Annotated in this window: 33 protein-coding genes; 17 read left to right on the top strand and 16 right to left on the bottom strand. The window is 64.9% G+C overall.

Annotation, left to right across the window (positions count from 1 at the left end; translation table 11 throughout):
* The first annotated feature begins 37 nt into the window (after window positions 1–37).
* The 3 genes from mprF (at window position 38) to PSO31014_RS21105 (ending at window position 5,664) form a co-directional block, all read left to right on the top strand.
* Window positions 38–2,608 carry a bifunctional lysylphosphatidylglycerol flippase/synthetase MprF gene (gene mprF / locus PSO31014_RS21115; protein WP_150553410.1) on the top strand — a complete coding sequence of 857 codons (2,571 nt, stop codon included), beginning with the start codon at window positions 38–40 and terminating at the stop codon, window positions 2,606–2,608.
* Window positions 2,605–4,206 carry a virulence factor family protein gene (locus tag PSO31014_RS21110; RefSeq protein ID WP_217424933.1) on the top strand — a complete coding sequence of 534 codons (1,602 nt, stop codon included), beginning with the start codon at window positions 2,605–2,607 and terminating at the stop codon, window positions 4,204–4,206. Before mprF ends, PSO31014_RS21110 begins: the two co-directional genes overlap by 4 nt.
* Window positions 4,207–4,356: 150 nt before the next feature.
* Entirely contained in the window at window positions 4,357–5,664 is a 1,308-nt protein-coding gene (locus PSO31014_RS21105) for a solute carrier family 23 protein (protein ID WP_150553406.1), read from the top strand.
* An 81-nt stretch (window positions 5,665–5,745) separates the two neighbouring features.
* On the opposite strand, the gene PSO31014_RS21100 is transcribed toward PSO31014_RS21105, so the two are convergent.
* Complete coding sequence (locus PSO31014_RS21100; RefSeq protein WP_150553405.1) at window positions 5,746–6,660, bottom strand: LysR family transcriptional regulator; 915 nt, start codon at window positions 6,658–6,660, stop codon at window positions 5,746–5,748.
* Window positions 6,661–7,034: 374 nt separating this feature from the next.
* Here PSO31014_RS21100 and PSO31014_RS21095 point away from each other — a divergent pair, with 374 nt between their 5' ends.
* The 7 genes from PSO31014_RS21095 to PSO31014_RS21065 all read left to right on the top strand — a co-directional run bounded on the left by PSO31014_RS21095 (window position 7,035) and on the right by PSO31014_RS21065 (window position 15,513).
* Window positions 7,035–8,669, top strand: a complete 1,635-nt coding sequence (locus PSO31014_RS21095) for a DEAD/DEAH box helicase (protein WP_150553404.1) — start codon at window positions 7,035–7,037, stop codon at window positions 8,667–8,669.
* 152 nt (window positions 8,670–8,821) lie between these two features.
* Window positions 8,822–9,775 (top strand): ketopantoate/pantoate/pantothenate transporter PanS, encoded by a 954-nt coding sequence (gene panS / locus PSO31014_RS21090; protein ID WP_150553403.1) that lies wholly within the window; start codon window positions 8,822–8,824, stop codon window positions 9,773–9,775.
* Window positions 9,776–9,946: 171 nt separating this feature from the next.
* A complete protein-coding gene (locus tag PSO31014_RS21085) occupies window positions 9,947–10,708 on the top strand; it encodes a peptidylprolyl isomerase (RefSeq protein WP_246176944.1) in 762 nt (253 codons plus the stop codon).
* A gap of 408 nt (window positions 10,709–11,116) precedes the next feature.
* The gene (locus PSO31014_RS21080) at window positions 11,117–12,502 is read left to right on the top strand and encodes a protoporphyrinogen/coproporphyrinogen oxidase (RefSeq protein ID WP_150553401.1); all 1,386 of its coding nucleotides are present in this window, start codon (window positions 11,117–11,119) and stop codon (window positions 12,500–12,502) included.
* A gap of 82 nt (window positions 12,503–12,584) precedes the next feature.
* Window positions 12,585–13,154 carry an AfsA-related hotdog domain-containing protein gene (locus PSO31014_RS21075; RefSeq protein ID WP_150553400.1) on the top strand — a complete coding sequence of 190 codons (570 nt, stop codon included), beginning with the start codon at window positions 12,585–12,587 and terminating at the stop codon, window positions 13,152–13,154.
* 42 nt (window positions 13,155–13,196) lie between these two features.
* Window positions 13,197–14,003, top strand: a complete 807-nt coding sequence (locus tag PSO31014_RS21070; protein ID WP_246176943.1) for a fatty acid desaturase family protein — start codon at window positions 13,197–13,199, stop codon at window positions 14,001–14,003.
* A 13-nt stretch (window positions 14,004–14,016) separates the two neighbouring features.
* On the top strand, window positions 14,017–15,513 hold the full coding sequence (locus PSO31014_RS21065) for an NAD(P)/FAD-dependent oxidoreductase (RefSeq protein ID WP_150553398.1): 1,497 nt from the start codon (window positions 14,017–14,019) through the stop codon (window positions 15,511–15,513).
* A gap of 69 nt (window positions 15,514–15,582) precedes the next feature.
* Here the strand turns inward: PSO31014_RS21065 and PSO31014_RS21060 are convergent, their stop codons facing one another.
* Window positions 15,583–16,287: a class I SAM-dependent methyltransferase gene (locus tag PSO31014_RS21060; RefSeq protein ID WP_246176946.1), complete on the bottom strand. Its 705-nt coding sequence runs from the start codon at window positions 16,285–16,287 to the stop codon at window positions 15,583–15,585.
* 267 nt (window positions 16,288–16,554) lie between these two features.
* Here PSO31014_RS21060 and PSO31014_RS21055 point away from each other — a divergent pair, with 267 nt between their 5' ends.
* Window positions 16,555–17,391: a helix-turn-helix transcriptional regulator gene (locus PSO31014_RS21055; protein WP_246176942.1), complete on the top strand. Its 837-nt coding sequence runs from the start codon at window positions 16,555–16,557 to the stop codon at window positions 17,389–17,391.
* A gap of 9 nt (window positions 17,392–17,400) precedes the next feature.
* On the opposite strand, the gene crcB is transcribed toward PSO31014_RS21055, so the two are convergent.
* Together crcB and PSO31014_RS21045 are read right to left on the bottom strand one after the other, a co-directional pair.
* A complete protein-coding gene (gene crcB / locus PSO31014_RS21050; RefSeq protein WP_150553396.1) occupies window positions 17,401–17,799 on the bottom strand; it encodes a fluoride efflux transporter CrcB in 399 nt (132 codons plus the stop codon).
* 103 nt (window positions 17,800–17,902) lie between these two features.
* Window positions 17,903–18,592 (bottom strand): orotate phosphoribosyltransferase, encoded by a 690-nt coding sequence (locus tag PSO31014_RS21045; RefSeq protein ID WP_017234978.1) that lies wholly within the window; start codon window positions 18,590–18,592, stop codon window positions 17,903–17,905.
* 355 nt (window positions 18,593–18,947) lie between these two features.
* Between PSO31014_RS21045 and PSO31014_RS21040 the strand changes: the two genes are divergently transcribed.
* Together PSO31014_RS21040 and PSO31014_RS21035 are read left to right on the top strand one after the other, a co-directional pair.
* Window positions 18,948–20,186 carry an MFS transporter gene (locus PSO31014_RS21040; protein WP_150553395.1) on the top strand — a complete coding sequence of 413 codons (1,239 nt, stop codon included), beginning with the start codon at window positions 18,948–18,950 and terminating at the stop codon, window positions 20,184–20,186.
* A gap of 314 nt (window positions 20,187–20,500) precedes the next feature.
* Complete coding sequence (locus PSO31014_RS21035) at window positions 20,501–22,780, top strand: NADP-dependent malic enzyme (protein ID WP_017234981.1); 2,280 nt, start codon at window positions 20,501–20,503, stop codon at window positions 22,778–22,780.
* Here PSO31014_RS21035 and PSO31014_RS22485 read toward each other — a convergent pair.
* Window positions 22,770–22,946: a hypothetical protein gene (locus tag PSO31014_RS22485; protein WP_174976612.1), complete on the bottom strand. Its 177-nt coding sequence runs from the start codon at window positions 22,944–22,946 to the stop codon at window positions 22,770–22,772. The genes PSO31014_RS21035 and PSO31014_RS22485 overlap by 11 nt on opposite strands.
* Window positions 22,918–26,484 carry an indolepyruvate ferredoxin oxidoreductase family protein gene (locus PSO31014_RS21030; protein ID WP_150553394.1) on the bottom strand — a complete coding sequence of 1,189 codons (3,567 nt, stop codon included), beginning with the start codon at window positions 26,482–26,484 and terminating at the stop codon, window positions 22,918–22,920. The genes PSO31014_RS22485 and PSO31014_RS21030 overlap by 29 nt, the downstream gene beginning before the upstream one ends.
* A 596-nt stretch (window positions 26,485–27,080) precedes the next feature.
* On the opposite strand from PSO31014_RS21030, the gene PSO31014_RS21025 reads away from it, so the two are divergent.
* Window positions 27,081–27,311: a hypothetical protein gene (locus PSO31014_RS21025; RefSeq protein ID WP_150553393.1), complete on the top strand. Its 231-nt coding sequence runs from the start codon at window positions 27,081–27,083 to the stop codon at window positions 27,309–27,311.
* Between the two features lie 201 nt (window positions 27,312–27,512).
* Window positions 27,513–28,001 carry an Lrp/AsnC family transcriptional regulator gene (locus PSO31014_RS21020; protein ID WP_017234984.1) on the top strand — a complete coding sequence of 163 codons (489 nt, stop codon included), beginning with the start codon at window positions 27,513–27,515 and terminating at the stop codon, window positions 27,999–28,001.
* 87 nt (window positions 28,002–28,088) lie between these two features.
* Here PSO31014_RS21020 and PSO31014_RS21015 read toward each other — a convergent pair whose 3' ends face one another.
* From PSO31014_RS21015 to PSO31014_RS20975, 9 genes are all read right to left on the bottom strand, one after another.
* Complete coding sequence (locus PSO31014_RS21015; RefSeq protein ID WP_150553392.1) at window positions 28,089–28,745, bottom strand: GNAT family N-acetyltransferase; 657 nt, start codon at window positions 28,743–28,745, stop codon at window positions 28,089–28,091.
* 241 nt (window positions 28,746–28,986) lie between these two features.
* The gene (locus PSO31014_RS21010) at window positions 28,987–29,643 is read right to left on the bottom strand and encodes a TetR/AcrR family transcriptional regulator (protein WP_150553391.1); all 657 of its coding nucleotides are present in this window, start codon (window positions 29,641–29,643) and stop codon (window positions 28,987–28,989) included.
* Between the two features lie 9 nt (window positions 29,644–29,652).
* Complete coding sequence (locus PSO31014_RS21005; RefSeq protein ID WP_150553390.1) at window positions 29,653–30,441, bottom strand: DUF1835 domain-containing protein; 789 nt, start codon at window positions 30,439–30,441, stop codon at window positions 29,653–29,655.
* A gap of 202 nt (window positions 30,442–30,643) precedes the next feature.
* Window positions 30,644–31,732: a 1,2-phenylacetyl-CoA epoxidase subunit PaaE gene (paaE, locus tag PSO31014_RS21000; protein WP_150553389.1), complete on the bottom strand. Its 1,089-nt coding sequence runs from the start codon at window positions 31,730–31,732 to the stop codon at window positions 30,644–30,646.
* Between the two features lie 85 nt (window positions 31,733–31,817).
* On the bottom strand, window positions 31,818–32,393 hold the full coding sequence (gene paaD / locus PSO31014_RS20995; protein WP_425494897.1) for a 1,2-phenylacetyl-CoA epoxidase subunit PaaD: 576 nt from the start codon (window positions 32,391–32,393) through the stop codon (window positions 31,818–31,820).
* A gap of 79 nt (window positions 32,394–32,472) precedes the next feature.
* The gene (gene paaC, locus PSO31014_RS20990; RefSeq protein WP_150553387.1) at window positions 32,473–33,276 is read right to left on the bottom strand and encodes a 1,2-phenylacetyl-CoA epoxidase subunit PaaC; all 804 of its coding nucleotides are present in this window, start codon (window positions 33,274–33,276) and stop codon (window positions 32,473–32,475) included.
* Window positions 33,277–33,325: 49 nt separating this feature from the next.
* Entirely contained in the window at window positions 33,326–33,622 is a 297-nt protein-coding gene (gene paaB, locus PSO31014_RS20985) for a 1,2-phenylacetyl-CoA epoxidase subunit PaaB (protein WP_017234991.1), read from the bottom strand.
* Window positions 33,623–33,674: 52 nt separating this feature from the next.
* The gene (gene paaA / locus PSO31014_RS20980) at window positions 33,675–34,682 is read right to left on the bottom strand and encodes a 1,2-phenylacetyl-CoA epoxidase subunit PaaA (protein ID WP_150553386.1); all 1,008 of its coding nucleotides are present in this window, start codon (window positions 34,680–34,682) and stop codon (window positions 33,675–33,677) included.
* Between the two features lie 215 nt (window positions 34,683–34,897).
* A complete protein-coding gene (locus PSO31014_RS20975; protein ID WP_150553385.1) occupies window positions 34,898–35,839 on the bottom strand; it encodes a LysR family transcriptional regulator in 942 nt (313 codons plus the stop codon).
* Window positions 35,840–36,249: 410 nt separating this feature from the next.
* Here PSO31014_RS20975 and PSO31014_RS20970 point away from each other — a divergent pair, with 410 nt between their 5' ends.
* The gene (locus PSO31014_RS20970) at window positions 36,250–37,350 is read left to right on the top strand and encodes a porin (RefSeq protein WP_150553384.1); all 1,101 of its coding nucleotides are present in this window, start codon (window positions 36,250–36,252) and stop codon (window positions 37,348–37,350) included.
* 28 nt (window positions 37,351–37,378) lie between these two features.
* Window positions 37,379–38,839 (top strand): amidohydrolase family protein, encoded by a 1,461-nt coding sequence (locus tag PSO31014_RS20965; protein WP_246176938.1) that lies wholly within the window; start codon window positions 37,379–37,381, stop codon window positions 38,837–38,839.
* A gap of 233 nt (window positions 38,840–39,072) precedes the next feature.
* On the opposite strand, the gene PSO31014_RS20960 is transcribed toward PSO31014_RS20965, so the two are convergent.
* Window positions 39,073–40,665, bottom strand: a complete 1,593-nt coding sequence (locus PSO31014_RS20960; RefSeq protein WP_246176933.1) for a phospholipase D-like domain-containing protein — start codon at window positions 40,663–40,665, stop codon at window positions 39,073–39,075.
* Window positions 40,666–41,002: the final 337 nt, after the last annotated feature.

The raw sequence follows: 41,002 nt of genomic DNA, 5'->3' as shown, positions 1-41,002 counted from the left end.
CGAGCCGCCGCCCGCCGACGAGGCCGCCTGGCTCGCGTTGCCCGCGCCCCTGCGCTGGCTCCGGCGCGTGCCCTGGGGCACGGCCCGGCCGTGGCTGATCGCGGCCGGCGTCGTCCTGCTCGGCCTCTTCGTCTTCGATGCGTTGCATCACATGCTGCGCCACGTGCATTACGACGACATCGTTGCCGAGATACACAACACACCCGTGACACGTCTGGTGCTTGCTATGCTGGCAACCCTGGCGAGTTACGCGGCCCTCACCGGTTACGACATCTCAGGGCTTGGCTTCGCCGGCGCGAAGGTCAAGCGCTCGACGGTCGTGCTCACCTCGTTCATCGCCTACGCGCTGGGAAACTCCGTCGGCCTGGGGGTGCTCACCGGCGGCACGGTGCGAATGCGCATGTACGCCGCCGCGGGCGTCGATGCGTCGAAGGTGGCGCAGGCGGTAGCGTTCAACGCCGGCGCGTTCGGTCTCGGCATGACCGTGTTCGGTTCGCTCGGCATGTTGTGGGGCGCGTCGCGCGTCTCGGCGCTGGTGCCGATTCCGGCGTGGCTGTTGCAACTGCTTGCCTTGCTGCTGCTGGCCGGCGCCGCCGCGTTCCTGGTGCTGTGTGCCCGCAAGCGCACGGTGCGCTTGCTGAACCGCTGGCCGATCCCGCTGCCGCCGCTGCGGGTCGCGGTGCGCCAGTTGCTGATTTCGGCCGCCGATCTGGGCATGGCGGCCGCCGCCTTGTGGTGTCTGCTGCCCGCCAACGTGGTGGACCTACCGACCTTCGTCGTCTTCTATGCCATTGCCATGGCGCTCGGGGTACTCAGCCACGTGCCGGGCGGCGTGGGGGTGTTCGAAGCGGTGATTCTGCTCGCGACCAATGGGCATGCACCGATCAGTCAGGTGGCGGGGGCGCTGGTGCTCTATCGCGGCATCTACTATCTGCTGCCGCTGATGCTTGCCGCCTGTCTGCTGGCCGGCTTCGAGTTGCGCCAAAGCGCGGCGGCGCCGATCGGTCGCGCGGCCGTGCGGCTCTTCCCCGGCTTGTTGGCCGCGCTCACGCTCGTTGCCGGGGTCATGCTGCTGATCTCCGGCGTGACGCCCGCTACGCGCGACGCCGAAGACTTCCTCCGCCACCACGTGCCGCTGTTCCTCGTTGAAGTGTCGCACTTGCTCGGCAGTGTGGCGGGGCTGGCCATGCTGTTCCTCGCGCGAGGTCTGCTGCACCGGCTCGATGCCGCCTGGTGGGGCTCGCTCGGCCTGACGATCATCGCTGCCGTCCTCGCGATTCCCAAGGGCATTGCCGTGTCGGAGTGCTTCGTATTGGCCATGCTGGCGACGCTGCTGCTCGTCTCGCGCGAACAGTTCGACCGACGCTCGTCGCTTTTCACGCAGACGTTCGAGCCGGGCTGGATCATTGCCGTGCTCTCGGTGCTCGGGGCCTGTACCTGGCTGATGTTCATGGCGTACCGGCGCGTCGAATACGCAAATCAGCTCTGGTGGCAGTTCACGTTCGACGGCGACGCGCCCCGTTCCATGCGTGCGTTGATGGTCGTGGCCGTGATCGGACTCGGGCTGTCGTTGTGGCAATTGCTGCGTCAGTCCGCTGGCGCGATCGTGCCAGCGAGCGAGGAGGAACTGGCGCGCGCGCGAGCCGTCATCCGCAAGCAACCGGCCGCCGACGCCTGTCTGGCGCTGATGGGCGACAAGAGCTTCCTGTTCTCGCCGTCTGGCAACGCTTTCATCATGTACGCAAAGCATCGCCGTTCGTGGGTGTCGCTCTCGGACCCGGTCGGCGACCAGAAGGAGTGGCCCGAACTGATTTGGCGCTTCATCGAGCTGGCCGATGCGCACGGCGGACGCGCGGCGTTCTACAAGACCCGCCCGCAGGCGCTGCCGCTCTATATCGACGCGGGACTGCGGGCCTTCAAGCTCGGCGAGGAAGCGTTCGTCTCGCTGCCGGAGTTCGGGCTGCAAGGCGCGCGTCGCGCCAATCTGCGGCATGGGGTGGCGCGCGGTGAACGCGAAGGGTTGACGCTGGAGATTGTGGCGGCGGAAGACGTCGCGCCGCATCTCGCGGAAATGCGGCGCGTATCGGACGCGTGGCTTGCGCGCCAACATACGCGCGAGAAGGGTTTCTCGTTGGGCGCGTTCACCGACGCGTACGTCGCGCGCCAACCCGTGGCGCTTGTGCGCCGCGAGACGCGCCTCGTCGCGTTTGCCACGTTGATGTGCCCAGACGTCCAGCGCATCGAAGCGAGCATCGATCTGATGCGGCAGGTGCCGGACGCTCCCCCCGGCACGATGGACTTCCTGTTCGCGACGCTGATGCTGCATTTCAAAGCGCAGGGCTATCAGCGCTTCGGCCTGGGAATGGCCCCGATGTCGGGCATGGAGACGCACCAGCTTGCGCCCCGCTGGCATCGCTTCGGCCGCATGATGTTCGCGCACGGCGCGCGCTTCTACAACTTCCGCGGGCTGCGCAGCTTCAAGGACAAATTCGATCCGCAATGGGAGGCGCGTTATCTGATGACGCCGGGCGGCATCGCGCCGATGCTCACACTGGCCGACGTGGCCTCGCTGGTGGGCGGTGGATGGAAAGGAATCATGACGAAATGACAGGTCACACGATGGCGATGCACGACAAGGCGCACGATGGACAGGCGAGATCGCCCAAGCGCGGACGCGGCGAGAGCACACCGCGCTGGGTCGGCCGCGTCGCAGCGAGTGCCGCGACTTGGGCGGTGATGATGACGTCCGTTGCCGCACTGGCCCAGACGCCGACACCCGCGCAAGCCCCGGAAATCCTGACGCATGGCCGCTTCGAGAACGTGCCCATCTTCCGTCCGGAAGGGGAGCCGAACGCGACGGTGCTCTTTTTCTCCGACGACGACGGCTGGACGCCGCGCGCCGAACGGATGGCCCGCGCCCTCGCGGACACCGGCGCGTTGGTGGCGGGCATCGACACCGCACGGTTGATGGCGAATTACACCAAGGACGAGATCGCTTGCGTATACGCGGCGGGCGATCTCGACAACTTCGGTCGATGGGTCGAGGCGGCCGTCAAGCTGCCCGGCTACACGCCGCCCATTCTGGTTGGCGACGGCGTGGGCGGCACGTTCGCCTACGCGATGCTTGCGCAGGCCGGTAACGATACGTTCTCCGGCGCGTTGTCCGTCGACTTCTGTCCGGTACTGCCGATGTCCCGGCCGTTGTGTCAGGGCGAGGGGGTGCATTTCGGACGCGGTATCACGCACACGGCCGGCGGCGCGCCGATGCGATTGCTGCCCGCGCCCGTCATGAGCGCACCGTGGTTGGCAATGGGCGGACCGGTCGGCGGACCCGCCTCGCGCGCGCCGCGTTGCGCGGACCACGTGGCGCAGGCGTTCGCCGCCCGCACGCCGAATTCGAGCTGGCTCGTCGGCGGGCTGGCGGGTAGCCTGGGCGCGATGGATGTCTCCGGCACGCCGGCCGGGACGGGCGCACCGTCGACGTCTGTGCTGGCCGATTGGGTGACGCAGTACAAGAACGCGTTCCGGCGTCTGAACGCGCACCACGTGGCGGGAACGGTTCGACCGCCCGCCGCGGTGGCCGATCTGCCCGTCGTCGAGGTGCCGGCCACCGGCAAGCCCGCCGCCAATATGGCCGACGCGTTCGCCATACTGATGTCGGGCGACGGCGGCTGGGCCGGACTCGACCGCGATGTCGCGGGCGCGCTCTCCGCGCACGGCATTCCGGTGGTGGGCGTGGATTCGCTGCGCTATTTCTGGTCGGCGCGCACCCCGGCATCCGGCGCGCTCGATATCGACCGCCTGATGCGCTTCTATCAGACGCGCTGGAACAAGAAGCGCGTGATCCTGATCGGCTACTCGCAAGGGGCCGATGTGCTGCCGTTCATGGTCAATCGTCTGTCGCCGGTGGCCCGCGAGCGGGTGGCGCTGCTGGTGCTGATGGGACTTGGGCAGAAGGCGGACTTCGAGTTCCGCATGACCAATTGGGTGATGTCGAGCCAGAACGGCCTGCCGATTCGTCCGGAGGTGGAGCGTCTGCCCGACGGGATGGCGATGTGCATCTATGGGGCCGACGAAGACGACAGCAACTGTCCGGGGCTCGATCCCAAGCGCGTTCAGGTCGTCAAGATGCCCGGCGGGCACCATTTCGACGGGAACTACACTGGGCTGGCCGACGTGATTCTCCAGGGCGTCGCCAAGCGGTGACGACCGATGGCGGGGCGGCGCTGCCCAAGCGCGCCGCCTTGCCTTGCGTGCAGTCACTCCGTACACTGCCGCCAGTTTTCCCATCGACCCACGTCCCGCACCTTTCGCACCTTTCGGATTCGGCGGCACGACACCCAGGAGAAGATCGACATGGCAGAGGGTTATTTCCCGAAGTGGCGGCAGCAGGACACGGCCTCCGGCCGCGTGATTGCCCCCGATGAGCGCCTGGCCTGGCCGCAAACCATCGCGATGGGCGTGCAGCACGTGGTCGCCATGTTCGGCTCGACCGTACTTGCCCCGCTGCTCATGGGGTTCGATCCGAACCTTGCCATCTTCATGTCGGGGATCGGCACGCTGCTCTTCTTCGTGCTCGTCGGCGGACGCGTACCCAGCTATCTCGGCTCGAGCTTCGCCTTCATCGGCCTGGTCATCTCGGTGACGGGCTATGCGGGCAGCGGGCCGAATCTGAATATTCCGGTGGCGCTCGGCGGGATCATCGCCTGCGGCGTGCTCTACGCCATCATCGGCCTGATCGTGATGGCCGTCGGCACTCGCTGGATCGAAGCCCTCATGCCGCCGGTGGTGACGGGCGCGGTCGTCGCCGTCATCGGCCTGAACCTCGCGCCGGTCGCGGTGAAGGGCGTCTCGGGGACTCCCTTCGACACGTGGATGGCGCTGGCGACCGTGCTGTGCGTCGGTCTCGTGGCGGTGCTCGCGCGCGGCATGGTGCAACGCCTGCTGATTCTCGTGGGCCTGCTGCTGGCCTATGCGCTGTACGCCGTGCTGACCAACGGCATGGGCCTCGGCAAGCCGATCGACTTCGCCGTGGTGGCCCATGCCGCCTGGTTTGGCCTGCCGCACTTCGCGGCGCCAGTGTTCAAGCCGGAAGCGATGGTACTGCTCGCCCCGATTGCCATCATCCTTGTGGCGGAGAACCTCGGACACATCAAGGCGGTCAGCGCCATGACCGGACAGAGCCTCGACCGCTACATGGGCCGCGCCTTCCTCGGCGATGGTCTGGCGACCATTGTGTCGGGCAGCGTCGGGGGCACGGGCGTGACGACTTACGCCGAGAATATCGGCGTGATGGCCGTCACGAAGATCTATTCGACACTGGTGTTTGCTGTCGCTGCGGTGATCGCGCTGGTGCTGGGCTTCTCGCCGAAATTCGGCGCGGTGATTCAGACGATCCCGGGTCCGGTGCTGGGCGGCGTGTCGATCGTGGTGTTCGGTCTGATCACGGTGGCCGGCGCGCGCATCTGGGTGCAGAACAAGGTCGACTTCTCGGATAACCGCAACCTGATCGTCGCCGCCGTCACGCTGGTGCTCGGCGCGGGCGACTTCACGCTGAAGTTCGGTAGCTTCTCGCTGGGGGGCATCGGTTGCGCCACGTTCGGCGCCATCATCCTCTACGCGTTGCTGCGCGGGCGTGGGGCGTCGGCGCCGGCGGCGATGTAAGTCGACTCGCTCGCCTCACCGGACGCGCTGGACCGGCTGGATTCGCCGGGATTGACGGCACAAGAGATCACGGCACGATGATTACGTCGTGCCGTTTTCGTTAGTGGCGGCGGGCGTGGCCTGCAGCCGTTCAAGCAATTGCCGCGCGTAGACCGGCAGGGCGTCGCGCTCACGCACGCACAGCACCAGCGTGCGCAGGGCCCACTCGTCGGAGAGCGGCACGACGCCGATGCCCAGCGTCGCGGCCGAGCGTGCGGCGGCGCTCAGCGGCACGATGCCCAGCGCGGCCCCCGCTGCCACGGCGCGACACAGGCTGTCGAAGTCTCTCAGGCGCAGACGATATCGCAGTGGCCGACCGGCGCGCTTCGCGTGGCCGTCGAGGTGCTCGGCCAGCGCGCTGCGCTCGGGCAGGCCGATGAACTCCGAGTCCAGTACGTCGATGAAGGCCACCCGGGCGCGCGAGGCCAACGCGTGCCCAGGCGGCGTGACGACCACCAGCCGGTCCTGCCGGAATGGCACCGTCTCGAGCCCCGTCAATTCGATCCAGTCCGAGACCACGCCAATGTCGGCCGCGCCTTCCAGGACCGCTTGCACGACGGCCGGGCTCGTCTGCTCGCGCAGGGAGATCTCCACATTCGGATGCTCGGCGAGGAACGCCCCCAGCAGATCCGGCAGAAACTCGGACATCGCCACGGTGTTCGAGGCAATACGCACGTTCCCCCTGAGCCCAGCCGCGTATTCGCCGAGTTCGCCTCGCAACTGCTCGATCTGGGCGAGCACGCGCTGGGCGTGAGCGAGCAGGGCGCGACCGGCGGGGGTGGGCATTACGCCCTGGCGGTGGCGCATGAAGAGCGCGACACCCAGCACCTCTTCGAGCCCGCGAATACGGGCGCTGGCAGAGGCCAGTGTCAGATGGGCGCGCTCGGCGCCGCCGGTGATGCTGCCAGCTTCGGCAACCAGCAGGCACAGACGCAGGTCGGTCAGGTCGAATCGCACAGAGCAGGCAGGCCGGGGCCTTCGGGGGGCAATGACGCCAGTGTAGCGGCTTGAGCGACACGGCGACACGCGCGCAGCCGCCCGGCGGAACGTCCGAATTTCGGGCCCCGGGAAGGCAAATGCCGATGCCGACTGACGTGGGAAAGGGCACATGGTAAACTACGGGATTCCAAGACACGGCCGTACCCGCGACGGCCTCGCCCGCCAAGCCGCTTGATTTCATTCGCCGGCGGGTCGTCTTGCAGGCGTCTTTCGGCGCATCGCCCTCATGAGCGCGATGCCTGTCGCACGCCCTACGCGGGCATTCCCTCAAGAACACACAACATCGATACGCGCGGGGACACACTTCGTGGAGTCCGTGCATTGGTCCATATATGTCTTTTGAAAAGCTCGGCCTGTCGGCCGACATCCTGCGTGCCGTGGCCGACCTCGGCTACACGCACCCGACTCCCATTCAACTGCAAGCGATTCCGGCCGTCCTGCAAGGCGGCGATCTCCTCGCCGGCGCCCAGACCGGGACCGGCAAGACGGCGGGCTTCACGCTGCCGATCCTGCAAATGCTCTCCACGCGTACGCGCGCGGCGGCGACCAACGGCAAGCGCTCCGTGCGCGCGCTCGTGCTGACGCCCACGCGCGAGCTGGCCGCCCAGGTCGAGGAAAGCGTCACGCAATACGGCAAATACCTGCCGCTCACGTCCATGACCGTGTTCGGCGGCGTGTCGATGGTGCCGCAGGTCAAGCAATTGGCGCGCGGCGTGGACATTCTCGTCGCGACCCCCGGCCGTCTGCTCGATCACATGCAGCAGAAGACGGTCGATCTTTCGGGCGTCGAGATTCTCGTGCTGGACGAAGCCGACCGCATGCTCGACATGGGCTTCATTCGCGATATTCGCCGTGTGCTGGCGGTGCTGCCGTCGAAGCGCCAGAACCTGCTGTTCTCGGCCACGTTCTCCGACGAGATCAAGCAGCTGGCCGACGGCCTGCTCAAGTCGCCCGCGCTCATCGAAGTGGCGCGTCGCAATACGACGGCTGAAACCGTCGCGCAGAAGATCCACCCGGTCGATCGCGACCGCAAGCGCGAGCTGCTCGAACACCTTGTGCGCGAGCACAACTGGTTCCAGGTGCTCGTGTTCACGCGCACCAAGCACGGCGCGAACCGGCTGGCCGAGCAGCTCACGAAGGGTGGCATTCCGGCGCTCGCCATTCACGGCAACAAGAGCCAGGGCGCCCGCACGCGCGCACTCGCCGAATTCAAGAGCGGCACGTTGCAGGTGCTGGTTGCGACCGATATCGCCGCGCGCGGCATCGACATCGACCAGTTGCCCCACGTGGTCAACTTCGACCTGCCGGAAGTGGCGGAAGACTATGTCCACCGCATCGGCCGCACCGGACGCGCCGGCGCGAACGGCGAGGCCGTGTCGCTCGTGTGTGTGGACGAGCATCAACTGCTCACGCAGATCGAACGTCTCATCAAGCGCACCATCGATCGCGAAGTGATCCCGGGCTTCGATCCGGATCCGCATGCCGTGGCGCAACCGATTCGCAAGGCGCAACAAGGTCGTGGGGCCGGCGGCGGACGTGGCGGCCGCGGCGACGACGACGCGCGCCAACCGGCCCGCGCCCCGCGTGAGGCGCGTGAGCCGCGCGATGGCGGTCGTGGCGCACGCCAGGGCAACGAACCGAAGGCGCGTCGCGAAGGCGAGCGCGGTGGCCGAAAGAGCAGCGGTGCCGTGAACGGCGGCAATGCGGGGCACGGCGCGCAGGTCGCGAACGCGGGACAAGGCGGGCAGCAACGCCATCAGGCGCAGGTGCCCAAGCGTCAGGGCGATGCCCAACGCGCGGCCACACCGGCGGCTGGTACAGCACGCCAAGGTCGTGACGGCCGCACGGGGCAGACCGCCTCGCGCGGGCAAGGAGGCGGCGCGGAGCGCAGCGATTTCGCACAGCGCGCGCCGCGTCGCGATGGGACCGGCGGTGCCTTGCTGATGGGCAAGGCGAAACGCGACTGAAAGGCCAAGGTAGGGCACCCGGCGCAAAATAAGTAAAATATTAACCTTTTGCGCCCGGCGGCCCGGGCGCGGCAGGGACGATGCGGTGGCGGGCTACGCGGCCGTATCCGCTTGCCCGCGCTCGCGCCGCATACCCCTTCCCTGAGGATTTCATGATCGCCCGTATTACCCGGCTGTTCCCGCTGTGGGCTCTGCTGTTGTCCGTTTCCGCCTATTTCTCGCCCGGCAGTTTCTCCGGCGTTACGCCGCACGTCACGGCACTCCTGACCGTGGTGATGTTCGCGATGGGCGTCACGCTCACCGTCGACGACTTCAAGCGCGTGCTCACGCGTCCCGCACCGATCGTCGCCGGGGTGGTCCTGCACTATCTCGTGATGCCGCTGGCTGCCTGGGTGATCGCGCGCGTGCTGCACATGCCGCCCGATCTGACGGCAGGCATGGTGCTCGTGGGCAGCGTCGCGAGCGGCACAGCCTCGAACGTCATGATCTATCTCGCCCGTGGCGATGTCGCCCTGTCGGTGACGATCAGCGCAATGTCGACGCTCGTCGGGGTGTTTGCGACCCCGCTGCTCACGCGCTTGTACGTTGACGCCTCCATCGTGGTCGACGTCGAGGGCATGCTGCTGTCGATTCTGCAGATTGTGGCGCTGCCGATTGGCGCAGGTCTGCTCATCAATCGTTATTTCGGTCGTGCGGTGCGCGCAGTCGAAGGCTATCTGCCGCTTGTCTCGATGATCTCGATCGTGCTCATCATCGGCGCGGTGGTCGGCGCGAACCAGGGCAACATTGCCACGGTGGGTCCGTTGGTGATGCTTGGTGTCGTGCTGCACAACGGCCTTGGCCTGCTGGGCGGGTACTGGGGCGGTCGTCTGCTGGGCTTCGACGAATCGATCTGCCGCACGTTGGCCATCGAAGTCGGTATGCAGAACTCTGGCCTGGCGGCAACGCTCGGCAAGATTTATTTCACGCCGCTCGCCGCACTGCCGGGGGCGCTTTTCTCGGTCTGGCACAACCTGTCGGGGTCGCTGCTCGCGGGCTACTGGCGTGGTCGTCCGACCGGCACGGCCAACGATGCGCCGGCGGTGATCACACGCCCGTCTCACTGAGCGTTTCCGTGCGCCGCATGCGAGTGTGTGCGGCGCGCAACGGCAGCCCGCACCGTCATCGCGGGCATTTGCCTTTCTGACGCGCATCGCCTACAACTTCGATATACCGTCGCGCCCAGGCATGCCAATCGGAGCGACCGGTGGCAGTCAATGTTTTGGCGGGAGTGCGTTATGTCTTTGCGAGTCAACGGAATTGTCATCGACGCACGTCGCGTCGCCGATGAGATCGATCAGCATCAGGACGAGGCCGATCCGGAAGTCGCCGCACGGCGCGCGCTGGTGAGCCGCGAATTGCTGCGTCAGCGCGCATTCGACCTGCGCTTGTTCAACGAGAACGACGCGACGCCTGCGAGCGATGACGCTATTGTCGATGCGCTGTTCACGCGGGACGTTCAAGTGCATCGTCCTACCGACGCCGAATGCCGGGCCTACTTCCACGAACACGCCGGACAGTTCCGTGTAGGCGACCGGGTGCAGGCGAGTCATATTCTGTTTGCGATGTCCGCGAGTGTGCCGCTGTCGACGACCTTGGAACGGGCGCAGTCGGCACTGGATGCCGTGCGCTCCGATCCTGACTCGTTCGAAGCGGTGGCGCAATCGATGTCGGATTGTCCGTCGGGTCGCGCGGGCGGCAGTCTCGGTATGCTCGCGCGTGGCAGTGGCGCGCCCGAGTTCGAGTTGGTGCTGTTCTGCGGCGACCGGCTCGGCGTGGTGCCCAGACTCGTGAACACGCGCTATGGCTTTCACGTCGTGCGGATCGAACGCCGGGTGAAAGGGCACATGCCGCCTTTCGAACGCGTGGCCGAGCGCATCGCCGCGCAGTTGTACGAGCAGGCGCGTACGCGGGCATTGCGGCACTATGTGGCGCTGCTCGCCGGCGTCGCCGAGATTAGCGGCGCCAACGACGATGATGGGCCGGCGCGTGTGCAATAGCAGGGGGCCGTCGTCGGAGCAGTGTGCCTATCAAGCCAGGTGAGGCAGAGCGCGCGAGTGTGTCGATGAACTGATCGGACAACGTCGTAGCGTCCGGTGTTGTCCCTGAAGGGCTGGGTTCTGTGTCAGACAGAACCCAGCCCTTTCTTTTTTCGCTCGACGGCGCTCGTCCGGCGAGGCAGCGCGCAGCGCCTGCGTCGCTGTCGACATGGGCCATCCAATGATCGAATTGGAATCCAACGTGTTGCGGATATCGAGTTGTCTATCGCTGGTGCCGAGCACTATCAGTGACCGCCCGATGAGATGCGAACGATGAACCGCGCTCGCCTATCCTTAGGATGTCGTGATATTCCGGTGTCAATTTCACGATACTTAAAGAATGCCTAATGAACATGCGGGGGATCCCTCATGGCAACCACTGCGACGTGCGCCGTCGTTGGCGGCGGCATTTCCGGCATCGCGGCCGCGCACTTTCTACGCGACGCCGGGCTTCATGTCGAGCTTATCGAGCAGCATCGGTCCCCGGGTGGCCGAATAACCACTGCGACACTCGACGGCGACCGAATCGATCTCGGCGGCAAGAACATCGGCCGGCACTATCGGCGTTTTCGCAAGCTCGCGCACGCCCTCGGACCCTTCGCGTTCGAGCCATTCGGCATCAACACATCGCGCATTCGCGACGGGAAGATCGTCACGCTCGATAGCACGCGCCGCCTTGGCAGCACGCTCGCGTACCTGCGCGGTTGTCCGGCTGCGGATGCGCTGCGCCTTGCCGAGCTTTGCGCGCGCGTGTGGCTCGACGCGCGCAATCGGTTCCTGGACGGACCGTCATTTGCCCGGTTGGCGCGAGATGCCGACGATTCGCCGCTGGCGTCGCACTTCAGCCCGGCGTTCTGCCGCGCCGTGGTGCGGGCGATGTCGGTGCGAATGAACGGTGCGGAGCCCGACGAAATTCACCTCGGCAATTTCGGCACGCACCTGGGCATGTGGCTCGACACCTATGATCAACTCGAGGCGGGCATGGGGGCGTTCATCGGTGCGGCGACCGCGCCGCTGGAGGTGCGTTTCAATGCTCGCGTCGAACGGCTCATGGTGCGTCACGGACGGATTTCCGGTTTGCAGGTGCGGCAATCCGATGGGCGAACCGATCATCTGGAATACGACCACGTGGTGCTCGCCACGCCGGCAGGGGTGAGCGCAGATCTGCTACGCGAACACGATGCGGCACTCGCCGCCGCGCTCGACGAAATTCGTTATTTCCCGGTGCTCGTGGTGGTGGCCGCTTATCGCCGGCCGATATTCTCCGCCAACGTGCGTGGCCTGTCGTTCGGCCCGGATAACGCACTGAGCAATGCCGGCGCCTACGGCATCGACAGACTCGACCGCGTGCGCTACACGTTCAGTGGCCGCAAGGCGCGCGCCGTGATCGCGAGCGCGCGAAGCGCAGGCAGCCTTGCCGGGCCGGAAGCCGAAGCATTGCTCGATCTCGCCGAGGCGACCTTGCGCCAGTACGTTCCCGTCGAACGCGCCGACCGGCGCGACGTGGTCGCGCATCTCTTCGATCCAGGGTTGTGTGCGTACGCGCCGCATCACTATCGATTGCGCGCATGGCTTGACGATCGGCGCCACGGCATCGACGGACTTGCGTTCGCTGGCGATTATCTGCGCGGTGCGTCGATTGAGGCGTGCATGTTTTCTGCGCAGGAGGCGGCGGTTCGCATCGCCCAGTCGCGTCTTTCACACGATCTACGCGCATCGCGCGGCATCGATTACGGCTACCACGCATCGTCGTAACGCCGGCATCGATCTCCCAGGCCGACTCGCCGTCAACCCGGTGGGCCAGGTTCCGTCCCCCCATTGTCTGAACGGAGTCGCCATGAACCTTCAAACGCCCGTGACCGGCCGCCTTGCCGGTACCTCCGATGTCACCACTACTGATGCTTTTGCCATGCCGGGCAAGCTCGACCGGGCGATGGTTCACAAGGCAGATCCGGTCAATGTCTTCGTGGCGTCGATCGAGCGGGCGCAAGCCACCCCCGAGGGGCACGATACCTTTACCGCTGTGCTTGCGATCGATCCGCATCACGCGTTCTTCTTCGAGCATCCGCTCGACCACGTTCCCGGCCTGATGATGATCGAAGCCACTCGCCAGACCGGCACTGCGATCTCGCACCGCTTCTACGATGTGTCGCACGATCTCGTGTTTGTCCTCAATTCGCTGGAAGTCACCTTCGAGCATTTCGCCGAACTGCACGCGCCACTGTCGGTGCGATTCGTGATCGTCGCCAAGACCTATCGTCATGACCGCTTGTCCGCGCTGGCCTGCGAAACGCAGTGGCTGCAATTCGGCCGCCCACTGGGCACGATGAATGCGCGCTGGAGCTTCTCTTCGCCGGCGTTGCTTGCCCGGTTGCGTCATTCGGGGAAGGCGGGCGACATCCATTGACTCGTGTCGATGGCGACGAGCTGTGCATTGCAGGGAGGCATCATGAGACATCTCACCCGACGTTTGGGCCTGCGTTACACCGAAGATATTGCGCCGCTGGCGCTGGTGGCCGGTGTGGCATCGCTGCAGTGGGCCGCCTACTTCCTCGTGCGCGATCCGTGGGCGGCGATCGCCTGCGCGACGCTACTCCTGTTGCCCCAGGTCGCCGTTTCGACCGCCGTGCATAACCAGTCGCACATGGGCATGTTCGCCGGGGCCTGGGCCAATCGCGTGCTGGAATGGGTGATGACCCTGGAAACCGGCATGTACGCGGCAAAGTTTCGCCTGCATCACAGCCGGGGACATCACCTGCACTACACCGAACCTGAGCGGGATCCGTCGCGCTGGATCGACGCTGGCGGTTGCCGGATGTCGCGGCTGGCTTACGTCGCTCACTATTTCCTGACGTACGACTATCACGTGCTGCGCATCGGTCGGACCTGCACGCGATTGCGCCGACGCTGCCTCTGGCAGGTCGCGGCCAGCAACCTCGTATTGGCCGCTTTGCTGTTTCACGACCCGCGCAATGCGCTGCTGTTTTTCGTCGTGCCAAGGATCCTGGTCTGGCTCAACTTCATTCACATGACGTACGACGATCATATCGATCTCTACGCCAGCGATCCGTTCAAGGCATCGCACACGAAGGCCAACCGGTGGCTCAATCTTGTGTTCTTCAACAACGGCTATCACCTCGCGCATCACGTACGGCCGGGCTTGCACTGGAGCCGGCTACCGGAATTCCATCGGCAGATTGCCCACCGGATCGACGTGCCGCCATCGTCGACGCCATTGAATCGCTGGTTCCGATAACGAGGGATGGATCATGACAGTCTCATCGACGCGGACAGGTTGCACGCCCACCGAAGCCCCATCGACCGCCTGGCGTGCCATCGTCGTCGGCGCGGGTATGGCGGGCTTGCTCGCCGCGCATGCACTGGCGGGGCACTTCGATGAAGTGTGGCTCGTCGAGCGCGACGAGCTGCCCGATGCTCCAATCCCAAGGGGGGGCGTGCCGCAGGGGCACTATGTGCATCAGCTGCTGATGCGGGGGCGTCGCACGCTCGACGCGCTGTTTCCCGATTTGGGCCAGGCCTTGCTCGACTCGGGCGCGGTGCCGCTCGACTGGTATCGATCTGTGCGCTGGTTTGGTACAGCGGGTTGGATGCCGTCCGCAGGCGAGGGCTTCGTCACATGGTCGACGAGCCGCGGCCTGCTCGAGTTCGCGGTGCGCCAGCGCGTGCTCGCCAAGCGGAACGTTCGTGTTCTGACCGGCTGCGACGTCACGGGGTTGCGTTTCGATGCAACGCTCGCACGCGTTTGTGGCGTGACGATTCGGCGTCGCGCGGGCGGATCGCGCGGACAAGCCGAAGATGCCGAAGATGCCACGACGTTGCCGGCCGCCTTCGTTGTCGACGCGAGCGGTCGCAACTCGCATGCGCCGTCGTGGTTGCGAGCGATGGGGCTGGACGCCCTACGCGAGACCGTCGTGGATGCCCGTGTCGGCTACGCGAGCCGACTCTATGCGGTGCCGAAGCCGTCGGTCTGGCGCGACTGGCAAGCGCTGGTGGTTCACGGTCGTCCGCCTGAATGCCTGCGCAGCGGCACGATCTTCCCCATGGAGGACAACCGGTGGATCGTGACGTTGACGGGGGCGGGCGGCGATTATCCGCCGGGCGATGCCGAGGGCTTCCTGGCTTTTGCGAAAAGCCTGCGGGTGCCGACCCTCCACGAAGCGATTGCCCACGCGGAGCCGGTCTCGCCGATCCGTCAGTTTCGCCGGACGGAAAATCGGTTACGCCATTTCGACGAAATGCGGCGCTGGCCCGCGGGCTTCGCGGTGCTTGGCGACGCCGCGTGCAGCTTCAATCCGGTGTACGGGCAGGGCATGACGATTGCGGCATTGAGCGCGGTGGCGCTCGACGCCCATCTGCATGTCTTTCGTCGCGCCAACGATGCCCCGGGTGGACTGGCCTTGCAGCGTGCGCTCGCCCACGTGGCGCAGCGCGCGTGGATTTTCGCGACCGGCGTCGATTTACGTCAGGCGGGGGAGCGGGGCGCCACCCATTGGCGGGCGCGGCTCATGCAACATTACGTGGAGTCGCTGCTCGGTCTCGCCGTCGACGATGCCGCCCTCTACCGGCGCTTTCTGCGCGTGATGCACATGGTCGAACCGCCGTCCGCGCTGTTCGCCCCGTCGGTGACGGCGCGGGTTGCCTGGCGGATTGCCTCGCAGCGCGCGGCGCTCGCATTTGCGCCGCGACGTTCCGCATCGCGTTACCCACGTGATTTGGCGGGTGTGAGGAAAAACGGACAAAAGTGACGGATGGTATGAGGAAAGCGGGCGCGTCGCTACGCGGGATCGCGCTCGCCTTCCTCTGCCTCCCGACGTTCAGCCGACAATCAGTTCGAGCGTCAGCGTGTCGAGCGTGAACGAGCCGTCGTCCTGAATCCTGAAATGACGACGCACGTCGTCGGCCATGGCCGTTTGCAGCGCGCGAATGGCCGCCTGCATCGGCGCTGGCGTACGCATGCGCGCGGTCCACGTCTTGAAGTCGAGATCGAGCGTGCGCGGCGTGAGCGACGCCACCGACAATCCCGCCCCAGTGGCCATCGTCAGCCATTCGCTCGCGGCGTAGTTGCGCACGTGCGACGTATCGCGCAACACCTCGACCGCTTGCAGATACGTGTCGAACAGCGGCCGCCCCGTCGAGGCGACGTCGCAGATCACGACGCGTCCGCCGGGCTTGAGCACGCGACGCATCTCGCGCAGCGCGGCGCCCACGTCGGCCCAGTGATGCGCACTGTATCGGCTGAAGACGAGATCGAAGCTGGCATCGGCGAACGGCAGCGATTCGGCTGCACCCAGTTGCGTGTCGACGTTCGTCAGGCCGCGCTTGGCCGCCTCGCCTGCGACCACGCCGAGCATGTCGGCGGACAGATCATAGGCCACCACGCGCGCGACGTGAGGCGCCGCGAAGAAGCTCACGTGTCCCGCGCCGCACCCCAGATCGAGCACCTGCGCACCCGGATGCGCGCGAGCGATCGCGGCGAGTTGCTCCAGATCGGCGCCCTGCGCGTGATTGGCACTCGTCAGATAGGCCGATGCCTGCGGGCCGAACTGACCGGTGACGACGGCGTTATGGCCATGATGCGCGTGGTGGGTGTCCTGCGCTCCTGCGGGGGCGGTGGACGAACCCGGACGGGAAGGGAATGATGGGGTTTCGCTCACGGTGGGTCTCCTACGTGGGTGGGGCGGGGCGCGATGCAAGGGGCCTCGGCCCGCCCGGGCGCTTGCGCGATGTTGGTAAGTCTCACGATAATGGCTCGTCGATACCGGTACAAGTTACCTATTTATCCTGGTATGAAAACTACCCCTATCCCTAAGCCCGACTTGGCGTCTGACGCGCCGGCCCCTCACGGTGACGATGCGCGCCAGCGTCGCGCGCTCGGCGACTTCCTGCGCGCGCATCGCGAGCGGCTGACCCCGGCGGCGGCCGGACTGCCGCCTTTGGGGCGGCGTCGCACGCCGGGATTGCGGCGCGAGGAAGTGGCGCAGTTATGTGGCTTGTCGGCCACCTGGTACACCTGGATCGAGCAGGCGCGAGATGTGTCGATCTCGGCGGGCGCACTGGCGGCCGTTGCCGGTGCGCTGCGGCTCTCGCGTGCCGAACGGGCGTACCTGTTCGATCTGGCGGGCAAGCGCGATCCGGAGCGCGGTGCCGTGCCGTTGCCGCACCATGCGTCGGCACAGGTGCAGGCGGCCGTCGCTGCCGTGGCGGCTCCGGCCTACGCGTTGGACCGATGCTGGGACGTCCTCGCCTGGAACGCGGCTGCCGCCGATATCTTTCATGGCTGGCTCGACGCGCCGGGCGCGAAGAACCTGCTGCGCTACATCTTTCTCGACGCGGGCGCGCCCACATTGATTCAGGATTGGGAGCGTCGCGCGCGCCGGGTGGTCGCGGAGTTTCGTGCCGAATGCAGTGCCTACCTTGACGATACGCCCGTGCGTGCCCTCACGGACGAATTGCAGCGCGACAGCCGCAGGTTCGCCTCGCTCTGGTCGCAGCAGGATGTCGTCGAGCGCGAAGGTGGGCGGCGTGGTTTTCATCACCCGGTGCGCGGCGATATCGATTTCGCGCAGGTCACGTTCCGCCTGTCGGGGCACGACGACGTCAAGCTCGTGATGTTGCTGCCGTAGTGCGGTCGCTCAGAGGGCTGGGCGCAACCATTGTATGAGCAGCGTGATGCTGGCCATGCCAAGCAGGGTCATGATGAGCGAGCCCCCGACGTGAACCGCCACGGTGAGCGATGCCCAGCCCATCTGCCCTTCGCGCAGCAGCGTGGTGACTTCGGCGGAGAAGGTGGAGAACGTTGTGAGGCCACCGAGAAAGCCGGTAACGATCAACAGTCGCCACTCGACCGGAATCGACGGAAAGTGACTGAAGAGAGCGACGGCGACACCGATGAGATAGCCGCCGATGAGGTTGGCGACCAGCGTGCCGAGCGGGAGCGTCGGCAGGATCGCATTGAGCTGTACGCTCAGTGACCAGCGCAATAGCGCGCCTAACGCTGCCCCAATGCTGATGGCGAAGACCGACGCAAACATGGTTGACTCCTCTGCCGAGCGGATGCAGACAAAAAAACGGCCGACCTTTTCAGGCCGGCCGCTCTCGCCTCTCAAGCGAATACTGCGGGCGTTGCCACGAGACTCAGTCCTTCGGGAACGACGTGGCGCCGCCGTGCGCGCCCGACCACTCGGCCGGCGCGTGCAGGAATTTCTCGACTTCGTCGAGCGTCTTCGTGTCGAAGTGGTTCTGCTGCTTGGCAACGCGCAGCACGTCCCACCACGTGGCGAGCGAGTGCAGCTCGACATCGATGTCCTTGAGTACCTGACGGCTCTCCGGGAAGATGTCGTAGTGGAACACCACGAACACGTGATTGACCTTCGCACCGGCGTCGCGCAGCGCCTTGCAGAAGTTGATCTTGCTGCGGCCATCGGTCGTGAGGTCTTCGACGAGCAGCACGCGCGAGCCTTCCGGCAGATCGCCTTCGATCTGCGCGTTGCGGCCGAAACCCTTCGGCTTTTTGCGAACGTACTGCATCGGCAGCATCAGCTTGTCGGCGATCCAGGCCGCGAACGGAATGCCTGCGGTTTCACCGCCGGCGACCGTGTCGAACTGCTCGCAGCCGACGTCCTGAATGATGACGGCTTCGGCGAAATCCATCAGCGTACGGCGCACGCGCGGGTACGAGATCAACTTGCGGCAGTCGGTGTACACCGGGCTGGCCCAGCCCGACGTGAAGATGTACGGCTTCTCGGCGTTGAAATGCACCGCGCCCACTTCGAGCAGGATCTTGGCGGTGATGTCGGAAATCGCCTGGCGGTCGATGCCAATCATGATGCGGTTCCTAAACATTGCTGCCCGCCGTGCGGCGCGCAGCCAGGAGTCATGGGTGAGTCGGCGGGGACCGTAGCGCAGGGCGCTGCGGCAGGACGCCGTCTGAGGCGGCGGGTCGGCACATCTTGCAACGACCGACCGGCGCTTAAGCGCGAATTATGCCACAAGTTTCAGCAAATGCACGGTCAATTATGCACGGAGCGTATATTTATCGCCCGATAACTGCGCGTTGTGTGAGCGCACGGCGCATATTAGAGATCATCGCCAACAGATGAATCCAAAAAAAGAGACAGTTGCCGGCGCTTTATGACAGGCATACACTCACGCCAAAATTTCCGACCCGACGACCGCGCCCATGCCTAACGATGCCTCGCCCTCGCTTGCCGCACCGGTTGTGCCGCACGATACCGCCTACGCGAACCGCGCCCTGTGGGCGTCAGCCATCGGCTACGCCATGGACGGTTTCGATCTGCTGATCCTGGGTTTCATCCTGCCGGCCATTGCGGCCGATCTCGCGCTCACCGGCGCCCAATCGGGCGCGCTCGTCACCTGGACCCTCGTGGGCGCGGTTGTCGGCGGCATTGTTTTCGGCATGCTGTCCGATCGCTACGGGCGCGTGCGCGTGTTGTCGTGGACGATTCTGCTGTTTGCGGTGTTCACGGGCCTGTGCTCGCTCGCGCAGGGCTATTGGGATCTGCTGGCTTACCGGACGATTGCCGGTATCGGCCTGGGCGGCGAGTTCGGCATCGGCATGGCGCTCGCGGCGGAAGCTTGCCCGCCGGCGCGCCGTGCGCGGGCGTCGTCGTTTGTGGGGCTGGGGTGGCAGGCCGGGGTGCTTGCCGCCGCGTTGCTCACGCCGTTGCTGCTGCCGCACATCGGCTGGCGCGGCATGTTCGCGGTCGGGCTGCTGCCGGCGATCGTGTCGTTCATCATGCGTCGCGCGCTCGGCGAGCCCGAGATGTTCCTTGCGCAACAGCGGCAGCCGCGCGAACACGCGCCGCTCAAGCTGCTGGTCAAGGACGGCGCGACCACGCGCGCGAGCCTTGGGGTGGCGATCCTGTGCTCGGTACAGAACTTCGGCTACTACGGCCTGATGATCTGGATGCCCTCGTATCTGTCGAAGACGTTCGGTTACTCGCTCACCAAGTCGGCCATGTGGACGGCGGTGACAGTGCTGGGCATGGCATTCGGCATTTGGCTGTTCGGCCGTCTGGCCGATCGCCTGGGCCGCCGGCCCACATTCATCGGCTACCAGATCGGCGCGGTCGTGATGGTGTTCGTCTACGCGCAATTGCAGACGCCGTTCTCGCTGCTGATCGGCGGCGCGGTGATGGGCATGTTTGTGAACGGCATGATCGGCGGCTACGGCGCGCTGATTTCGGAGCTGTACCCGACCGCGGCGCGTGCCACGGCGCAGAACGTGTTGTTCAACATTGGCCGGGCCGTCGGCGGCTTCGGGCCGCTCACCGTCGGTGCGCTGGCGGCTGCCTACTCGTTCAAGCTGGCGCTCGTCTTCCTCGCCAGCATTTACGTGCTCGATATTCTCGCCACGCTTTTCCTGATTCCGGAGCGTCGCGGCGGAGCGCTCCAATAGCCCCTTTTGACCGCTACGCCGCCCGCGCAGGCGGCGTCGGGCTTTCGGCGCAAGGTGTACACTTTGCGTCCTGCGGTGCATCCGGCGCACCGCAAGCCCCCACGGTCCGACGCACGCGAGTGCGGCCTGCAGGATCGGGGGACGCGCGGCGGCCATCACGCCGCCGCGCGGTGAAGAACCCCGTCGACGACACAATCGCCGAATCCCTCCGGTTGGCTCTTCCCCCGCCGTGATCCGTCAAAAGACGGCTGAGTCCACGCGCTGCCCGCATGCGGCACGGACCCGGCCGTCGCCCTGTCCTTAGGTATCGAGATATGGATGAACAACTGAAACAAAGCGCCCTGGCGTACCACGAGAATCCGCGTCCGGGCAAAATCTCGGTGACGCCGACCAAGCCGCTGTCGAACCAGATCGATCTGTCGCTGGCCTACTCTCCCGGCGTGGCCTACGCCTGCGAGGCGATTGCCGAAGATCCGCTCGCGGCCAATCGCTATACGTCGCGCAGCAATCTCGTCGGTGTGATCACCAATGGCACGGCCGTGCTCGGCCTGGGCAACATCGGCCCGCTCGCCGCCAAACCGGTGATGGAAGGCAAGGGTTGCCTGTTCAAGAAGTTCGCCGGTATCGACGTGTTCGACATCGAACTCGCCGAGCATGACCCGGACAAGCTCGTTGAAGCGATCGCCATGCTCGAGCCGACGCTCGGCGGCATCAACCTCGAAGACATCAAGGCGCCCGAGTGCTTCTACATCGAGAAGAAGCTGCGCGAGCGCATGAAGATTCCCGTCTTCCACGACGATCAGCACGGCACCGCCATCATTGCCTCGGCCGCGATCCTCAACGGCCTGAAGGTCGTGGGCAAGGACATCGGTCGCGTCAAGCTCGTATGCTCGGGCGCGGGCGCTGCCGCCATCGCCTGTCTGGACCTGCTCGTGAACCTCGGCCTGAAGAAGGAGAACATTCTCGTTCTCGATTCGAAGGGCGTGATCCACACCGGCCGCGACAAGCTCGACGAGAGCAAGGCGCGCTACGCCGCGGCGACCGATGCCCGTACGCTGGCCGACGCAAGCAACGGCGCCGACGTCTTCCTCGGCTGCTCGACCGCCGGCGTGCTGACCGGCGACATGGTCAAGACGATGGGCACGAAGCCGCTGATTCTCGCGCTCGCCAACCCCGAGCCGGAAATCCGTCCGGAAATCGCGAAGGCCGCGCGTCCGGACTGCATCATCGCGACCGGCCGTTCGGACTACCCGAACCAGGTCAACAACGTGCTGTGCTTCCCGTTCATCTTCCGCGGTGCGCTCGACGTCGGTGCCACCACCATCACGGAAGAGATGAAGCTCGCCACCGTGCGTGCCATCGCCGAGCTGGCGCAGGAAGAAGAGCAGAGCGAAGAAGTTGCGCGCGCCTATGAAGGCCAGTCGCTCGAATTCGGGCCGGAATACATCATTCCGAAGCCGTTCGATCCGCGCCTGATCATCAAGATCGCGCCGGCCGTGGCGCAAGCGGCGATGGACTCGGGCGTGGCCACGCGCCCGATCGCCGATATGGACGCCTACCGCGAACAACTCGGCACGACCGTGTATCGCACCGGCTTCATCATGCGTCCGGTGTTCGCTGCCGCCCGCGCCCGCTTCGGTAACGACGCCGCGCGCATCGTGTTCGCCGAAGGGGAAGACGAGCGCGTGCTGCGCGCCGCCCAGTTCGTGCTGGCCGAGCGCATCGCCAAGCCGATCATCATCGGCCGTCCGGCCGTGGTGGAAATGCGCCTGCAGAAGATTGGCTCGAAGCTCAAGCCGGGCGTCGACTTCGAGATCGTGAATCCGGAAGACGACGCGCGTTATCAGCGTTGCTGGCAGGCGTATCACGACCTGGGTGCGCGTCACGGCGTGACGCCGGAAGTCGCCAAGGCCGCCATGCGCAAGGACAACACGCTGATTGGCGCGATCCTCGTGCATCTGGGCGAAGCCGACGGCATGATTTGCGGCATGATCGATACGTACCACCGCCATCTGGATGTGGTCGATCAGGTGCTGGGCCGTGCTGCCGGGGTCGAGAACTACGCGGCGATGAACTTATTGATGCTCGAGAAGCGCAACCTGTTCATCAGCGACACGTACGTCAACGAGACGCCAACCTCGGAGCAACTGGCCGAGATGACCGTGCTCGCCGCGAAAGAAATCGAGCGCTTCGGCATCGCCCCGAAGGTGGCGCTGCTCTCGAACTCGAACTTCGGTAGCGTGAAGTCGGCTTCGGCACAACGCATGGCCCGCGCCTGCGAACTACTCGCCAAGCGTGCGCCGTCGCTGGAAGTCGACGGCGAAATGCACGGCGACGCCGCGTTGTCGGAGTCGGTGCGTCGTGCCGCGTATCCGGCGTCGCGTCTGTCGGGCGAAGCGAACCTGCTCGTCATGCCGAACGTGGAAGCGGCGAACATCACGTACAACCTGCTCAAGATGACGGGCGGCGAAGGCGTGACGGTGGGCCCGTTCCTGCTCGGCTGCGCCAAGCCGGTTCACATCCTGACGCCGGCCGCGACCGTGCGCCGTATCATCAACATGACGGCGGTTGCTGCGGCCAACGTCATTCGTTGAGTGTCATGACGGAGGTGCCGCCGCGGAGGTTGCGGCGCGCATGTCCGCCGATGGTGCGCTCGCGCATAAAGAAATCCCGCCAGACGCTCACGCGCTGGCGGAATTTTTTTGGGACTGACGGATAGCGGGTCAGCAGGTCAAGCGGCAGCGCGATGCGAACCGCCATCGCGGAACTGCGTGAGCAACTTCGTCCACTTGATGCGGGTGGCGGCGAGGTTTTGCTCCTTGACGTGCCCGAAGCCGCGAATCTCCTGCGGCAGTTCCGCCAATTGCACGGCCAGCGACAGGTTGTGCTCGCCGAGGCGCGACAGCAACTCGTTGACCAGCGTTTCATACTCGCCGATCAGCGCCCGCTCCATGCGACGCTCTGCCGTCCGGCCGAAGATATCGAACGCTCCGCCACGCAGCCCCTTGAACTTGGCGAGCACGCCGAATGCCTTCATCATCCACGCGCCATAGGCCTGCTTGATGAGATGACCCTTGTCGTCGTGCTTGGACAGCGACGGCGGCGCCAGATGGAAGCGCAACGTGAAGTCGCCTTCGAACTGCTCGTTGAGCTTCTTCATGAAGGCCGGGTCGGTGTACAGGCGGGCCACTTCGTATTCGTCCTTGTAGGCCATGAGCTTGTAGAGCCCCCGCGCGACCGCCTCGGTGAGCGGCATCGGCAGGCCCTCCGGCGTGAGTCCGGCCTCGGCCGCGCGCACACGCTCCACCGTCTGCTTGAAGCGCTCGGCGTAGGCACGATCCTGATACGCCACGAGTTGGTCGTAGCGACGCTCGATCAACCGGTCGAGCGCACGCGGCGTGTGCAGCGTGATCAGCTTGCCACCGGTGGCCGCCGGCTCCGGTGCCTCGTTCTCCTGCGCAAGCTTGCGTACGCTCGCCAGATCGTACGCGGCACGACGTCCCCATTCGAACGCCTGCTTGTTCTTCTCGACCGCCACCCCGTTGAGTTCGATGGCGCGCGTGAGCGCAGCGTACGAGAGCGGCACCCAACCCTTCTGCCATGCGTAGCCCAACACGAACGGGTTCGTGTAGATGGTGTCGCCGAGCAGTCGCAGCGACAGGTGATTGGCGTCGACGAAGTCAACGTTTTCACCCGCGGCCGCGCGGATGTCGTGCTCCGTGCTTGCGCCGGGGAAGCGCCAGTTCGGATTGCGGATGAAGTCAGCCGTCGGCGTATGGGCGCTGTTCACCACGATGTTCGTCACGCCGTGCTGCACGCGGGAGAGCGTGTCGTCGCTCGCGGTCGTGATGGCGTCGCAGCCGATCACTACGCGGGCGTCGCCCATGGCGATGCGTGTGGCGTGGATGTCTTCCGGCTGCAGAGCGATCTGCACGTGGCTTGTCACCGCGCCGCCCTTCTGGGCGAGGCCGGTCACGTCGAGCGTGGTGACGCCCTTGTTCTCCAGGTGTGCGGCCATGCCGAGCAATGCGCCAATGGTCACCACGCCCGTGCCGCCTACGCCCGTGACGAGAATGCCGTACGGACGTGCGATGGCGGGCAGGGCTGGCTCCGGCAGCGGCGGCAGTTCGCTGCTGTCGACCTGCGCCGTCTTGGGCTTGCGCAACTGACCGCCCTCGACCGTCACGAAACTCGGGCAAAAGCCGTTCAGGCACGAGTAGTCCTTGTTGCACGTCGACTGATTGATCTGACGCTTCGTGCCGAATTCCGTCTCCAGCGGCTCGACCGAGAGGCAGTTCGACTTCACCGAACAGTCGCCGCAACCTTCGCAGACCGCTTCGTTGATCACCACGCGCTTTGCCGGATCGGGGAATGCACCGCGTTTGCGACGGCGGCGCTTCTCGGTGGCGCACGTCTGGTCATAGATCAGTATCGACGTGCCCTTGACCAGTCGCAGCTCACGCTGCACGCGGTCGAGTTCGTTGCGGTGGTAAACCGGCACATCGCCGACGAGTTTCACGCCGTCGTACTTCTCGGGCTCGTCCGTCACGATGACGATCTTCGTCGCGCCTTCGGCATCCACCTGCGCCACGATCTGCGGCACGGTCAGCGTGCCGTCGACAGGTTGGCCGCCGGTCATGGCGACTGCGTCGTTGTACAGGATCTTGTAGGTGATGTTGACCTTCGACGAGATCGCCGCGCGAATCGCGAGCAGGCCCGAGTGGAAGTACGTGCCGTCGCCCAGGTTGGCGAAGATGTGCTCGTCGCACGAGAAAGGCGCCTGACCGATCCAGGGCGCGCCTTCACCGCCCATCTGCGAGAACGTGTCCGTGCGCCGATCCATCCACACGGTCATGTAGTGACAGCCGATGCCGGCGATGGCGCGCGAGCCTTCGGGCACATTGGTCGACGTGTTGTGCGGACAACCCGAGCAGAACCACGGCTTGCGCTCGACGGCCACGCGCGGCTTGGCGAGGGCTTGCTCCTTCGCGTCGATCACGCGCAGGCGGGCGGCGATGCGCTCGCGCACGTCGCTCGGCAATTCGAACTTCTCCAGGCGCGTGGCAATCGCCTTGGCGATCAGCGCGGGCGAGAGTTCGTAGTGGGCGGGCAGCAGCCAGTTGGCCATCGGCACCGACCATTCGCCGCCGGCGCCGTCCTTCTCATCGAACTTGCCGTACACGCGCGGACGCACGTCATCGCGCCAGTTGTACAGTTCTTCCTTGATCGCGTATTCGAGGATCTGACGCTTTTCCTCGACCACGAGAATTTCCTGGAGCCCTTGTGCGAACGCGCGCGCACCCTGCGCTTCGAGCGGCCACACACAGCCCACCTTGTACAGACGAATGCCGATGCGCTGACACGTGGCTTCGTCCAGCCCCAGATCGGCGAGCGCCTGACAGACGTCGAGATACGCCTTGCCGCCGGTCATGATGCCGAAGCGCGCATGGGGCGAATCGATCATCACGCGGTCGAGCTTGTTGGCGCGCACGTACGCAAGGCCCGCGTACCACTTGTAGTCGAGCAAACGTGCTTCCTGCACCAGCGGCGGGTCGGGCCAGCGAATGTTCAGGCCGTCGGGCGGCATGATGAAGTCGTCCGGCAGGTGGATGTCGACGTTGTGCGGATCGATCATCACCGAGGCCGACGATTCGACCACGTCCGTCACGCATTTCATCGCGACCCACAGGCCCGAGTAACGGCTCATGGCCCAGCCGTGGAGGCCGTAATCGAGATACTCCTGCACGTTCGACGGATACAGCACGGGAATGCCGGCGGCCTTGAAAACGTGCTCTGACTGGTGCGCGAGGGTGGAGGACTTGGCCGCGTGGTCGTCGCCCGCGAGCACCAGCACGCCGCCGTGCTTCGACGAGCCGGCCGAGTTGCCGTGCTTGAGCACGTCCATCGAGCGGTCGACGCCAGGGCCCTTTCCGTACCACATGGAGAACACGCCGTCGTACTTGGCGGGGTACAGGTTGACCTGCTGCGAGCCCCACACGGCGGTCGCGGCAAGGTCTTCATTCAGACCGGGCTGAAAAACGACATGATGGCTGGCGAGGTGCTGCTTCGCTTTCCATAGCGACAGATCCAGGCCGCCCAGGGGCGAGCCGCGATAGCCTGAAATGAAGCCAGCAGTGTTGAGCCCGGCGGCGGCATCGCGCGCCTGCTGCAACATCGGAAGCCGAACCAGGGCTTGAATGCCGCTCATGTAGGCGCGACCGCGCTCGAGCGTGTATTTGTCGTCGAGCGTGACCGATTCCAGTGCGGCCAGCAAGCTCGGATTGACGGGGGCGTTCATGGGGTGTGCTCCTCACTCTCACTGATTTTGGGATCGCCAAAACTGCCTGCCCCTCCCGCTCTCGTGAAGCAGGACGGCAGCGGTGAATGCCGGCCTCTGACTACTGCTTGCCCGGGGGCTCACTTGCGTGATGCCGCCCGGCGAGCGGGGGCCTTTTTTGTATTGCGCTCACCGGTCGAACCCATGGTAGCACCGGTGTCATGGCATTGCCTGACGGGGACGGTGACGTCTCATCGGTGACCGATCCAGCGAAGTATAACGATCATTGTGACGTTTACGTAAACGTCAGGTAGCTGTCGTATACCCTCGTCGATGGGTTGGGCGTGTCGTGCCTCGTCGTGTCCACCGATGCGGCATCGCGACAACCGGCGGCTTTCGGATTTCACCCCAAAATGAGGCGATTGTGTCGCGATGATGTTGGCAACCGTACGCTTGTCAGCATCTTCTGACGCGCGGGTAACAACGTGTAACGGTTGGCGGCGAGAGGGAACGGCGCGGGCAGAATGGCTACTAATGCTTTACCCGACACGTTGGGTACGTACTCTGCGCACAGTCAGTGCGCTTTGCAATACCGCAATACGTAAGAAGGAGTCACTGTGAATCAACGAAACATCGCCAAATTCCTGTTGGTTTCCGCTTCGTTTCTGACCTTGGAAGTGAGCGTCGCTCGCGCCGACGAAATGGCGCGCGACACGACGGCCGAACCCATCCCGATCGTTAAGCCGGTTAGCCCGATCACGCAGCCGCGTTCCACGCAATCGCCGCAGCGTTACGAAGGCCCGCTCGACCAGCGCACGATCGATCCGCGAGAATTCCAGCGTCGCTGAGGCGACCCGATGTCCCACCGGCGTCGCCCACCGGCGATGCGCCCCGATACCCCAAGGCGCCACCTCACCCGGTGGCGCTTTTTTTTGTCGCGAGCGCCTTTGCTGTAATCTCCCGTAATCATCGAATCAGGGAGATGGATTCCTTGAGATTGGCATTTAGCGCAATAATATTGCGAAATATTAGCAATAACGGGGAATAATGTGCCAAAACTCGAACTGGACAAGATCGATCGCCGCATTCTCGCCTTGCTCCAAAGCAATGGCCGGCTGTCCAATCTCGAAATCGCAGAGCAGGTGAGGCTCTCGCCGAGCCCGTGCCTGCGACGCATCCGTCGTCTGGAGGAAGCGGGCGTCATTCGCGGCTATGTCGCCTTGCTGGAGCCCACGCGCATCGGCCTCGGCCTGCTGGCCTACGTCAATGTGCGGCTCGACAAGCGCCATCCTGGTGATGGGCAGGGTGGCTCGGTCATCGAACACTTCCGCGCCGTGGTCGATACCTGGACGGAGGTCGTCGGCTGCTACGCGATGGCGGGCGACATGGACTACCTGCTGCGCGTGCACGTGCGCGACATGGCGCACTTCTCGCGCTTCATGCAGGCGCAATTGCTCGTGCATCCGAGCGTGGTCGACGTCAAAACGAGTTTCGTCCTCGATCAGCTCAAGGAGACGACAGCGCTTCCGCTTCCGTAAGTCGGCGGTGCCCGCTATTCTGACGCGAACAAAAAACCCGGCCAACTGACCGGGTTTCGTTTTTTCGGGGAAGCGTGGATGCGCGGCTCAGGCGGCGCGCTGGTTCGGCAGGAGTGCGCCGAACAGGCGACGGGCGGTGCGAAGCTGACGCTTGACCGCGTAATCGAAGGCGGCGACCTGTTCCTGCATCATTTCCGAGAGCATCGACTGCGTGTCGGCGGGGGGCAGGCTCAGATAGCCGTCGGCTTCGCCGTAAGCGTAGTTGATTTCCATACCGGCCTTCTTTGCGATACGCATCATGCGGGCATTGCGCGAGAGGCAGTGCATGTAAAGCGTGTCGACGCGCTGGTTGCGGCAGTGGATCGTGGCACGTTCGAACAGACGTGAGCCGATACCGCGTCCACGGGCCGATTCGAGCACTGAGACGCCGAATTCGGCGACACGGCCGTTCTTGCCTTCCGGCAGACGCGCAACGTGAGCGACCGCCACGAGGGCGAGATTGTCGTCGTACACGCCAAAAACGCTGTCGCGCGAGAAGTCGAGGCTGGCGACGTAGCGGGTGATCACGTCGTCGGTGACGATCTGGCCGAAACGCAGCAGACGGTCTTCTTCGCCGAGCGCCAGGAAGTGGCGCTGGAGTCGATGGATATCGCCGGAAGTCAGCTCACGAATCAGCACGCTCGACCGCTCGTTGGCGGCAACCGTCGCGCGTGCGACGTCGGGCGTGGGGTTCGGGGCAGTCATGGCGCAATCCTTGGGTATTCTTTAGTGCGTGCACTGGATTGTGCGACGCAAAAGAATTATACCTGATTGGCTAGGTGAAAACCCTAGTTAATGACGGGGGCGTGTGGAGGGAAACGTCTAAGTTGCTGAAGAGTCGCGTCATTTCTCGATGTAGCCCCCAATGTCGTTCGGCGGCGAGTTGCTGCGAGGCAACAAAAAAGGGCGATTTGTCGCCCTTTGTTTGTAAGTGAGTGACTGCTTGCTAAGTGCGCGGCGGCGCCACCGCCGCGGGGATGGCGGCTTCGATCCCGCCCGGCAGCGGGGTAACGAGCCCGTGTTCGAGCACGGCGATCACCTCGTTGGCGAAATCGCGATACCGCATGCGACCGCCGGGCTTGAGCCACGTGAAGGTCCAATTGATCATGCCGAACAGCATCATCGTGAGCGCGGTCTGATTGTGCTTGGTCACCCGGTCAGGGAACGCTCGGGAGAGTTGACGAGCAAACGCCGCGACCACGTCACGCTGACGATTGAGCACGATCTCGCGTTGCTCGTCGTTGAGAAACTTCACGTCGTTGAGCAGTGCAATATGACGCGTTTGCGACGTCTCGTACTCATCCAGAAAGGCGCGGATCAGCTCGTGGAACGTATCGCGCTCGGACAGCCCGCGGCGTTGACCGAGCGCCTCGACCTCCGTGACGATCAGCATCAGGCGCTTGGTGTAGCGCTCGAGCAGATCGAACAGGATGGCGTCCTTGCTCGCGTAATAGTGATACAGCCGGGCCTTCGACGTGCCGCACGCGGCGGCCAACTCTGACATCGACGCGCTCGGATAGCTCGCGTGAGCGAATGCTTCGGCGGCGACATCGAGAATCTGTTCGCGCTGCGATTCGTGATCGGGCGCTTTGGTACGTGCCATAAACGGGGGTTACTCCAGTCGTAGATCGCACGCGGCGGGCGCCGTGGTGTCGCCGCGCAACGCGAGCCGGCCTGCCGCGCCGAGTTCGCGGCAGCGCCACAGCAGAAAACTGTCGGTTGCAAAAAAACCTTCGATGCGCGGCATCGCCTCGCCGAGAAAGGCCGCCATCGGCGTCCAGGTGACGGGTGCCAGGCCGAGAATCTGGTCATCGATTTCGCCGAACGTCGCGCCTTCGAATGTGTTGTTCACCCAGCGGCGGACCTGCGTGTTCACCTGCTTGAGCGCGCGCCATTCCAACGACAGACGGCCGATGCGCAACAGCGAAATCGGGGCGATGCGTGCAAATCGCTCGGCCAGCACCTCCGGCGCGTACATGCCGACGCTTGTCCGTCGCGTGGCGTCCTGCGGGGTGCCGGGGGGCGCCAGATCGCTGCCACGCAACACGATCTCGTTCAGGCGTGCGGGCGTATTGCGCAACATGAAGGCCACGCGTCGCAGCGTGAGCTGGTCCGACGCACTGTCACCGTGCCAGCAGACCACCTCACTGTCGCCCTCGACCAAGCGTTGCAGCGACGCCAGTTCCTCGCGCAATTCTCCCGCGTAGTCGCGCCCGCCAGACGGCAGCACGCGTTGCCAGAATGCCGCCCGCTGACGCTCGTTCTCGTCGATCTCGCGCAGCGGACCAATGGCCAGATCGTCACGCAGAACAAGCACGGGATCGGCGCGAAGCGCTTGCGCCATCGCCGCGCGCAACTGCTGCGCGGCGATATCGCCACAGACGACATGGATGGTATTCATGCCCGCTAGTTTACGGTATTCCCGCAACCTCGGGTTGACGCTCCCGTAATGCCCGAAATAATCGGGACATTGACAGGATTTCACGCCTGTTCCCGCCGTGTTGACGTAATGTTCGCACGACTTGGTAAGCCGGCGTTCGACTCGCCGGTACCGTTGGCACGGCCCCGGCGAGTCGGATGCTCAACGCAGATTCGACACAGATTCAACGCTCGTCGTAGCTCACCACGACGCGTTCCGTGAGGGGCCGTGCCTGACACGTCAGCACGAAGCCTTGCTCGACTTCGTAGTCTTCCAGCGTGTAGTTCTTGTCCATCGCCACCTTGCCCTCGAGCACCTTGGCGCGGCACGTGCAGCACACGCCGCCCTTGCAGGCATACGGCAGCGACAGACCGGCGGCAAGACCCGTATCCAGGATGCTCTGGCCCTCATACGGCTGACGCAGACGACGCTCCTTGCCGTCCATGACGACGACCAGCTCCGCCATCGGCGTATCGTCGGTGATGACGATGGGCTTCGCCGCGACCTGCGGCGTCGGCACGCCGAACCGTTCGACGTGAATCTTCTCTTTGGCCACGCCGGCGGCATGGAGCGCGGCTTCGGCGGCGTCCATCATCGGGCCAGGGCCACAGATGAACGCTTCGTCGATACTCGATGCCGGAATGAGCGTCTCAAGGAAAGCCGTGCACTTGTCCTGGTTGAGCAGGCCGTTGAACAGTTCCACCTCCTGGGCTTCGTCCGAGAGTACGTGATACAGACGCAAGCGGCCCAGATAGGTGTTCTTCAGGTCTTCGAGCGCTTCGGCGAACATGATGGCGGGCACCGCGCGGTTACCGTAGACCAGGGTGAACTGGCTGTGCGGCTCGGCGGCCAGCGTCGTCTTGATCAACGCGAGCATCGGCGTGATGCCCGAGCCGCCGGCGAAGCCGACATAGTGCTTCGCGTGATCGGCCGACAGACGCGTGAAGAAGCGGCCGTCCGGCGTCATCACGTCGATCTGTTGCCCCGGCTTCAACTGATCGTTCGCGAAGTTCGAGAACTTGCCGCCCGGCACGCGCTTGATGCCCACGCGCAGTTCGCCCGTGGCGTCGTAGTCGGGCACCCCGACGCAGATCGAGTAGGAGCGACGCGCTTCCTCGCCGTCGATCTCGGTCTTGAGCGTGAGGAACTGCCCTTGCGTGAAGCGATAGGCGTCGCGCAACGCGTCCGGCACCGTGAAGGCGATGGAGATGGCGTCGGCGGTCTCGGGCCGGATTTCGCGAATGGTCAGCGAATGGAATTGCGGGGTCGTCATCGTGGGCTTCCTTGATGCTCGGGTGCGGTTGCCGCCGGGCAAAGTGTCGGCATCGCTACGCGCGAAGCGGGATCAATCGGGTCAATCAATAGGGCTTGAAATAGTCGAACGGCTCGCGGCACGTACGGCATCGGTAATGCGCTTTGCAAGCGGTCGAACCGAATGCGGATACCACTTCGGTGTCGGACGAGCCGCAATGCGGGCACGTTACGCCGTCCTTCGGTCGGCCATAGAACGTGATCTTTCGGGGCGCGTCGGCGGCCACGGCGTGCGCGCCCGTGGGCGGCGCAATGCCATAGCCGCGCAGCTTTTCGCGCGCCTCGGGGCTGATCCAGTCGGTCGTCCAGGCGGGGGCGAGCACCGTCGTGACGTGCCACGGACCGAGACCCGCACGCGTCATGGCGGCGTCGATGTCCTCGGCGATCTGTTGCATCGCCGGGCAACCCGAGTACGTCGGCGTAATCACGATCTCGAACGCTGCGCTGCCGCTGGCGTTCGTGACGACGCGCACGTCGCGCAGGATGCCGAGTTCACGAATCGACACGACCGGAATCTCCGGGTCGGGCACCGCTTCGAGCGTCTGCCATGCGAGCGGCAGCGACGCCTCCGAGGCCGGCGTGAGCACGTCGGGCGCAACGGGGGGAGTGAGCGGCAGATTCATGGTCGTATCGGCGAAGTGAGCGACGAAGGGAGCGGCGAGCGAATTCATCGTAGGCATGACGTGCGCGGCGAGCGGTGGCTTACCAGGTCGCGCCGGGATGCTGGCGAGCCAGCCCCTGCATCTCGCCGAGCAGATAGCTCATGTGCTCGGAGTGATGGCCGAACTTGCCCGTGCTCTCGAACGCGCCGCCGACCGGTGCGTCGAGCGTTGCTTCTTGCAGCGCGTCGCTCACCGTGGCTTGCCACGCGTCCTTCAGGCTGACCATCGCGACGCCGGTGCCGGCGGCGGCCACGGTGTCTTCCAGCGCGTCCGGCTTGAAGATCTCGCTCATGTACGGCATCAGGTAGTCGAGCGCGGCCTGCGCACGGCGGTGCGATTCCTCGGTGCCGTCGCCGAAGCGTACCAGCCAGTCGCGCGCGTGGTGCAGGTGGTAATGCGCTTCCTTGACCGACTTGGCGGCGATGGCGGCGAGATCGTCATCCGTCGACGCTGTGAGGGCTTGCCAGACGTCGACCATCAGCGCCGAGTAGAGGAAGTTGCGCACGATGGTCACCGCATAGTCGCGCTCTGCGGCCGTCGTGCCGGCGGTCGGCCCGTAGTGGGGCAATTCGACGAGCGTCCAGTTGCGGAACGCGAATTCGTCGCGCCAGAAGGCGTAGTCGTCTTCCTGTTTCGCGATGCCGGTGAGCGCGGTGTCGATCTTGGCGGCATGCTGATACAGCATGCGTGCCTGACCGATGAGATCGAGGCTCAGGTTGGTGAGCGCGATGTCTTCTTCCAGCACGGGGCCGTGACCGCACCATTCCGCATTGCGCTGACCGAGGATCAGCGCGTTGTCGGCGAGGCGCAGCAGATAGGACAATTGTTCCTGCGTCGGTTTCATGTTCTGGGGTCTCGCATGGGGCGCGCCGATCAACGCGGCGCGCTGCCGCTTACATGTGGTTCACTTCTTCCGGCAACTGGTAGAAGGTCGGATGGCGGTAGATCTTGTCGGCGGCCGGATCGAACAGCTCGGCCTTGTCTTCGGGGGCCGACGCCGTGATGGCGGCGGACGGCACGACCCAAAGGCTCACCCCTTCCTGGCGGCGCGTGTAGACGTCGCGCGCCATGTGCAACGCCATTTCGGCGTCGGCGGCGTGCAGGCTGCCGCAGTGCTTGTGTTCGAGGCCCATCTTGCTGCGCACGAACACTTCCCAGAGGGGCCATTCCTTGCTGCTTGCTTGCGTCATGATCGTTCCTGATGTCTTGTAAGGGGGCTGCCGGTGACTGGGCACGTGCCGCTCAGGCGGCTTGCTTCTCGGCGCGCTGGCGTTGCTTGACGGCGTGCGCCAGGGCGGCGTCGCGCACCCAGGCGCCTTTTTCGTGGGCGGCCACGCGCGTGCCGACACGTTCCTTGTTGCACGGGCCGTCGCCGCCGACCACGCGCCAGAATTCGCTCCAGTCGATCTCGCCGTAGTCGTGTGCCTTGCGGGCCTCGTTCCACTTCAGATCCGGATCGGGAAAGCTCACGCCGAGCACCTTGGCCTGTTCGACGGCGGCGTCGACGAATTTCTGACGCAGATCGTCGTTCGAAATGCGCTTGATGCCCCACTGCATGGTTTGCGTGCTGTGGATCGAGTCCTTGTCGCTCGGGCCGAACATCATCAGCACCGGCCACCACCAGCGGTTCACGGCTTCCTGAACCATGTCGCGTTGGGCTTGCGTGCCGCTCATCATCGAGAGCAGGGCGTCGAAGCCCTGACGCTGGTGGAACGACTCTTCCTTGCACACGCGGATCATGGCGCGCGCGTACGGGCCGTACGAGCAGCGGCACAGCGGCACCTGGTTCATGATGGCGGCGCCGTCGACGAGCCAGCCGATCACGCCGACATCGGCCCAGGTGAGCGTCGGGTAATTGAAGATGCTGGAGTACTTGGCCTTGCCCGAGTGCAACGCGTCGATCATCTGGTCGCGCGACGTGCCGAGCGTTTCGGCGGCGGAATACAGATAGAGACCGTGGCCGGCTTCGTCTTGCACCTTGGCAAGCAGGATGGCCTTGCGCTTGAGGCTGGGGGCGCGCGAGATCCAGTTGCCCTCCGGCAGCATGCCGACGACTTCCGAGTGCGCGTGTTGCGAGATCTGGCGCACGAGCGTCTTGCGGTACTCGGCGGGCATGTAGTCCTGCGGCTCGATCTTCTGATCGGCGGCGACGCGGGCGTCGAAGCGGGCTTGTTGCGCCTGCTCCGCCTCGCTCAGGGCGCGCACACCCTTGGGGCTGTTGCCGGCCAGATCGATGGCTTGCGTATACATAGAGGAAGGTCTCCGCGGCGTGTGGGGATATGAAACGCATTATAAACCGACCGGCCGGTCGGTCAATAAATGTTTTCCATGAGATGACGGAGATTGTTTGTTGCAGCGTATGGAGCGCCAGCGAAGGCGGGGTTCGCCGCGCGCCGAAGGGGGGGGCGGGCGCGCGTGAGCGACTGGGGGGCGTGCGGTGACGCCGGAAAGCGAGAAGCGATGTCTCAGCGTGGGGATGCCGAGGCGCACCGCTTCAACGCCTCGACAAACGCAGCGGCGAGCGGCGACAGGGGATCGCCGCGGCGCCATGCCACGCCCATCGGCGCGGGCAGCGGTGGAGGGCGCAACGGCAGAATCGTGACATCGCCCTTGTCGCGCAGGGCATGGGCCAGGCGGCTCGGCAGCACGGTAATCGCGTTGCAGGTTTGCAGCATCCCGAGCGCGAGGGAGACGGAAAACGCCTCGACGATCATGCCGGGCCCCGGTACGCCGTCCGCGAGAAATTGCGATTGCAGTGCGTGGCTGATCGGGGACTCCTTGGGCGGGAGCAGCCAGGGATAGCCGGCAACGTCGCGCCAACCAGGTGCCGGCACTTGGGCAAGCGGATGCTCGCGACGGCAGATGACGAGCAGATCCTCGTGGGACAGCGGTTCCAGTTCGACCGCGCTGCGAAAATACTCCGGCACCAGACGCCCCACGACCAGATCGAAGCTGCCATCGTGGAGCCCCGCGGCCAGCCCGAAGGAACCACTCTCGCGCACGGTGATGACGCAAGGAGGATGGGACTCGGCCAGCAATGCGATCGCCTGCGGCAGGAGTTGAGGCATGGCGATGAACAGGGCGCCGACGACCAGGCTCTCGCGGTGCTCGTTCATCAGGTCTCGGAGTTCGTCCTCGGCCGAGCGGAGATTGCCAAGAATCATGCGGGCGTGGCGGGCCAGCGTCCGACCGAACGTCGTCGGCACCATGCCGGATGCGGTGCGCTCGTAGAGCTTCACCCCCAGTAGGTCTTCCAGCGCAGCCAGTGTCTTGGAGAGCGCCGCGCGCGTGAGATTCAGGCGATCGGCGGCCTTCGTCAAGCTGTGCGTTTCATCGAGCACCGCCACGGCCTGGAGGTACTTGAGCTTGAGGCGCGACGGTGGCGCCTGACCGGTTCTGACATTCATTTTCGATCTCCATCAACGCGTTACCGGTAACGAGGCGACGGGCCCGTTCTGTACGTAGCGCACCCATGAGTCTCGCGCTATCGGCCCGCCATCGGCGCCCCCGACTGCGTCAGCCGTGCGTCAACCAATGGTTGATGGCTGATTCCAACAATTCACCTTCCCGGCAATGACCTGAACCTACACTGGCCTGCCAGACACCCGATGCGGTGTCGGGCGCAGGCGGTCGAGGCCATGCCCTTTCGTCTAATAAGTTTAAGTTTCAATTATATAAGCATAAAAAATAGTCGCATTCACGCGTCCCGAACACAACTCGGGGAGACGGCGGATGCGAAGCGGGCTGGCCCTATCGGGCAAGGGCCTGCGCAGAACCTGTCCTTGCCACGCATCCAGTTCAAATCAAGGGAGACAACGTGAATCATCACGGCATTTGGGTACGTTCATTCATCGCCGCAGGCCTGCTGGGCGGCGCGCTCGCCAACCCTGCGCAGGCGCAGAGCCATATCGAGATCAGCGGACTGCTGGGCGCTGGCGTGGGCTACGCGAGCAACGTTGGCGGCGGCGCTGCCGTCACGGCGAACCCTGGCGTTCTGCGGCCGAACGCCCTGATCTTTCGCGGGGATGAAGACCTCGGCGGCGGCAACCGTGCCGTGTTTTACCTCGGCTCGCTGTTCAGCATTGTCAATGGCAACGTGTTCGGCGGTCCGGGCAGCCTGTTTTCCCGCGAATCGTATGTCGGACTGGCGAATCGATACGGCACTGTAACCGTCGGGAATCAACGCGACTTCATGTTCGACAGCCTGACGTTGAACCGCTACCCGGGGAGCTTCTTCGAGGGATCCTACGCCGCCCATCAGGGGCCGTTCGCGAAGTTCGGCGTGTCGTATTCCGCGCAAGGGTCGTTCGACTTCGATCGCGTGAATGGCGAGGCGATCGCCAACACCGTCAAATTCAAAAGCGCCGATTTCTCGGGCCTGACGTTCGGCGCGATGTACGGCTTCGGCGGCGTGCCCGGAAGTTTCGGCAGATCCTCCGCGACCAGTTTCGGCGTCAATTACGACTACGCGAATGCCGGCATCGGTGCGGCGTACACGATGGTCAAGTCGCCGCAAACCAACAACGGTAACGATGGCATCCGCAACATCGGCCTTGGGGTTCGCTATGGGTTCGGCAAGGTGTTGATCTCGGCGCTTGCCACGCTCTCCCGAAACACGGCAACCGGGGCGCAGATCAACGCCTTCGACGTGAGCGTTGGTTACGACTTCACCGCCGCGTGGTACGCGAGTGCGACATATACGCACATGCGCGGCAACGCCCAGCTGAACGACAACCGCGCCAATCAACTCACGTCCCTTGTCGGCTACCGGCTGTCGAAGCGTACGACGGTGTACGTCGACGCCGCGCTGCAAATCGCGTCAGGCAACGGTGCGATGGCGCAGGTGAACGCGTCGGCCGGCCCCGCGAGCGGCGCTCACCAGTTCGTCAGCACCGTCAGCATCCAGCACACCTTTTGACGCGTCGTCGCCCCCAAGGAGGTCTGATATGAACAACGAAATGCAGCGAAACCGGCGCAATCTTCTCAAAGCCTGCGGCGCCGTGGCCGGCAGCATGATGGTTCCCGCGCTGCTGGCGCCGGTGTCGGCAGCGTCGCACGCGGCGGAACGGCCTTCGCAGCCAGCCCAGCCAGAGCGAGACGAGTTCATCTTGCGCGGCGGGTACGTGCTGACGATGGACGCGGCACTCGGCGAATTCCCCGTGGGCGACGTGCACGTGAAGGGCGGTGCCATCGTCGCCGTGGCCGCGCGTATCGATCTGCCGAACGTGCGGATCATCGACGCAAGCCGTACGATCGTCATGCCGGGGTTCGTGGACACGCATCAGCACATGTGGACGAGCCTGTTGCGCGGCTCCCTGCGCGGCGACGATCCGACCTTCGGCTATTTCCCGAGCAAGGCGCGTGCCGGTGCCGTCATGACGCCGGAGGACATCTATCACTCGGTGCGCTTCGGGTTGGCGCAGAACCTGATGTCCGGCATCACCACCGTGCACGACTTTTGTCACAACGTGCGCTCGCCAGCGCATGCGGGGGCGGATCTACAGGCGCTGGAGGATCTTGGCGTTCGCGCCCGATTCTCGTATGGCCGCTTCGGCGAGCCATCTTCGCGACCCATGGATTGGCAGGATGTCGAGCGAGTCCGACAATCGATACTGCCGAAGCGTCCGCGGCTGACATTGGGCGTTGTCGTCGCGCCTGTGACGGAAAAGGACGGTTCGATGCGCGCAAGCGTATTCGATGATCTCAGCACGTCGATGGCGCGTGCCCAGGCCATGCAGCTTCCTTACACGTTGCACTACGGGAATCTGACGCACGGCATTATCGACGTGATGGCCAGGCATCAATGGCTGAACTCGGACCTGCTGCTGGTGCATCCGCAAGGGTTCACGGCGGCGGAGCGCCAGACGCTCGCGGCATCGAACGTGCGCATCAGTATCGCGCCCGCCATCGAGCTGCAGTACTCCACGGTGAGAAGCGGATATACCCAATTTGCGGAAATGGAAGCGCTTCACGCGCAAATGGGGCTTTCGACCGATTCTTCGGCGGCATCGGCCAATGCCAACTTCTTCAACGAAATGCGCGCCCTGTTGTGGGCACACAAGTCGAGAAGCGACACGAACGTCAAACTCACGCCGCGCCGGTTGGTGGAACTCGCGACCATCGACGGTGCGCGCACGCTCAATTTAGCCGATCGCACTGGGTCACTGTCCCCGGGAAAGCGCGCCGACATCATGCTTGTTCGCACGGATGACCTGGATATTGCCCCCGTATTCGACCCGTTCAATTCACTGGTGTATTCGGGTCAGCCGGAGAACGTCGATACGGTGATCGTGGACGGCCGCATTTTGCGGCAAGGGGGCCGATTCCTTACGTTCGATGTTGGCGAGGTCGTTCGTGACGCCACCCGTTCGGCCGTGCGTTTGCGACGCGAGGCGGGATTGGCGTAGCGCGCATGGCAGGCGGCTTGCGCATGCCGGTTTTCCGTCCAGGCGGACGACGGGCGTGCGCCGAGCAGCCCGCAGGTCTTGGGCGAGGGGGGAGGGCGAGGGCGAAAGTGTGGATAAAGGTGAAGGTGCCGGCGGGGCTGCGGCCGACGGACGGGTTTCACCTCGCGTCAGTGTCAGATCGGTGCGCGGAGTGGCGTCGCCACGGCTCAGGTATTCGCGGGTGCCGCCCGATTTCAGAGCAGGTCGTCGCTCGGCAGCAACGTAACGGCGCCCGCCACCGCATTGCGCCAAAAGGACGCATAGGGCTCGACGTCGAAGGTGCGCGGTTGGCCGTTCTCCTCGCCTACCCAGCGTAATGCTGGCAGAGAAGGCGGGGTGATTGGTGGCGGCATTGCGGGGTTGGCAGGCGCCAACTCGACGCGGAAACTTGCGTGCGGCGATGTCGCGCGGTCGAAAATCCGCGCCATCCGTTCCGCAAATTCAGGGCTGTGGATCACGATGGCCAATTCCGTATTCAGGCGCACCGAGCGCGGGTCGAGATTGAACGAACCGAGGATGACGTCGCGCCGGTCGATGACATAGACCTTCCCGTGCAAGCTCGCACGCGACGTGCTGCCAAGCGCGATGCGCCGCAGCGAGCGAGTCCCGTTGTTCGTACGGATCGGCTTGAACTCATACAGCGCGACGCCGGCTTGCAGCAGCGCCGGGCGATAACGCGCGTAGCCGGCGTGAACCGGTGCGACGTCGGTGGCCGCGAGGGAGTTCGTCAATACCCGCACAGTGACGCCCCGCTGCGTGAGCGCCGACAGGAACCGGACCCCGCCGTCCAGCGGCACGAAATAAGGAGAAATGATCAAGACCTCTCGCCGGGCATTCGCGGCCAAGTCGCGCAGCGTGTCGCCGGGCGCACTCTCGGTCTCGTCGGCGGGGGTGTCAAGTTTGTCGGGACCGTCGGCCGCAAGCTCGGCGGTGGCCCAGAAGAGCGGGAGCTTGCCGCTGCGCAGGCGCTCGGCGAGCGCGGGCGGGTGTAACGCCAGATGTCCGGTGGGCACGCCGTCGGCGTCGCGCCAATGACGTGCCAACGCATCGAGCGTGGCGTCGAGCGTCGCGTCGTCGATCTTCGACTGGACCTGCTTGAGTGGATAGGACTGTGGGCTCGTCCAGAAGTGGTCGAAGCTGCGGGAGACGGCGTCGACGACGGGGCCAGCACAGAGCAGATCGAAGTCGCGGAAGGACAATTCCGGATTGACGTCGAAATACTCGTCCCCCAGATTACGGCCGCCCACGATGGCCAACTGATTGTCGGCGACCAGCGCCTTGTTGTGCATGCGGCGGTTGAGTTGGTCGAATCGCGTGAGCAGGTTGCCCGCGCGTTCGATGAGCGTGGTGTCACGCGTGCCGAACGGATTGAAGACGCGGATTTCGATGTTGGGATGTTGATCCAGCGCCGCGAACGCCGGATCGGTATGGCGACGGTTGATGTCGTCGACCAGCATACGGACACGTACGCCCCGGTTGGCGGCGTCGAGCAGTGACTGAAGCAGGAGGCGGCCAGTGATGTCTTCGCCGGCGCTGTAATACTGAACGTCCAGACTATGCTGAGCGGCCTGAACCAGCGCGATGCGGGTGGTGAATGCGTCGGAGCCCGTCGCCAGGAGTTGGAAGCCGGACTGGCTCGGATGTGCGCGGACAGCCGGGGCCAGGGTGCTGGCGAGCGCACCGGGCGTGGCGGCCGAGCTGTGGCTCGTCCACTGCGACGGCTCGGGAGGGGGGCGCACCGAACCGCAGGCGGCGACGATGAGCACGAGCGGGAGAAGCGTGATCACGCGCCGCAGGACTTCGAGAGCGCGCGACGGGAGGATGCGCGAATGGACCATCTCGAACGCTTTATATATAGAGAGGAATGGAAGAGACTGCGATCGCTGCGCGGCCTTTCCTTATGGGCAAGCTTCCGGCAAGCATAGGCGATTTCGTTGGTTGCGTCGCAGTGGGATGCCGGACCAGCGTGGATACTGTCTCCTCCATGCGACCTGCGCCGTGGATCTCGGTCCGCTGTCATCACGGGTTTTTTTGCCCGGCCCGACCTTTTTCAAATTATTTTCACAAAGGGCTTGCCAGCGTTCGGGGTTTTCACTAATATTCCGTCTCTCGCAACGACGGCGA

Origin of the sequence: Pandoraea soli (assembly GCF_902459595.1) — a bacterium.
In the GTDB taxonomy this organism is placed as follows: domain Bacteria; phylum Pseudomonadota; class Gammaproteobacteria; order Burkholderiales; family Burkholderiaceae; genus Pandoraea; species Pandoraea cepalis.
The sequence above is the reverse complement of the archived record's forward strand: the minus strand, read 5'-3'. Positions and strand labels throughout refer to the sequence as shown.

Bases quoted from the DNA above. Each gene is read 5' to 3' on its own strand.
- PSO31014_RS21110 (WP_217424933.1), top strand. From the start codon at position 2,605: ATGACAGGTCACACGATGGCGATGCACGACAAGGCGCACGATGGACAG.
- crcB (WP_150553396.1), bottom strand. From the start codon at position 17,799: ATGTTTGCGTCGGTCTTCGCCATCAGCATTGGGGCAGCGTTAGGCGCG.
- PSO31014_RS21040 (WP_150553395.1), top strand. From the start codon at position 18,948: ATGCCTAACGATGCCTCGCCCTCGCTTGCCGCACCGGTTGTGCCGCAC.
- paaE (WP_150553389.1), bottom strand. From the start codon at position 31,732: ATGACGACCCCGCAATTCCATTCGCTGACCATTCGCGAAATCCGGCCC.
- PSO31014_RS21095 (WP_150553404.1), top strand. From the start codon at position 7,035: ATGTCTTTTGAAAAGCTCGGCCTGTCGGCCGACATCCTGCGTGCCGTG.
- PSO31014_RS21030 (WP_150553394.1), bottom strand. From the start codon at position 26,484: ATGAACGCCCCCGTCAATCCGAGCTTGCTGGCCGCACTGGAATCGGTC.
- PSO31014_RS21015 (WP_150553392.1), bottom strand. From the start codon at position 28,745: ATGACTGCCCCGAACCCCACGCCCGACGTCGCACGCGCGACGGTTGCC.
- PSO31014_RS21075 (WP_150553400.1), top strand. From the start codon at position 12,585: ATGAACCTTCAAACGCCCGTGACCGGCCGCCTTGCCGGTACCTCCGAT.
- paaC (WP_150553387.1), bottom strand. From the start codon at position 33,276: ATGAAACCGACGCAGGAACAATTGTCCTATCTGCTGCGCCTCGCCGAC.
- PSO31014_RS21005 (WP_150553390.1), bottom strand. From the start codon at position 30,441: ATGAATACCATCCATGTCGTCTGTGGCGATATCGCCGCGCAGCAGTTG.
- PSO31014_RS20975 (WP_150553385.1), bottom strand. From the start codon at position 35,839: ATGAATGTCAGAACCGGTCAGGCGCCACCGTCGCGCCTCAAGCTCAAG.
- PSO31014_RS21010 (WP_150553391.1), bottom strand. From the start codon at position 29,643: ATGGCACGTACCAAAGCGCCCGATCACGAATCGCAGCGCGAACAGATT.
- panS (WP_150553403.1), top strand. From the start codon at position 8,822: ATGATCGCCCGTATTACCCGGCTGTTCCCGCTGTGGGCTCTGCTGTTG.
- PSO31014_RS21055 (WP_246176942.1), top strand. From the start codon at position 16,555: ATGAAAACTACCCCTATCCCTAAGCCCGACTTGGCGTCTGACGCGCCG.
- PSO31014_RS22485 (WP_174976612.1), bottom strand. From the start codon at position 22,946: ATGGCGGTTCGCATCGCGCTGCCGCTTGACCTGCTGACCCGCTATCCG.
- paaB (WP_017234991.1), bottom strand. From the start codon at position 33,622: ATGACGCAAGCAAGCAGCAAGGAATGGCCCCTCTGGGAAGTGTTCGTG.
- PSO31014_RS21065 (WP_150553398.1), top strand. From the start codon at position 14,017: ATGACAGTCTCATCGACGCGGACAGGTTGCACGCCCACCGAAGCCCCA.
- paaD (WP_425494897.1), bottom strand. From the start codon at position 32,393: ATGAATCTGCCGCTCACTCCCCCCGTTGCGCCCGACGTGCTCACGCCG.
- PSO31014_RS21045 (WP_017234978.1), bottom strand. From the start codon at position 18,592: ATGATTGGCATCGACCGCCAGGCGATTTCCGACATCACCGCCAAGATC.
- PSO31014_RS21105 (WP_150553406.1), top strand. From the start codon at position 4,357: ATGGCAGAGGGTTATTTCCCGAAGTGGCGGCAGCAGGACACGGCCTCC.
- PSO31014_RS21035 (WP_017234981.1), top strand. From the start codon at position 20,501: ATGGATGAACAACTGAAACAAAGCGCCCTGGCGTACCACGAGAATCCG.
- PSO31014_RS21070 (WP_246176943.1), top strand. From the start codon at position 13,197: ATGAGACATCTCACCCGACGTTTGGGCCTGCGTTACACCGAAGATATT.
- PSO31014_RS21085 (WP_246176944.1), top strand. From the start codon at position 9,947: ATGTCTTTGCGAGTCAACGGAATTGTCATCGACGCACGTCGCGTCGCC.
- PSO31014_RS21080 (WP_150553401.1), top strand. From the start codon at position 11,117: ATGGCAACCACTGCGACGTGCGCCGTCGTTGGCGGCGGCATTTCCGGC.
- PSO31014_RS20965 (WP_246176938.1), top strand. From the start codon at position 37,379: ATGAACAACGAAATGCAGCGAAACCGGCGCAATCTTCTCAAAGCCTGC.
- paaA (WP_150553386.1), bottom strand. From the start codon at position 34,682: ATGTATACGCAAGCCATCGATCTGGCCGGCAACAGCCCCAAGGGTGTG.